Raw genomic sequence first — 57,671 nt, forward strand, 5'->3', positions numbered from 1 at the left:
AGCGTCCGGTATCCTTCTCCCACTTCACCGATGACTGTGCCGGATAATTAAAGGATCTGGTATATTTTTCCAGGTAAGCGCAGTCCTCTCTTGCCAGCTGTCTTGCATAGGCAGCTCCTATCTGAGGATTTTCCTGTAATGGACGGACCAGATTTCGGATCAGATTTCGGTCCGCCGGAACTGCATCCTGAGTCATAAATATCATAATATCTGCCTCTGATATCTGAGCTGCCTGACGTCTTGTGCCGCCATGGTCAAATTCCAATTTACTGAGATGTTTCACCTTTACTTTTGGAAATTTTGTTTCCCAGGACGGATTCCAGAACTGTTTTTCTGTATTCATTACCAGAATAGTATCCACTTCATAGCTCTGCCGGCAAAGGACTTCCAGCAATTTTTCAAATTCCTGCCCTGGACGAAATGCTGGAATTATTACATCAACTTTCTCCATTCTATTTCTCCTTAACAAACGAACACTTCTGTTTTCACGGAAAAGCACTGCATTTTCCAAACCGGACCAGCTGCAAAAAGAACTGCTGCTCCTGTTTGAAAAAGGGACCATTTCCTTTCGGATGGTCCCCTGAAAAAGCTTTAATTAAACTGGATATCCGTTTGATCAATATCCGCTTCCATCATCGAAGCTACTATCTCCTGATCCATCGTCTCCGTCGCTGTAGCCTCCGTTATCATAATCGCCGCTGTCGTAATCGTTTCCGCCACTGGAATCGCTTCCGTCACTGTAATCGCTTCCGCCACTGTAATCGCTTCCACTGTCGTAATCAGAGCTGTTATCGTAACTACTTCCGCTGCCGCTGTCATAATCAGAACTGTTATCGTAGCTACTGTCGCTGCTGTAATCATTATAATCGTAATTACCGCTTCCATCTCCCTGCCATACGATCTCGTCTGAGGTTCCAGCCTCATTGCTTGCCAGCGGAGCCTGGTCAACCAATGTGTCTGCACCACCAACCAGCTCAATGATCTTGGCATTTGCAGCTACAATATTCTGGGAAGGCTGATAATTCTCATCTGAACCGTAGAGGAATTTATGAAGCTCTTTTACATTCTCCTCCAGGGTATCAGCTACAACCATGCTGGCATTCTTAACATCTGCAAATTTATACTTGGATGGGAATCCGGTAGTATCTGCAATGTTATATCCCATCAGACTGGGAATCAGGTTCAGGATCTCTGTCTTGCTGACAGATGTGGAGATCATCGGGAATACTTCATCCATAATATTGAAAATAGTAGCAATCCCCGCAGCCTTCGCCTTATCAACCATCATACCGATCACACGGCGCTGACGCTCTGTACGTCCCATGTCCATACTTGCGGTGTAACGGATACGGCAGTAGGAAACAGATTGTACGCCATTCAGGTGATAGGTTCCAAGGATTTCTTCCTCATTCTCCGGCTTAGGATCTGGCAGTTCTACAGGTGTATAGCTCTTACCAGTCTCCGCAGAAGTCTCCACGCAATAATCATTCATAAATACCATTTCCGCATAGGAAAGAGGGATATCAAGGCCGCCAAGAGCATCGATTGCAGACACCATGGCATTAAAATTAACAGTCACATAATCAGTGATGTTCAGATCCAGCATAGTATTCAGCATGGAAATCGCCTGCTCCGGGCCGCCATATGCATAAGCTGCATTTGCCTTGGTATAGGTATCATTTCCGATATCCAGAAGGGTATCCCTGTATACAGATGCAAGCTTCACCTCTTTGGTATCATTATTGATACTTGCAATAATAATGGTATCACTGTTCTGTGCCGTAAGCGCAGCGTTCCTGGAACGCGCATCGATTCCAAACAGTGCATATGTGGTGTAGCCGGTCATCTGCGGAGCTGTTACATTTGTAACGATCTTACTCTCATCCAGCTGCGGTGTCTCAATCTTGTTCAGTCTGGTATCAATCTGTCCGTATACATACAGGCCGCCGATAAACAGCATCAGACAGATAATTTCCAGAACAAACAAAGCAATCCTCTTTTTTCTACCAGGTCTTGCCATCTTTTTTTCCTTTCTCAATACGCATTCTTATTGACGAATCCTTTAAAGATCGTCATAAACATGATCTTAATATCCAGGCCAACACTCCAGTTCTCTATATAATAAAGATCGTATTCAATCCTTTTACGGATGGAAGTGTCGCCTCTGTAGCCATTTACCTGTGCCCATCCGGTCAGGCCGGGTCTTACCTGATGCTTCACCATATATCTTGGGATTTCTTCGCGGAACTTCTCTACAAAGAACGGGCGCTCCGGCCTTGGTCCTACCAGACTCATGTCTCCCTTCAAAATGTTAAAAAGCTGAGGAAGCTCATCAATACTGGTTCTTCGCATAAATCTGCCGATTCCCGTAACCCTGGGATCATTTTTTACCGTCCATGCCTTCTTCTCTTCTGCTTCCGGCTGAATTTCCATAGAACGGAACTTATACATCCAGAAAGTCTGGTTATGAAGGCCAACTCGCTCCTGTCGATAGATCAGCGGTCCCGGAGAGGTCAGCTTGATCAGGATACACATCACCAGCATAACCGGGGACGCCACAATAATTCCAATAATAGAACCAATAATATCCATCACTCTTTTTACCATGGAATTAAAGGTATTGCTTAAAGGAACATACCGGATATTGATTACCGGAAGTCCAAGAATGTCTTCTGTATATGGTTTCGTCGGAATAATTTTATTATAATCCGGAATAAACTTTGTATGCACGCCTGACTTCTCGCAAAGCGCTACAATCTCTTCCAGCCGATAATATTCACTTAATCCCAGTGTAATCGCAATCTCATCCAGTCTGCTCTCCGGCAGGATCACATTCAGATTGGCGATCCTTCCAATTACCTTGATCCCTTTGTATAAGGTACCAGCAGCAACATTGTCATCCAAAATCCCCCGCACTACATATCCCCACTGAGGGTTCTCCTGAATACGGTCAATATATTCTTCCGCTGCCCGACTGTATCCAACCAGCACAACCTGTTTCTGATTCAGACCTCTCTTTCGCATTTTGCGCAGGCTGTAAAAAATGAGCATCCTCGCTCCCCAGCTTGCCACAATGCAGATCCCATAAAACATGTATAACACCGAACGGGAAATATCTCCCTCTTCAATGGTATACAAAATAAATGTAGTGATCAGAATACCAAGGGAATTCGCCTTGATAATATTGGACAATACAAGGCGTCTTCCCTGCATACGCAAAGGCTCGTACAGGGAAAACGCATGATACAGCAATATATACGCCGGCAAAATAAAAACAAGGGCAGACATATATTGCTCAAAACTTCTGGCACGTACCGCACTTGCTGCAAAGGGTCCGATAAACCTCAGTGCCCAGGCGATAAAATAAGAGAGTGTAATTACACCGGCATCTACAACAACATGGAGTCGACTGAAATTCTTCTGATTGTCTCTAATCAATCTCTGCCACCTCTGCCTTCTTCACAGATGCCTCTGTTCTCTTGCAGAACACCAGCTCACAATTTCTACTCCTGTCTTTCCTTGCAGAAATTATTTTACTCTGTGACTTTCTCTATCTTATAATAGATAAAACAGAATTGCAACAAATTCTTCAAACATCAAATGTGAAAAATTTTCTCAGGCGAAAAGTCTGTATATCAGATTCCACCACAGCTCCAACTGAATTTTCCCATATCTGCCCAGATTTTTCAGATGAAATTTCACCTTTTTATTCTTTCTGCTGATCTGAAATCCATTTTTGATGCCTGCAATATACTCTCTTCCCATCCCCTTCTGGGTAAAAAACAGGATCTTCATGCCGAATCCCACAATGAGAAATGGCAGGTTCAAAAGGATCTGCAAAGCAGGCATATTTTTGTAGATAAGGTAAATATTGTTTCTGGAAGAATATCTTGTCTTGAACTGATTGTATCTGGAGCCGCTTGTGCCGCTTCCCACATGATACACCAGAGCCTTCGGCGCATACCAGTTCTCATAGCCAAAAATTCTGGCACGGTACCCAACATCAATATCTTCCAGATATGCAAAATGCTCTTCATCAAAATAACCGATCTTTTCGAAAATCTTTTTACGGTAAATGGCTGCTCCTGCACAGGAGGTAAAGATCCGGTCTTCTTTCTCATAGGTGTGGATGTCTTTGCCTTTTCCCCGGGCAAAAGCCCAGCCAAGGGCGCAGTAATAATTTCCGGCATCATCCAGCTTGTTCCTTTCATGGTACCGGATCATCCTTGCACTGCAGGAAAAAGCTTTCTTATGCCCTTTTATGGAGGCCAGCATTTCCCTTACAAAGCTTTTATCCACCTCTGTATCGTTATTTAAAAGAAGCACATAAGGTGCTCTTGACGCATAAATTCCTTCGTTTACAGCCCTGGAAAAGCCGAAATTATCCGGCAGCTCCACAATATGCACCCAGGGAAAATTTCCCATTACAAAGGCAACACTTCCGTCTGCGGACCCATTATCCACAAGAATTGTCTCGAAATTCTGAAAATCCTGCTGTTCCAGGCTGGAAAGCACACCTTCTAAATATGCCATTCCATTATAATTAGGAATAATGACTGATACTTCCTGCATAATGTCTCCTTAGTCTTTCTCGTCATTTTTGCCGGTCATGCCCGGAAGTGGTTTCAAAGAATAGTTCCATTTGGTCAGGGAAAGATTCTTATTGTAATTGGGATCTCCCTTTTTCAGGACGTCGATCCAGTTACTCCGCATATATTCGATTTCCTTCTGGAAGCGTCTTATCTTTGCATCATTATTCTCTGCCCCACGTGTCTTGGATTCCATGTGGTACAATCTCGCATATGGATCATACACCACCAGATATCCTGCCTTAATGGTCTTCAGGCAAAGATCCACATCATTAAATGCTACTGCCAGCTCTTCTGTAAAGCCGCCTGCTTTGTCAAATGCACTTCGCTTCATCATCATACAGGCCGCCGTCACCGCACTCATATCCTGCAGGATGGAAGCCTTGTGAAGATATCCGGTACGTTCCGCCGGCATATCCACAAACATGTGGCCTGCAATTCCACCGATTCCGATCACGCATCCTGCATGCTGGATAGTATTGTCCGGATAGATCAGCTTGACGCCAACAGCACCTACTTCTTTTCTCTGGCACACGCCAAGCATCTCTCCCATCCAGTCTTCTGTAATAATGGTCACATCATTATTCAGGAAAAGGAGATACTCGCCTCGGGCATTTTTTACACCGAAATTGTTGATAGCAGAATAGTTAAATTCCTTTTTCCAGCAGATCAGATGGATCCTGGGATCCCGGGAAATCTTCTTATAGTAATCGAAGATCTCATCTGTGGTACTGTTGTTCTCCACAATGATGATCTCATAGTTGTCATAAAGCGTATTCTTCTTAATGGATTCCAGACACTTCTCCAAAGTCTCCTTCTCATCCTTATTCGGTATGATAATGGAGACAAGGGGATGTCCCTGCACCGGATATTTCACTCTGTAAAATCCAAGATCCGGCGTATGGCTTACCGTGCCCTTCACCCCGGTTCTCTCAAGGTGGGCCTCAATGGCACGCTTACCGGCCTCAAAAGCATACATCTTGCTTGCCGGGTTATCTGCTGTAGACGCCTTGTGGGTACGCCAGTGATAAAGGATTTCCGGCACATGCACAACCTCCTGGGCCTTCTCCACACAGCGGAAAATAAAATCATAATCCTGGGCACCGTCAAATTCCCTGCGAAATCCGCCCACTTCCCCTACCAGCTGCCGTCTGGCAACAAAAAAATGGCAGATATAATTATTGGAACGAAGAAGATCAATGTTAAAATCAGGCTTTAAGTGAGGCTGAAAATGCTCGTCCAGTTCCGCCGTCACTTTATCCTCATCGGTGTAGACCGCATCTGCATGCTCATGGGCATTCAATGCATTCACGATCTCATAGAGGGCATTGGGGGCAAGAAGATCGTCGTGGTCAAGAAGTCCCACAAATTCTCCTGCAGCCATGGCAAATGCAGCATTGGTATTCTCTGCAATGCCTTTATTCTCTGTAAGATCCTGCCAGCGTACCCGCTTATCCTGCTGGCTGTACTCTTCCAGCACCTTTTTCATAGACTGATCTTCCGGACTTCCGTTGGCAATGCAAAGCTCCCAGTTCTCATAGGTCTGTGCTTCCAGGGAATCGATCATCTGGCGCAAAAATAACTCCGGGGTACGGTACGCCGGAACTACCACGCTGATCAAAGGCGCATAGGCAAATCTTTTCTTTCTTTGTTTGTCAAGGACCGTCTGGTCCGGCACATAGGCCGCATACCAGGGACCATAAGGAATCTCCTCCGGCTCAAAGCGCTCATGAAGCCGGATCCAGAATTCCCTGGGACCATAATGTTTCATATACAAAAGCCCCTTCTGGATCATGTAAGGAGATAATTTTTTGAAGAAACGGGACCACTGGATCCGTCCTTCTGATCCTTTTTTATCGCTCATATTAAAATCCTTTGCTTTTATAGTGACCTTATTTTAACATTGAAGAAACATTTTTGCAAGGAAGCTGTAAAAGAAAGGTTGAATTACGCGTGTTTTTAGGATATGATTATAGTTGTATCATATTGGTTGCCGGACATAAAATGTGCTGCAGCTCATATTTTTTGTTTTTACAGGAAAAATATAATATATGATATAATTTTAATAAATCTGTATCCCTATAACCATTTGTTGCGGATACCTTTATTTTTAATACAGGAGTTCACTATAATATGAAAAAGCGAAAGATAACTTCAGCGTTTCTGGCGCTCGGGCTTTCTGCCTCCCTTCTCTTTCAGGTTCCCGTATCTGCGGAAGAAGCAGACCAGGCAGCAGCCGGAACGGTTAGCACCATATCTACCAATTCCATTTCCGGATGGCCCCAGGCTTCCGACATTTCTTCAGAAGCGGCTGTAGTCATGGAAAATTCTACCAACACCATTCTTTATTCCAAGAATGCTGACGAGGTGCTTTTCCCTGGAAGTACAGTCAAGATCATGACCTGTCTTCTGGCTCTTGAGAATACACAGCTTACAGATCAGGTTACCATGACTACCACAGGAGTTTCCGGTGTTACAGACGGCGGTGCCAGCATTTCCTCCCAGGTGGACGAGGTTTTCACTGTGGAGCAGTGTCTGTACGCCATCATGGTTGCTTCGGCCAATGACATTGCCTTGCAGATTGCAGAGCATGTAGGCGGTTCTGTAGATGGATTTGTCCAGCAGATGAATGCCCGGGCGCAGGAGCTTGGATGTACCAATACGGTTTTCACCAATCCAACCGGTCTTCCAGATGACAATCAGCATACTACGGCTCATGACATGGCGCTGATCATGCAGGCGGCTATCCAGAACGAATCCTTCCGGACCATTGCTACAGCTACCAGCTATACCATTCCGGCTACCAATATGGCGGCGGCGCGTAACCTAACCAGCAAGTTTACCATGACAGATACGGGAAGCACTGGTTTCTATGAGGGATGTATCGGTGGTAAAGAAGGATATACAGAGGCTTCCGGAAGCACCTTGGTGTGTGCGGCGCAGCGAGGCGGAATGACGCTGATCAGTGTTGTTCTGAAGGGAGCATCCGGACAGACTGCTCCTGATGCAGCTTCTATTTTAAATTATGGGTTTGATCAGTTTACTACACTTTCCCTTGGGGACAGCGATTTTAGCATTATTTCGGGCGGTGATGTAGTGGTTCCATCTGGCACCACTGCTGACAGCCTTGCCACGGAGGATACCCAGAATGGGGACGAGATCGACCGCACTTATCTCTTTAATGGTACGGCTGTTGGTTCCGCAGTCCTTGAGGTGGCACAGTCTGAAGATACCGCTTCCGTACAGACAGGTGAACAGAATATGCAGGCAGCTAAGGATTATTCTGAGAATCACACAGAAGTTCCTTACTTCGTTATTGCAGGGGTGTTCCTGCTTCTGCTGATTCTTCTGATCTGGAGAATAGTAAAAGTGATCAAGGCATAAAAATAACCCCAGCCGGGAGTTCGTTTCCTTGCACGAACCCAGGCTGGGGTTTTGTATTGCTATTTTGTGGGTTGAAAGTTCGGCGGGGAGGGACGCATTCGGGCAATGGGGATTACTCACTTGCCGGAACGTTGCTCCGCACGGCGGTGAATATACATTGTGAAATCGCGTATGGGGTAACGACCAACCCACAAAATAGCAATTATATCACTTCGTCTTTCTTCTCTGAAGCCATTCTAAACGCACAATCCCCTCTTACAATGCTCAGATTCGGATTATAATAAGGATCTCCTGCCTTTAGGAATTTTCTGTGGCGATCCCGGAAATGGGCTACTTCTTTGTCGAAGCGGGCTTTTTTCTCCGGGGTGTTCTCGAAGCCGCGGGACTTGGATTCGTAGTGGTAGAGGCAGGCATCCGGGGTGAAGATGACCTTCTTTCCAAGGGCACGGGCACGTAGACAGAAGTCAATGTCGTTTAAGGCTACGGCGAAGCTTTCATCCAGGCCGTGAAGTGCTTCGAATACGCTCCGCTTCACCATCAGGCAGGCACCGGTAACGGCGCTTTCGTCCTGGGTGGTGATCAATCGCCACAGATAGCCAACTGCATTGCGGTCATAACCGGTGAGGATGTGTCCTGCAAATCCGGCGATTCCAACTACCACACCAGCGTGCTGAACCGTATTGTCCGGGTAAAGGAGCTTTGCACCCACGATACCTACATCTTCTCTCTGGCAATAACCAACCATGCTCTCAAGCCACTCTGGGGTGATCACCTCTGTGTCATTGTTTAGCAGAAGAAAATAATCTCCCTCTGCATACTTGGCACCGTAATTATTGATTGCGGAATAGTTAAACGGGCCATCCCATTTTACCACTTTTACCTGAGAGTAACGCTTTTCCAGGTCTTCGTAATACTGGAAGGTTTCTGCTTTCTCACTGTTATTTTCGATCACAACGATCTGGATGTTTTTCCAGGTACTCTTATCCATAATGGAAGTGATACATTTGTCCAGATCCTCTGTATGATCTTTATTTGGGATCAGAATGGAGACTTTCGGATTGCCCTGAATCTCAAAATGGGTTCGGAAAACAACCGGGCAGCCAGTATATTCTACCGAAGCCTTGATTCCAAGACGTTCATAATGTCCAGCCAGTGCCTTCTCTCCTGCAATCACTGCATAAGGCTTGTCATCCGGATTTCCAGCTGTGGAGCCCTCGTGACTTCTCCAGTGATAGAGGATTTTCGGAATATGGCGGATATTTTCGCTCTCTGTGTGCTCTGTGCAGCGAAGAAGGAAATCATAGTCCTGGGAACCATTGTATTCAGGACGTAAAAGTCCAGCCCGGTCAAGAAGCTCCCTCTTTACAACAACCAGATGGCAAATGTAATTCACGCAGCAAAGCAGGTCCGGATTATAATCGGACTTAAAATGGGGATACAGACGGCGTCCCTTTATATCAATAATGTCCTCATCAGAATAAAGAAGATCTGCTTCCGGATGAGAAGAAATCTCCATTGCCATCTGATAAAATGCCTCTTCCGACAGGGTATCATCATGATCTGCAAAGGCAATGTAATTTCCGGTAGCGATTCCAATGGCTGCATTGGTATTCTCGGAAATCTGCAGCTGTCTGTCATTGAAAACCACTTTAATCCTGGGATCTTTTCTCTGGTACTCCTCCAGCGTCTTCCGGATCGGGGAATCTGCTCCGCTTCCGTCAGAAAGACAAAGCTCCCAGTTGCTGTAGGTCTGCGCCTGGACAGAATCTATAAGGGCCTTCAGAAGATGCTTCTCCGTTTTATAAAGAGGCACTACAAGGCTGAACTTGATATTTTCTTTAAAAACCGTTTCTCTCTGCCTTTTCAGTTCCTGCTTCGTAAGGGGATTCTCCTTCAGCCAGGTATGGTAAAGCCCGTCACCCTGACGCATTTTTTTGATCTTGTTTACGGATTTCTGCAGTACAGAGGAAATACCGTTGGCGCGAAAAACAGATACTGCTTTTTTGCTGTAAATATTCGCTTTCGCCTTAAAACGCTCCGCTTTCGATAATCCAATAGGATAGACCGCTTTATTCTTTTCCTCATCCTGTATCACAAGATACAGCTTCTTTCCGGAAATATTCTCGGCACGAAGTTGAAATCCACAGTCCTTTCCAACCTCACATTCGCGGAACATTTCTGCCACATCCATTCTTGTGGTCCACTTCACTGTCGTTTTCAGAGGAGCCTTATTCTCATCATACATTTTCAGCTGCAGATGTGTTTTGCCTGCAGCCCATCCAGTAACGACAATCATATTCTGATCTTCCAGGATAGTTTCCCTGTCTACAAAATACTGGGGCTTTCCTCTTTTTTTCAGAAGCTCTGCCGTCCCTATCTTATACCACAGAGTTTTCTTTCCGCCAGATAGGGCATATGCTTCCAGTTTCTTATAGCTTTCCAGATTTTCCGGAAGAGAAACCAGCACTTCCACCCATTTTCCACCTGGATTCTGCACTTCCACAGCCCTCATAACCACAGACATCACTGGGTCTGTATTGATTTCGGTATCCAGACGGATGCCATCTAAATAGCATTCTATTTCAGCTTCCTTAAAAACCTTTCCGGTAATCATGTATTTGCTGTCATCATTTAAAAGAAACCGCTCTTTTTCTACCAGCATTACCTTCTGACTCATTCTAATTTCCTTTCTTTTTCCCGCCGCCTGAAAGCTTTTTGATGCGGCGTGCTGCTTTTTTCGCACGATTTCCCACTTTTTGCAGTAAGCTGTGGTTCTTGTGCTCAAGAACGCGGACGTGATTCAGCATATCAACGTTCTCCTCGCAGATTTCCAGTCTCACCGTGAGGGTTTTCGCACCAGCTGGTACTGGAATGTCTGCAATGCAGGGATCCAGTCTTGCCAGAAATGCCCAGTATCCGAAAATTGCCCCATCTGGTGTCTCCGCGCCTTTTAAAGAAGCAGATTTCCCGTCAAAAGAAATCTCATCAAGGCGTACCGAACAGGGAACATCTCCCGGATCTAACCGGATAAACCGACATTTTCTGGGCAGCTCCAGGGTACATCTGGCATTTCCTGCGATCATATAACGCTTTATGGAATTTTTCTCCTGATAGCAGCCTCTCTTTTCTCCGAAAAATACCTGCAGGGCCCCGGCATTTGTTTTGGACACGTACTGAACTCCTGGCGTCATATCTGCATACATTTCTCTCATAGGGACATGGCGGCCTGTAATATAGGCCTGAAAGCTCTTTTCCATCTGGAAAAAGCTCTCTCTTGCTTCCTCTGTGATGCCAAATTTCCCATACAATGCTTCCTCATCCAGCGCTCTTCTCACGCTGTGCGTCTGGATGTAATAATGGATAATCCGGTAAAGAACAAACTCACAGGGAACTGGAAAATCAAAGGTCCACTCGTAATCCAGAATGGTATAGGGACTGGTAAGCAGCACATTGTCACAGATCATGTCAATATTCGTTATCTCTGCACAGGTCAGATTCTCCGGCAGGGTTACTTTTCCGAATACCCTCTGAAATTCTTCGGTCATGGAAAAAGGCCTCTGACTGTGGATTTTCTGAACATTTTCCAGATATTCCGTCAGCTTCTGCGCCGCCTCTTTCTCCCTGCCTTTCTCCAGAAGGTCATCCAGATACTCTGCCAGGTTCTCTTCCTCCAGATATTCCAGTTTCACACAACCCTCTCCTGCTTCGCATTTGTTGCTTACAAAAGGAACTGCTTGATACAGCGCGTCCAGTTTCTGATTCCACTGGAGCATGTTCTCTATATGTCCCTTTCCTTCCGGATATAAAGGGGTTTTCTCAAGCCATCTTTCTCCATCTTCCTCCAGAATATCGGTGCGGATGGAAAAGCGGCGGTCTCTTTCATTGGAGTATTTGCTGAAAATAATCTCTCTCATCAGCTGTCCTTCCTTTCCACAAGCACCAGAAATGAGTTGGAAAATTCCTGGAAAAGATCCGCATCTGTCAGGGAATCATAAACCTTCCCCTCGTCAAACAGATGGAGTCTGGCTCTGTCAAAGTTACAGAACTCGTCCTTCAGTTCCCCTTTTTTCGGCAGTCGTTTATCCGAATAGATAGTCAACGGAAATTTGTAATCGGGATATGGATAATAGAAGGTGGTCTTAAAATCCCCTGCCTGGGCAATAATATCAGACAGCTCTTTTCTGGAAAAAGTTCTTACCCCTTTTGTTTCCGGGTAATTTTCCAGGCCTTCAAAATATTTCCCCACATGATCTTCTGTGCAGCCAGCCCAGTATTTCAATCCCAGGCGGTTCTCAATGGCGATTACCAGCCTGCCTCCCGGCGCCAGGTGACGGGCAATACGGCGGATCATCTCTACATAGGGCTGCTCCGTTCCAATATATCCCTGTGAATATTCAAAAACACCGATCAGGGTAATGTAATCATATACCTCCGTCAGACTACTCTCCACATCCTGAAAATTTCCCACCATGATCTTCACATTGCCGCAGTCCCGGTTTCTGTAAGCATTGATGGTGCTGCGCATTTTGGAAAGGTCATTGCAGGTTACACTTCCCGCTTTTTTCGCAAGGACTCCTGTGATCGGGCCACAACCGGAACCGATTTCCAGGACTTTATCTTTCTTTGTAATGGGCAGCCACTCCACAATATTCTGGCGGATATGGGAAAAATGGTAGAGAACCGGCCAGCTGTTTCTCCTGGCGATCACCTGGTTCAGATCTTCCTCCCTGTAATTCTTCGCAATCTCCAGAAGCTCTTCCTCCACTGGTCCATCGCTGTACAGATCCCTGCCTGGGTAAAATTCATAATCTAATGTTACGTTTCCGATTTTTTCCTGCATATCTTATTTTTCCTCTATCTGCACTTTGGAATTCATATCGTAGAATCCAACGGTGTTCTTTATGGAAACTACAGTTATATTACATGCATCGTATAAGCGGTGAAACACGGTAAACTCTCCGTTCTGATAGCCGGTACAGCCAAAGGAAAGGAGGTATTCGCCGCCTTGAAGGTCCATTTTCTGCTCAAAGGTAACCACGCACTCGCTTCCAGGCTCTGTGTTCTCCACATTCACCCCTTCATACATGGTATTGGTTCCTGTGATCTCGGTTCCCTGGATATTCTTGAAGGTAAAGGCCATGATCGGCTGCAAAATGCTTTCATTAAAATGGATGCGCATTTTAATCTTAAAGGTGGTGCCTTTTTCAATGGTATTACTCTGTAAGCCCTTGGAGTCGATCACCACAAAATCTACGATCTCCGCCTGTTTTTCCCCGTATTCCAGTGTATTGGGGTTCATCTGGAAGCCCTTTTTCTGGCTTTCTCTTATGGCACTGTTCATCTGTGCCTGTTTCACCGGATTCTGGCGGACCAGCAGCTGCTTGTACATATCCACCATCGCCTTAGGAGTTCCCTGATCCAGCATCTCTCCCTGATTCAGAAGAATGACGCGGTCACAGTATTTGGAAATGCTTCCCAGATCATGGCTTACAAACAGAATGGTTTTCCCCTGTCTCTTAAACTCTTCGAATTTGTGATAGCATTTGGACTGGAAAAATACATCTCCTACTGAAAGTGCCTCATCTACCACCAGGATCTCCGGATCGATATTGATAGCCACAGCAAAGGCAAGGCGCACAAACATACCGCTTGAATAGGTCTTCACCGGCTGGTGGACGAACTCACCAATATCAGCAAAGCTGAGGATATCGTCCAGTCTTGCATCAATCTCTGCTTCCGTGAAGCCCATCATGGTACCGTTCAGATAAATATTCTCCAAACCGGAATACTCGGGGTTAAAACCGGCTCCCAGCTCCAGAAGCGCGGAAATCCTTCCGTTTACGGTAATGCTTCCCCCGGTAGGAGAAAGTACGCCTGTAATGATCTTCAGGATCGTAGATTTCCCAGATCCATTGGTGCCGATAATACCAACGCATTCCCCAACACCGATATCAAAATTAATGTCTCTTAACGCATAATGCTCTTTATAAAGCTTCTTTCTGGTAAGTCCCAGGGAATCCACCAGACGGTCCAGGGGCTTATTGTAGAGCTTATACATCTTAGACAGATTTCTTATTTCAATGGCATTTTTTGTTTCCACGTTGTTTCCTTTCTATTGTGACTGTCGTTCTCTTCACAGCCGACAGTCTGTTGCATCATGCATTACTAAGTTCTTTATTCTCGTTCTCCATAATGAACCAAGAAATCCCTGTTACAGAACATCTGCAAAATGGACACGAAGGCGTTTAAACACCCAGTTTCCAAGCAGGAAGCAGCAGATTGCAAATATCCAGAAATATAAGGTCCACAATGGTCTTTCGAAAAACCAGCGTTTCATAATGAAAGCATCTCTGTATCCGGAAACTACATAAAACATGGGATTCAGCTGAAGAATTTTATAGATAATGCTGTTTGTCCCGATCATACTCTCTGCTACCCACATAATCGGAGTCAGCCATACGCCTACCTGCAGACCGATATTAATCACCTGCTTAAGATCACGGAAAAGTACGACAACCGCACTTGTCGCATAGCACAGGCCCAGGACCAGGACAAATACACAGATACTGTAATAGATGATCTGAAGATAATACCAGTCTGGAAATCTTCCGTTACACATATAGAGCACAATTGCCAGAAGGATAAAAAATCCATGAACAAATGCAGCGGAAATGATCTTTACCACTGGAAGAACGCTGATATTGAATACCACTTTTTTTACCAGATAATCGTATTCCAGAAGGGAATTAGAGCCTCCTGAAAGGGCATCTGAAAAGAAAAACCAGGGCACGATCCCAGCTACCAGATAAAGCACAAAAGGGACTCCCAGCTCATCTGTATTGGACCGGAACCCCACTGAAAATACAAACCAATATACCAGAATTGTTACCACTGGCTGAACAAACGCCCAGAAGGTTCCAAAATAGGAGCCTGCATACCTGGTTTTGAAATCGTTTTTGGCCAGCTTCATAACCAGCCGGCGGTTTTTGTACAAATCCGCCGGCAGAGATAAAATAGACTTAAGCATCTGCAGTCTCCTATCTGTTTAATTCCTTGAAGCTTCCCCATTTCTGATCCTTGTCAGAGAAGATCAGCTCCATGCCTTCCGGAATTGGCCACTGAACATTGATATCCGGATCGTTCCAGATCAGGCCGCCTTCATCGTTTGGATGATAGAAATCGGAGCATTTGTAGGTAAATTCTGCATTCTCAGAGAGAACCAGGAAACCGTGAGCAAATCCTTTTGGAATAAAGAACTGCTTTTTATTCTCTGCTGAAAGAACAACACCATACCATTTTCCATAGGTTTTGGAGCCTTCTCTTAAGTCAACTGCTACGTCAAATACTTCTCCGTTCACCACACGGACCAGCTTATCCTGCGGATAGTTCAGCTGGAAATGAAGGCCGCGGAGAACTCCATAGCGGGAGCTTGACTGGTTGTCCTGTACGAATTCTACATCAATTCCGGCTTCCTTGAAATCATTGTAATTGTAAGTCTCCATGAAATAACCTCTGGAATCTCCAAATACAGTTGGTTCAATTACTTTTAATCCTTCGATATCGTCACAGTTTGTTACTTTAATTTTTCCCATTTTTGTTTCTCCTTATCATATATTCATAGAATAGCTATAAATTTACTGCTTCCCACAGTCTGATTACCGAAAAGGTGGAGGTAACCATAATCTGCTTTCAGCAAATAGTTAACTAACCTTGTACTGTTTCTTGCATACGCCGTATTTATTAAATACAGACACAACACCGCCGCTACTTGTGAGGCGGACGCTCTGTGCACGAATACCGGCCTTGGCGCTGGTGCCCCTGTAGAAATAGTATTTTTTACCTTTTATTTTGTGCCAGCCTTTATAGGCCTTTCCGTTAGAACCGAAGTAATAGGTATTTTTCTTTCCATTTTTACTTATTGTCACAAATTTACTTTTCACCCGGACACCCTTACTATCAAAATAATAGATCGTGCCAGCTGGTGTCACATACTTATAATTTTTCAGCATGTAGAATGTATCTGGACTGAAGTAGTAATATTTCTTATTCAGCTTATGAACACCTGTTAAAGCTTTGCCGTCGGAGCCGAAATAATAGGTCTTTCCGCTCTTGGTTACCACTTTATTTTTGATACGTACACCGTTCTTGTTTACGTAATAAGCAGTGCCATCTGTTTTGATTACTGTATTCTTACATAAATGCCCATCCTTGACACTGAAGTAATAATACTTACCGCCGATTTCTCTCCAGCCAGTGGCCTTTACATCATTCTCATAGTAATATTTCTTTCCGCTGACAGTTTTCCAGCCGTTCACATATACTTTCGGATCTGCATACAAAGGCTCTGCAGCTGGTACATATCCTTCCTGTGAGGTCCATCTAGGGACAATTCTGGTGGTATAATCTACAAATCCAAAGTTCACATCAACATTGTTCTCTTTGGCAACGCCACTGATCAGATTCTTCGTAGCGATCATTCCGGGAACTTCATCACCGGCAGTGCTCTGCCAGATCGTATATTTATAACTGCTTGTGCTTGGAGCCAGTATAGTGTCACCGTAGCTTGCGATCCATACATCAAGCCCGGAGCCTTCCAAAACACTCCAGTCCACAAAATTGTTATACCAGTTCAGGTTCATATAAAGCATAGGAGTATATCCTGCTTTACGGATCTCATCACAGAAGGTAAGTGCGATCTGGGAAACTTCCTTCTTCGTCAAGGTTCCCAGTGTTTTTTCATCCTCCAGATCAAAAGCAACCGGATAGGATACCTTATGTCCCTGCATCTGTCTGATGGCAAGCTGTGCTTCTGCCAGTGCTTCTTTATTAGTCTTGGCAAGGCTATATACATAAGTTCCAACTGGAACCCCTGCTGCTTCTGCCTGTGTCATATTATAATCGAAATAATTATCCAGATGTTTGGTTCCATAGGAAATACGTATAAAAGCAAAATCCAGATCGTTCTTAGCTTCTGCCCAGTTAATCTTGTTCTGCCATTCAGAAACATCAATTCCTCTTGTAATGGCATTCTCTATTACTTTCCCACTTCCATTATAGCAGACGCCGTCTATTTTCTTCCATGCATTAGGACTTACTTTCTTCGCAGAGGAAGAACCCACACTGGGTACCTGCTCATTTGGTGAAAGATTCCCAACTCCTGAAGAAGGTCTGTTTCCTGCATTTGCACTGACTTCTACTGCTGCCCCTACAACACAAGCAGTTCCAAGCATAGCCGTCAGAAGGCTGACTGACAGCCACTTTTTCCATTTATTCATTTTTCCTCCCGCTCGCCCTTCTGTAATTCCAGGCTTTCCCTCATTTAACAAAACATAGGTTACTGGTTCCTGTTCATAATCTGCCCAATAACGCAAGATGTTAAAAATGTGTTACTTTGTTATTATACAGTTTCCCTTTTCAAATTTCAACGTTATTCTCCAAAACATAGAAAAGGTGCCGAAAAATCATCAAAACTGATAATTTTTCAGCACCTTTTTTATATTTTTATGTCTGATATCATACCAAACTTTAGATGAGTCTGTGCAAAACGGCTCCAGCTTTATGCTGCCGGGTCGGTAGGATCATAATATCCGCCGTTCTTGGTTCCCTTAAGCGGTACAATTGCGCGGCGTCCAAGCGGTCCCTTGAAGACTTCGTCTGATTTATACTTACCATCGAAGATGTAAATAGTGGAACCATTGCAGTTATAGTATACCCACTTCGCATCTGCTACGCAGGTACGGATACATCCATGGGATGCAGGACTTCCAAGTCTATAATAGGCACTTACTGGAAGATTATAACTATTCGCAGATCCGCATGCAATAGAATGCACAAAGATGCCTCCCTGTCCAGCGCCATTTACGTGGGTACCGTACTGTCCCCAGGATGGTCCCATAAGCGGCTGCCATCTGCTGTAGCTTGTCAGGGTATATTTTCCAGTAGGTGTTGGTGTTCCAGGATTTCCAACGGAAACCCGAATGGATTTAACCGGGATGGTGCGGGCAGAATCTGCGTAAATTGTCATTACACCATTTACACGGTCAACCGCTACCGTATATGGTCCTTTGTAAATATTGGTCAGATCGTTGATTCTGTATCCGTTCTTGTCAAAGTAATATAACTTGCCGCCAATTTTCCTGGAAGTGTTGGTTACAAATCCCTTCTTATCCGGATTGATATATTTCACCAGGTTCTTGGAATTATTTACCACAACCCAGCCAGTGGTAAATTTACCAGTTGCATCTACATAGCCATATTTCTTGCCTTTTTTAATGAATGTGTTCTTTACAACATTCATATTTTTGAAATAATAGTATTTACCATCAATTTTCTGCCAACCACTCTTGCGGAGTACACCATTGGATGCTGCAAAGTAGGTCTTTTTCTTGTAGACGAACATCTGGTTCTTAACCATCTTACCATTTCTTTTCTTGGAAGTAGATGGTTTAAAGAAATAGCTCTTACCATTGATCACAGTGATGCCACTTGCAAGTCTTCCATCCTCTTTGAAGTAATATCCGCTCTTCATCTGGTTTATATAGTGATTTCCCTTCTTATTGAATAAGAACCAGCCATAGAATTTGCCATTTACAGTTACTTTCTGCCAGCCTTTTTTCTTCACAATAACACCAGCGCTGGAACCGAAATAATACATTCTGTTTCCAGCTCCCGGGCAGCGGTGCCAGCTCTTCTTCCAGTTGGCTCTTACACCGTTCTCATTTACATAGTATTTTTTCTTTTTATATGTAACAATCCGGTTCTTATAAATGCTGCCGTATTTATCTGTAAGATAGTAGTTGCCATCAGCAGCTTTCTTCATGATACGCTTGAGCAGATAGCCCTTGCTGTCAATCAGGTAGGATTTCTGTGCATCCTTGCGTCCATCCAGATCAGAAGCCATAATTCCGTGAACCAGAAGCTGTCCCATTTTTGCACTGTTCAGTTCACCGGAATCATAATATTTCCACTGCTCACCAGCACTGGTCTGAAAGCTCTTCCATCCATCACGGAACATTTTACCAGGAATCTCCTGGGCATTTGCAGCAGGCATAAAATAATACTGTGCAGTCGTTCCCTTTACTGTTAGTATAATATCGCCTGTACGGGGCTTGCCATTAGAATCAAGACAATAATACTCATCATTAATCTTGTAATATCCTGTATATGTATTATTAGCATTCGCTGCCTGGTCAATCTGAGCAATTGTCATTGCTTTTCCATCTGTTCCATAATAATGGAAATTACCGCTGTCATTATCCCACAGCCAGTAATCTTTCTTCATCTGGCCAATTGTAGTTTTCCACGGAACAAATGCTGCGCCTTTACCTGCAAATTCCTGATAAACTTCTGCATTAGAAGCTGTAGTAAAATAAAAATCACCAACTTTTCCGTTAGTACTTTCCGTTCCATTCAGTTTCTTAGTTCCTGTAACAAGAATTCCATTTTCATCAAACAGATAGGAACCTGTATGGACAGCTCCTGTCTCTGTTCTTGTGGTAATCTCTACAATTCCGTCTGCTGCAGTATAATACTGATCCTGAAAGCTAAGTGGTGCTGCGTCTGTATTATCTGTACCGACAGCATCTGCACTTTCCCCAGAGCCAGCTTCAGACTGTACCGCTGCATCCGCTTCTGTATCTTCAAACCCGTTCTCTGCTGCATCTGTATTTTGAACATCAGATGCCTGAACTGCGGCAGTGGCTACAACTACAGCTTTCTTGCGAAGGCGAAAACCACCTGCAACCTGTTCCCACTCATTCCAGTTAAAGATTCCATCAGATGCATCAGCCTGCACTGTTTCATCAACAACTGCGGTCTGACTTGCATCTGGAATATTCTGGACATCACTTTCAAAATTCTGGGCAGGATCTGTATCTCCCCCTTCACTGACAACGTCCCCGGAAATAAATCCGTCGGAAAATCCATCTTCCTCTAAAACGGCATCCTCTGTATTTCCATTGTTTGCATCTTCCTGTGGCTGCTGGTCATCAGATGCTGGTGCATCTGAACTATCAGCTCCAGTGCTTTCTCCATTATCTGATGGCTGTACCTCCTGGATGCCATCTGCTTCCAGCTGCTCTCCCCCTGCCTGCTCAGATGTAAAGCCAGATTCAAAGCCTGCATCTAAAGCTGCGGCAGGAACTTCAAGCCCCATGGAAACACTTAACATAACACCTAAAAATGCGGCTGCAACTCTCTTTTTCACTTTTATACCTCCCCTTAATAAAATCTACTCGCCAAGTCCATTGTTAATGACGGTTACCAGATTTCTCAGTGCTTCCTCTTCATCAGCGCCTTCACAAAATATAGTGATCTCATCACCACATTTCACACATGCTCCCAGAACACTGAGAACACTTTTGGCGTTGGCTGAACCGCCATTGTACTGAAATGTTATAAGAGATTTATATTTCATTGCCTCCTTACAGAGGATTCCAGCCGGGCGTAAATGAAGTCCGGAAGGATTATGCACCCTTACTTTTTCACTTACCATAGTTTCACTCCCTTATCTGTTTTATCCGTTTGAGTCTGAATTTGAAACCTCCGATATGGTCACGTCAGCAGCTACGTCATCCAATAGCTCATAACCCTTAGGCAATTTCACGGAAACTGGAATCTGATAACTTCCCACCCCAATGTCCGCAAGATCAACAGATGCCTTCACTTCATCAATGTTAAAGTCATCCAGATCTCCATCTGTTGCTTTCACACGGATTTCGATCTTATCTGTTCCAAACGTTACAAGAAGATCACTGTCAAGATTATCTACTGTGATCTGATTGGACGGCAAGCCATATGAATGACTTCCAACAGGAAGAATGCTTACCTTCACCCATACATCCTCACTTGTTCCATTTGTCAGTTTCACATCATCCGGAAGTACATCCTTCAGACTGACTTTCTTTTCAATATCAGCAGTCTCTCCGGTAATATCAATGTCCGTACCGCCAATCCAGATGGTATTATCATTCTGTTTCAGAGTTTCCAACGCTTCATCGGTTCCTGCAATACTAATGGTATCTGGAACAGTGGTAACACTCTCTACCTGATATCCATCTGCAGGCACACCCACATAATTGGCTCCAATATTCACTCCTGTGCGAATCTTCCAGAATTTAGTCGTAACTACGACCTTAGTATTATCTATCGTAAGATAAGCCATTCTTCCAGCAAGGCTGTCCTGATTCTTATCAATAATATTCAGTTCAGCTTCCTCAGAGAAATCCTTTGTCTTGCCATCAACATCAACTGTCGCATTTACTTTATCAATTTTATTCACCAGGGACTTCGGTCCTGTAATCTTAACTTTCTCAGGGCTTGCAGTCTGGGAACCAACTTCATATCCCTTTCCAGGCTGACTAGAGCCGTAATTTACATTAACCAGAAATTCCTGTGTTACCTTCTCTTCCAGCCGTACACTGAGATACTGGGGTGTCACCTTGATATTCTCCGGACTGATTCCCGGACAGGATGCTGTAATCGGAACCATAACCGGATCTGTATCCAGGCTTCCAGCCTGCTGAAGATCTGCAGTCAGTGTAATATTCGCCTGAGTAATCCTAGTAATCAGCCTTCTCTCACCAGTAATGGTAACCCGGATCGGATCTGGATCATCATCCTGCAAACACATCATGTTTGCACTGTCTACATAAGCTGTGTTCTGAAGTTCCACCTTATCTCCTGCAATTGTAATGCTTTTGCTGGAAACCGGATTATCTACATTTACTACAATAAACCAGATCAGAAATCCAATGAAAACCGACATGATCTTTAAGCTAAAATTCTTAGTCAGCCTTGCCTTCCTCATGTTTCATTCTCCCTTTCAACAGTTGACGCAGTTTACTGTTATTGACAACCTTCTTGTTCTGGGCCTTGATCAGTGCAGATCTGAGTTCCGCACTGGTAAGACCTCTGGTCAGCATTCCGTTCTGGGCTACAGAAACCTGACCAGTCTCTTCTGATACAATGATAGTCAGGGAATCACTTACCTCACTAATGCCCACACCTGCTCTGTGACGGGTTCCAAGCTGCTTGCTCAGTTCCATATTGTCTGAAAGGGGCAGATAACAGGTGGCTGCCACAATTCGGTTGCCGCGCACAAGAACTGCTCCGTCATGAAGCGGCGTATTGTGCTCAAAAATATTGATCAGAAGTTGGCTGGTAAGTACTGCGTCCACATTGATTCCAGTACGCTCATACTCACTTAAACGAATATTCTGCTCAATCACGATCAAGGCGCCAGTTCTCACCTCGCCCATGTCAAAACATGCTTTTACAAGCTCATTTATCGTCTTATCTGTAAATCTCTCCTGTACCTCCCTGCCTGAATCAAGAGGCAAAATAGTGGCCATGATTTTCTTCTGCCCCAGCTGCTCCAGCATTTTCCTAAGCTCGGGCTGGAAGATAACAACAACACTGGTAAGAAGTATGGTCGACAGGTTCTTAATGATCCAGAGGATGGTATTCATCTTCAGAATATAGGCAAATAAAATAAAAAGAAGTACCACCAGGATTCCCTTTAACAGTGTATAAGCGCGGGTAAATTTGATCCACACCATAAACTGATAAATAAAAAAGGAAATCAAGGCAATCTCCAGTATGTCTGTAACTCCCAGACCGGGCAGGGAAAGTTTTGACAAATATCCTGATAATCTGACTGCCATATCCTGCATAGTGTACTCCTTTCCTGTTTCAAAGACTTTATAGCAAAATGGTTACCGGACAATCTCCCCGGTAACCTTTTTCTATTAAAGAGTTACCGCCCTCTCCACAGCAGTAACATCAAAGATCCTTAAGGGATTCTTCAAGCTTTTTCTCAAAATCAACATCCTTCGCAGCTGGCTTCTCAGCCTGTCTCGGCTTTCTGTCTGCTGCCGGAGAAACTTTCTTTCTCTTCGGTTTCTCATCCTGACGGAAGATTGGATTCGCATAAGTAGCTGTATTCTCCTCTGCCTTTCTCTCTTCCCGTACAGGTTCTGCATTTATTTTCTTGATGCTTCTCTCAGATGTTGCAACTGAAGCTTTCGGAACGGCTTTTACATAGTAGAAATATTCATCATCTTCATATTCCAGGCGCTCTGCTCTGCTGTAATCCCCGCCAAATGCGAAGAATTCCAGAATCAGTGCAAGAAGCACTGCAGCAATGGTACAGATCAATAGTGGAACCATTGCGACGGTTGCATTCAGGCTCATTCCAAAACTTCCAACCAGCATTATAAACACATAAGCTACGCCGCCTGTAATTATGGATATCCTCCATGCATGATCAAAGGAGCGGGTACGGATCAGATGTACCAGAAGGATTACTGCCACAAACGCAACAACTGCGATCCACATTCCCCAGTTCTGTACCAGACCATCTGCCATGATCTGCAGCTTATCTGTCATATCCAGATCTGGATTCACAAGAATTGTGGACTGGGATCTTAAAAAGCGGATAAAATAGTACATAACTACACCGCAACCAGCCGGAATAGCAGATAAACTGCTCTCCATCAATCCACTTCCAATAGGAAGCAGTGCCGGAAGACTGAATGCAAAGGAAAGTGGGGTAAATACAAAAGTTACATTCTGCTCACCGCTGAATCTCAGGAAAAAGATCAGCATCAGCAGAATCAGCACAAGCATAAATGCCGCAACTTCTATTCCCAATGCGTAGCTGTGTACAAGGATCAGCACAAATCCAATATACATCATAGCGGAAGATGGTAAAATAGAGCAGATCAATGCCAGGATCAATACAAGAAATACATTATTGATCCGTGACATATATCCCATATTTGCATTGATCCACAGGAAGTAGACCAGTGCTAACACAAATTTCATTACAGGCAGGATATACATTTCATACTGTCCGTACATTCCTTTAATTTTTTGCTTTAATTCAAGTAATGCTGTCATTTTCTATATCCTCCTGACATTTCACGTCCTGCGAATTTCTTTTCTTCACGAGTATAGATCTTCTCCAGCCTGGTAAGCTGGGTGTAATATTGCTTCACGCTCTTCTTGGCATTGTGATACTTCACGGTGTACTGAATATATGTCAATACCGAATACACCGCCAATACGCCTATATATCCTGCCAGAACTACGATTCCAAGAGAGATCAGATCCATCTTATGGACATTATCCAACAGATACTCCAGATTATATGCCGCGATCACAGCAAGTATCAATCCATATCCAATTGTTACAAGAAAGAAATTCTTGATCAGTGCCAGACCGATATAATCACTTCTGTAGTACTTGCTCACCGGAAGATATTTTCCGCCTTCCTGTTTCTCATATAAAGCAAGCCGGTCCATTATCTTTACTTTTTCTTCGTTTATCATAAACGGGCTCCTTATGCATTTCTTTGAAAGCTGAAAAGCTATACTTATACAGGATGATTGTATCATATATCCCATAGCATGAAAAGTGTTTTTTTACCTGTTCCTTCCAATGCATAATGTCAAAAAGAATACATGGGACGCGCCCTTCCCAAGAAGAGCCCTTGCCAGCACATCCATAGTACTACCAGTAGTATATACATCATCAATAAGTAAAATACTCTTTCCAGCAGGGTTTCCCACTACCTGAAAGGCTTCCCTCAGATTCTGTTTTCTTCCGGCTGCATCCAGCTTCTTCTGGGATCTGGTCGCATGATTTTTCTTCAGGAGTCTGGTATTCACAGGAATCCCTGTGTAGCGGGACAGTTCCCTTGCCATAAGCTCCGCCTGATTAAACCCTCTTATCTTCTGCTTTCTCCAGTAAAGTGGAACCGGTACGATCATCTGAGGCTGCCAAAGTGCCAGCAGATCCCTTCCGTATAGGTACATCGCTTTCCCATAGAAACGGCTGTATTCCCTGCAGCCAAAATACTTATATTTCATTATGGAGTATTTCATCCGGTCATCATAGAGGAAAATGCCTCTTCCCTGGTCAAATGCACCAGGATGGCTCTGACAATCCCGGCAATATTCTTCCTCTTCCAGCACCGGCTTTCCGCATTTGTAGCATCTTGGACCTGATATAGGTCTGATGTCCCTGGCACAGTCCGGACAGATCAATTCGTGATGTTCTCTAAGAATTCTGTGGCATAGGGGACACCGTCTTGGATACAACAGATCCAGAAAGTTCCTGTATCCTTGTGCCAAGAGAGCTGTAACGCTTCTGCTGCTTCTCATTGCGAATCATCTCCCCGAAAGTCTCCTCACTTCCAACTACGGTTACACATTTTCTTGCTCTCGTAACCCCTGTATATAAAAGATTACGGTTCATCAGCATCTTCGGACCGGAAAGGAGAGGCAGAATCACTGCCGGATATTCCGAGCCCTGGGACTTATGTATGGTGATCGCGTAAGCAAGCTCCAGTTCTTCCAGCTGTTTAAAAGAATAATCAGCAAAACGGCCATCTTCAAATTCCACCGTAGCAGTCTCCGCAAATTCATTAATCTCCTTCAAAATACCGGTATCTCCGTTAAATACACCAACGCCTTCTTCCACAGGAATTCCATATTTCCCCCGGACTTCCCATTCCATTTGATAGTTGTTCTTAATCTGCATGACCTTATCCCCCACACGGAAAAGGCGGTCACCAATCTCTTTTTCTTTTTTATCTGCGGCAGAAGGATTCAGGTATCTCTGCAGGATCTGATTCAGACGCTCCACTCCTAACAGCCCTTTTCTCATAGGTGTAAGGACCTGTATTTCGAAAGGTCTGGCATCCACATATTTCGGCAGCTTTTCCTGGATCAGAGCAATTACCACGCGGATAATAACATCTGCATCATACCTTTTCAAAAAGAAGAAGTCGCGACTCTTATTATCCAGGGAAACCTGCTCTCCATTATGTATCTTATGGGCATTTACTACAATATCACTGTGGGATGCCTGTCTGAAAATTTTCTTCAGTTCTACAACTGGAAAAGCTCCGCTTCGGATAATGTCTCGCAACACATTTCCTGGTCCCACACTTGGCAGCTGATTCTCATCTCCAACCAAAATAAGTCTGGTTCCTGCCGTTACCGCAAGAAGTAATGAATGCATCAGAAAAATGTCTACCATAGACATTTCATCAATGATGATCACATCTGTATCCAGTGGATTCTCCGCATTTCTTTCAAAATGGACCACCTGCGTCTCCCTGCTGTCATCATCCGGCACCCCATTCAGTTCCAGAAGGCGGTGAATGGTCTGTGCCTCATACCCGGTAGTTTCTGTCATACGCTTGGCTGCCCTTCCTGTAGGCGCAGCAAGACGTAAGGTAGCACCTTCACCTTCAAAAAAACGTATAATTGCATTAATAGTGGTAGTCTTACCGGTTCCGGGACCTCCGGTAAGAACAAAAAGTCCGTTTCCAGCAGCCTCCACTACTGCTTTCTTCTGCATTTCTTCCAGAACTGTGCCTGTTTCCTTCTCAATCTGGGCAATTCTGTGCTCCATCATCTGCTCATCCTGAGGATAGCAGATATTAAGCTCCGTAAGCATCCTTGCAGTATTCAATTCCAGATTGTAATACTGACTAGGATATACAAGAGTAACCCCCTCAGAATCCTTTAAAACCAGTTTCCTGTCAATTGCCATATCCATCAGGTGTTTTTCCATATAGGAAACATCAACCCGAAGCAGCTGGGAGGCTCGTGCAAACAGTTCTTCCTTAGGAAGATAAATATGCCCTTCCCCGGAAGCCTGGAGAAGAGTATACAGCATACCGCTTCGGATTCTGTAATCTGAATCTGCATGAATTCCTATACGGGAAGCAATGGCATCTGCAATTTTAAATCCAACGCCGCTGATGTCATCAGCCAGTCTGTATGGGTTTTCCTGAAGCACACTATACACAGACTGACCGTATTTCTGATAAATTTTTGCTCCAAGATTCAGAGAAATGCCATATTTCTGGAGAAACATCATAGCTTTCCGCATATCTGCTTTCTCCGTCACCTGGGAAGCAATCTCCCTGGCCTTTTTCTCACTGATTCCCTTTACTTCTGCCAGTCTCTCCGGCTCTTCCTCTACAATCCTTAATGTGTCTTCCCCGAAATATCTCACAATCCTTGCAGCGAGAGCCACTCCAACACCTTTGATCGCACCGGATCCCAGATAGCGTTCCATGGCCTGGGTATCTTCCGGCGCTTTCTCCACATAGGAATGAATATGAAACTGCCTTCCATATACGTGATGCTGTGAAAACTGTCCCTCCGCCTCAATGGTCACTCCCTGGGTGATATCAGGAAATGTCCCTACACAAGTCAGTTCTTCTTCCGAATCTGGAGCCTTCATCACCATGACAGTATATCCATTTTCCTCATTTCGGAATATGACATGGTCTATGTATCCTGTAACTTTCTCGTCCATTCGCTTCTCTCCTGTTGCAGCAATTCTATATAGTTCACAAAGGGCACTGCATACGCAGCACCCTTTTTTACCCAAACGGACATGTCACTAACCAGCAATATCACTATTATTCCATCCGTGTAATGACTTCCGCATATTTACCAGTTCCCACCACAACTGCTGACATGGCATCCTGTACCGTAAGTGTACTTACGCCAGTCTTCTGCTCGATAAGCGTGTCCATTCCGTGAATCATTGCTCCGCCTCCGGTCAGTACGATCCCTCTGTCTACAATGTCCGCAGCCAGTTCTGGCGGAGTCTTCTCCAATACTCCATGTACCGTTTCCACGATCTGATTGGTGGCATCCTTTAATGCAATACGGATTTCTTCGGATGTAAGCGTCACCACCTTAGGAAGACCAGTGATCACATTTCTTCCCTTCACCTCAAGTGTACGTGGGGAAGCTTCCTGGCAGGCAGTTCCGATTTTTATCTTAATGTTCTCAGCAGCTTCTTCACCAATAAAAAGGCTGTGATTCTTTCGTACATAACTGATAATAGCCTGATCAAAATTATCTCCAGCTACTTTTACGGAAGCAGACACAACAGATCCTGCCATAGAGATCACGGCTACATCTGTGGTTCCTCCTCCAATATCTACAATCAGATTCCCGAAAGGCTTAGTCACATCCACCCCTGCACCAATTGCTGCCGCAATAGGCTCTTCCACAAGAAAAACCTCTCTTGCTCCAGCCTGATAGGTAGCTTCCTCAACTGCCTTTCTCTCGATCTCAGTAGTTCCGCTTGGAATACAGATACTGATTCTTGGCTTTCGGAAAGAATGTCTTCCCATAGCTTTGGAAATAAAAAATTTCAGCATCTTCTCCATGACGGTATAATCTACGATCACGCCCTGACGGATAGGACGGATCACTTCTAAATTTGAGGAAGCATGTCCAGTCATCAGTCTGGCTTCCTCTCCAATCGCTTTTATCTTCTCTGAATTTTTATCATAAACCACTACAGACGGCTCGCTGAGTACCAGCCCCCGTCCAGTGGAATATACCCGGCTGTTCCTGGTTCCCAGGTCAATTCCAATATCACTGGCAGGCATTTAAATCCCCTTTCTGTCTATATGCAAATATATTCTTCATACTATTATAAACAAAAACAGCTTAATTGGAAAGAGGTTTTATTTGTTCCTGTTCGCGATTCCTGTTCGCGAAGTAAATAGCAGCCTTTGGTTACTTCAGATATTTCGCAACATATCGTCCTGTATGGGAAGCCGGATTCTTTGCAACTTCCTCGGGAGTGCCCTTAGCCACTACCGTTCCGCCGCCATCTCCACCCTCCGGACCGATATCAATAATATAATCCGCGGTCTTGATCACATCCAGATTATGCTCAATTACTACAACGGTATTTCCACCGTCAGAAAGTCTGCGCAGAATCTCCACCAGCTTCTGCACATCTGCAAAATGCAGTCCGGTCGTCGGTTCATCCAGAATATAGATCGTCTTGCCAGTGCTGCGCTTACTAAGCTCTGTCGCCAGCTTGATACGCTGTGCTTCTCCTCCGGAAAGCGTAGTGGACGGCTGTCCAAGACGAATATAGGATAATCCTACATCATACAGTGTCTCGATCTTCCTTCTGATGGACGGAACATTCTCGAAGAACGTCATCGCTTCCTCCACCGTCATGTTCAGCACATCATAGATGCTCTTATCCTTATATTTCACTTCCAGAGTCTCACGGTTATAGCGCTTGCCCTTGCAGACTTCACAGGGAACATAGACATCCGGCAGAAAATGCATTTCGATCTTAATAATTCCATCACCGCTGCAGGCTTCACAACGGCCGCCCTTTACATTAAAGCTGAAACGGCCTTTCTTGTATCCTTTCGCCTTAGCATCTGCTGTAGCAGCAAAAAGATCACGGATCTGGTCAAACACACCAGTATAGGTGGCAGGATTGGATCTTGGCGTACGTCCAATCGGAGACTGGTCAATGGCAATTACCTTATCCAGCTGCTCCACTCCAAGAATGGCATCATGCTTGCCAGGAATTACACGGGCCCGGTTCAATTCCCTTGCCAGATGTTTGTAAAGGATCTCATTGATGAGAGAACTCTTTCCAGAACCGGAAACACCGGTGATGCAGGTCATGATTCCAAGCGGAATATCCACGTCAATGTGCTTCAGATTGTTCTCTGCGGCACCCTTGATCGTCAGAAATCCAGTAGGTGTCTTGCGCACTTCCGGTACCGGGATCTTCAGTCTTCCGCTAAGATAAGCGCCGGTAATAGAATCCGGATTCTGCATCAGCTCCTCTGCCGTACCCATTCCCACCAGTTTTCCACCGTGTTCTCCGGCTCCTGGTCCAATATCCACAATACAGTCCGCTGCACGCATGGTATCCTCATCATGCTCTACTACGATCAGGCTGTTTCCAAGATCTCTTAAGTGCATCAAGGCTCCCAGAAGCTTATCATTATCTCTCTGGTGAAGACCAATGCTGGGCTCATCCAGAATATAAGCAACTCCTACCAGCCCGGAACCGATCTGGGTAGCAAGACGGATTCTCTGTGCCTCACCACCTGACAGGGTACCTGTGGCACGTGCCAGGGAAAGATACTCCAGACCTACATCGGCCAGGAATCCTACCCTTGCCCTGATTTCCTTAAGAATCTGCTTTCCGATCAGCAGCTGCTGCGGGGACAACTGCATTTCTGCCAGAAATACCTTCAGCTTATCAATGGACATATTGGTAACTTCATAAATATTCTTATCTGCAACAGTGACAGCCAGAGATTCCTTCTTCAGACGCTGTCCCTTACAGACTGTACACGGGGTGATCTGCATAAAGCTCTCGTATTCCTGCTTCATGGCCTCGGACCCCGTCTCCTTATAGCGCTGCTCTACGTTCTTGATCAGGCCTGGAAAGGCCACATCATAGACTCCCTCTCCACGCTGTCCCTTATAATAAACCTTTACGGAATGTCCGCCAGTGCCGTACAGGATAATATCCTGTATCTTCTTGGGATAATCCTGAAAAGGCGTATCCAGATCAAATTCATACTCCTGGCAAAGAGCGTTCAGAATCGCATTGGTAAAGCTGTTCTTATCCGTACAGGACTGCCAGCCCATCACCACAATGGCGCCCTCAGAAATGCTGAGAGACTTATCCGGGATCATCAGATCCGGGTCAAACTCCATCTTATATCCAAGTCCCAGACACTCTGGGCAGGCACCAAATGGATTATTAAAGGAAAAGCTTCTGGGCTCGATCTCATCAATGCTGATTCCACAGTCTGCACAGGAAAAGCTCTGGCTGAAATTCATATAATTTCCATCCATGGTATCAACCACAGCCAGACCATCTGCCAGATTCAGTACTGTCTCCAGGGAATCCGTCAGGCGCTTCTCAATCCCCGTTTTCACGATCAGACGGTCTACAATTATAGAAATGGTATGCTTAATATTCTTATCCAGGGTAATCGTCTCGGAAAGCTCATACACACTTCCATCAATCTCCGCACGCACATAACCGCTGCGTCTGGCCTGATCCAGCAATTTTGCATGGGTACCCTTACGTCCCCGCACCACTGGAGCAAGAAGCTGTATCTTCGTTCTCTCAGGCAGTTCCATGATCTGATCTACCATCTGGTCAACCGTCTGCTTAGCGATCACCTTCCCGCACTTGGGGCAGTGAGGAGTCCCCACACGGGCATATAAAAGACGGAAATAATCGTAAATCTCCGTCACAGTTCCCACTGTAGACCGCGGATTACGGTTCGTAGACTTCTGATCAATGGAAATAGCAGGGGGAAGTCCCTCAATGCTCTCCACATCCGGTTTCTCCATCTGTCCAAGGAACTGTCTGGCATAAGAAGAAAGAGACTCCATATATCTTCTCTGTCCCTCTGCATAAATGGTATCAAATGCCAGTGAGGACTTGCCAGAACCGCTCAATCCGGTAAGCACCACGAACTTATCCCTTGGAATATCCACACTGAGATTCTTCAGGTTATTCTCATTGGCCCCTCTTATTCTGATAAACTGTTTCTTATTCTCTGCTGCCATCTGTTCCTCCATGTATCTTTTCAATCTCTATTCTTCACAATCAATATTTTCTTCAAGGATATCACAGGAACATGTGTTCGTCAATGTGTTTTTTCAAACTCCCAAAACTCTTTTACAACAAAAAATCTGCCATAACCACATTGCTCACATGGATTCCTGCCCTGGTCAGAAATATCCTGTTTTCCTTTTCCGCCAGCATCCCCTGACGCTTATATTTTTCCAGCACTTCCCCATATATCTTCTCAACAGCATTTCCGAAATATTCCTGAAATTCTGCTTTTGACACTCCTTCCGTCATGCGAAGCCCCAAAAACATAAATTCTGCCATCTCATCCTTCTCAGTGAGTACCTCCCGATCTTTTCGGATCCGCTCCGGAACCCCGCTGTTTTCCAGATACTCCTGCATATCCCTAGTATTGGTGAAACGCTCATTTCCAATTAAGGAAGCAGCTCCCAGTCCAAGCCCAAGATAATCCTTTCTCTGCCAGTATCCTTCATTGTGCCTGCATTCCCGGTTTTCTTTTGCATAATTGGAAATCTCATACTGGTGATAGTCATACTCTCCCAGAACTTTCGCTACATCCTCATACATCCGATATTCCGTATCTTCATCTGGAAGCTCCAGTTCTCTCTTGGAAAAAGGGGTTCCCTCCTCCACGATCAGACTGTACGCGGAGATATGCTCCGGGCCAAGCTCTGCCACTGTCCGAAGATTCTCTATCCATCCCTCATAACTCTGCCCCGGAATCGCAAACATCATATCTACATTAATATTGGAAAATCCAGCCTCTCGCGCCATCTGATAACTTTCCAGGAACTGCCTGTAATTATGGATTCTCCCAAGCACTTCCAGTTCCTCATCTTTCGGAGACTGAAGCCCAATGCTGATCCGGTTGATCCCATATTTTCTGTAAAGAGCCAGCTTCTCAGAAGTCAGTGTCCCAGGATTAGCTTCAATGGTGATTTCTGCGTTTGGAGAAAAATGAAAATTCTCCTGTAGCCCCTGCAAAAGTTTTTCCATCACATCACATTCTGGCACTGAAGGTGTCCCACCGCCAATAAAAACTGTGTCCACCGAACGTTTTTCCACCGCCGAAACTGCCTTTATTTCCCGTAAAAGTGCATAAATATAAGATTCCTGCCCGGTCCTTGTAGAAGGACCTGACAGGAAATCACAATAATCACATTTCTTTATGCAAAACGGGATATGAAGATACAGCTCCAGGCCACTCTTCTTTCTTCCCATTCTGATTTTCCCCTTTACTCTTCAGAACTGTCGCTGTTGTCGCTTTCAGATGTATCTTCTGCACTATCTGCTGAATCAGAAGTGTCATCTGATGTATTATCCTGCGCAGCAGAAGCACTATCCGTCTTAGCGTTTCCAGAAGTCTTTCCCTCTGCTTTCTGCACCAGATACTCATTTACCATGGTCACGCTGCCGCTTTGTGCAACCGCGTCCTTACTTACCTGCCGCGGTTCTGGTGTAGGGGTAGGACTTGGGATCGGGGTGATCTTCATCACGCCCTGGGATGCTGCATCCGGAGCCTTCACCGTCTTTTTGCTGCATGCACAGCTGCCTGCAAAAATCACGATTACCAGCAGGATTACTGCCAGAATACCGCCTTTGATCCACTGCTCACGGTTCTTTTTAAAACTTCTCTTTATTTTTCTTATCAGAATACGTATTTTTGCTTTCATCTGATACCTCCGTGTCAGGCACTGGCCGGCATAGATTTTATGTCAACCAGTTCCCGAACACCATTAATTTTCATCCAGTTTCAGTACGCTCATAAATGCTTTCTGCGGAATCTCTACATTTCCCACCTGACGCATTCTCTTCTTACCTTCCTTCTGTTTCTCCAGAAGCTTCTTCTTACGGGAAATATCACCGCCGTAGCATTTGGCAAGAACATCTTTACGCATGGCCTTAACCGTCTCTCTTGCAATGATCTTGCTTCCAATTGCTGCCTGGATCGGGATCTCAAACAGTTGACGCGGGATCTCATCCTTCAGTTTCTCGCACATCTTGCGGCCTCTCTCGTAGGAAGTATCCGCATGTACAATAAAGGAAAGGGCATCCACCTCTTCTTTATTTACCAGAATATCCAGCTTCACAAGCTCACTTCTCTCATATCCGCAAAGCTCGTAATCCAGGGAAGCATATCCCCTGGAGCGGGATTTCAGGGCATCAAAGAAATCATAAATGATCTCATTCAGAGGTAGCTTATATTTCAGAAGGGCACGGGTCTCTTCCATATACTCCATTCCAAGGTACTGGCCACGACGCTCCTGGCAAAGATCCATGATCGCACCAATAAATTCTGTAGTTACCATAATCTCTGCATTAACAATCGGCTCTTCCATATATTCGATCTCGGAAGGATCCGGAAGATTAGTCGGGTTAGTCAGATCAATGACTTCGCCGTTTGTCTTGTGCACCTTGTAAATAACACTGGGGGCAGTGGTAACAAGATCCAGGTCATACTCTCTTTCCAGACGCTCCTGTATGATCTCCAGATGAAGCAGACCAAGGAAACCGCAGCGGAATCCAAATCCAAGGGCAACAGAGGTCTCCGGCTCATAGAATAAGGAAGCATCGTTTAACTGCAGTTTCTCCAAAGCGTCGCGGAGATCTCCATATTTCGCACCGTCAGCTGGGTAAAGTCCGCAGTAGACCATTGGATTTACCTTCTTATATCCAGGCAAAGCCTCCTCACATGGACGGTTGTTGTCTGTGATAGTATCACCAACACGGGTGTCTCTTACATTTTTAATGCTGGCTGTAATATAGCCAACCATTCCTGCCGTCAGCTCTTCGCATGGAATAAACTGACCGGCTCCAAAATATCCCACTTCCACAACCTCTGCCACAAATCCAGTAGCCATCATGCGGATGGTGGTTCCTTTGCGCACCTTTCCATCTACCATACGGCAGAAAACAATGGCTCCCTTGTAGGAATCATAGATAGAGTCAAAAATAAGTGCCTTCAGCGGCGCATCCGCATCTCCTGTAGGTGCCGGGATCTTGGCAACAACCTGCTCCAGAACCTGGTCTACGTTCAAACCTGTTTTGGCAGAAATCTGTGGTGCATCCTGAGCCTCAAGCCCGATCACATCCTCGATCTCATTGATAACACGCTCCGGCTCAGCACTTGGAAGGTCTACTTTATTGATGACCGGAATGACCTCAAGGTCATGATCCAGTGCCATATAAACATTTGCCAGTGTCTGTGCCTCAATTCCCTGTGCCGCATCCACAACAAGAATGGCACCGTCACAGGCTGCAAGGCTTCGTGAAACCTCATAGTTAAAATCCACATGTCCAGGCGTGTCGATCAGGTTGAAGATATACTCTTCTCCGTCCTTTCCGTGATATACGGTACGGACGGCCTGGGATTTAATCGTAATTCCACGTTCTCTCTCCAGATCCATATTATCAAGAACCTGGGCCTGCATTTCTCTCTCAGTCAAAAGACCTGTCATCTCTATAATTCTGTCGGCCAGTGTAGATTTACCATGGTCAATATGTGCAATAATACAAAAATTTCGAATTTTACTCTGGTCTGTCATTCCAGACACTCCTCCTCTGGTTATGCTATGCTTTTTTTGCTCTATCAAAAGATTATAGCACAGGTTAATTCTGTTTGTCACTGCCTTTTAGCACCCGATTCAAAATATCCGCAAAGGGTTCCATGGCATTTTTCACTTCCTGTACGGTGTTTGTCTGGGCGCCGGCTTCCAGAAGCAGGGATCTTTTGCGCAAATGGAGATTGTAGCGCAGGCCAGCCAGATAAATGCCTCTGTAAAAAGTAGGATAATATAAGGCAGCCTGGTATTCCAGCTGAAAGGAAAAGGCCAGATTGTCCTGTATGTAGGGATTTGGAAGATAGGAAACCTGCCCCTGGGTATTGGTATAGCTAAGACCATTGTAAAATAAAATCTGGGCAGTTTCTTTCCCGTTAATTTCCGTCACCAGGCGCCGGTTCTCGTCGATTCCATCCCGATGCAGATCGATAACTACCTCCACAGACGGATTCTCTTCCAGAACCTTTTCCACATAATCACAGGCATAATCGTAGGCCTTGCTCCGATCCAGTTCCCCGCTCATCATATCAAAAGCTTCTTTTATGTGAATCACCTGGTAGCCATACTTCTCCGTCAGCAGACTGGTCAGATAATTTCCAACGCCCACAATGGAGTCCTCTTCCTCCCCCTCCCTGGAATCGGAAAAGGTCTCCTGGGAATGGCTGTGATAAATAAGGATCTGCGGCTCCAGTGGTCCATGACTTAGGGAAAAATCCTCCGCCAGAAATTCGGCAGCATTTATTTTTGCGGCGGATGCATCGGTATTCTCATCTACAATGTAAAAATTATTCATCAGATAATCGTAGTCCGACAGCTTGTCCCGGGACAGATCCAGAATGGGATGAGGGAGGACGATTGTGGATTGGGGGAGAGTGTTTGCAGGCTGTGTTTCTGAAGTTGGCTGCTCTTCATCCTTTTTTAGGATTTCCGAAGCCACAGTGTTTTCTTCTGTATTACTAAAACTACCGTCACCGGAAGGATCCATTTTTTTCTCTTCTTCCAAACTCTTTGTATCCTCTTCTGTATTTTTTTCAGCACGATCCGCAGTTCCATCACCATTGCTTTTATCCTCAGAATTAGTCTCCAATTTATCGGTGCTATTTTCCTTTTTTCCCGCTTCAGAAGCGCCGGAATTTTTCTCTAAATTGGCTGCATCCGATTTCTTTGTATCTTTCCCTTCCAAATTACGCTCTGCCTCCGCCAGCTCTCCTAAATATTCCCCATTTCGCTTCCCAATCTCAGCCAGAGTCTCCCCGTCCAGTTCCAGCCAGGTTTCCTGTGCTTTTTCTTCTATAAAATAATAGAAAGGAAACTGCCTGTACACATTCTGCAAGGTTTCCCACAGGGAAAAAGGCTCTGGCAGCATAACCAGAACCGCAAAAAAACACAGGCAAAGAAACACGCAGAAAACCTTCTGGACTTTTGTCACGAAATCACCTCTTTTAAGGTTATACTATGACAAAGCCCGTCCCTATATGTTTCTTTTTTATTTCTGCTTCGTATAAGAACTTTTCTTCTTCCCCGGTTATCTATGTTCAGATAAATTTCTTTTAAAATAAAAGCTACTGGCAAAATGATTCTTCTTACGTACCTGACGCCTTTTCACTTAGCTATCCTGCGCAAACGTCATATTTAATCCTTCTGAAATCGTAAAGCTCAGATATTTTATAGTCTCATCCACATCCTTCGGCGTCACAAACATGCCATGAAGATGGGGCGAAATCATTTCTTCCAGAAATTCCTTTTGCTCCGCCTCATCCAGCGCCTCTAGCAAATGTGCCATGGAATCATGAACAATGGTCGCCGCATCCACCACGGTTGGCACCCCGATTCCAATCACCTTCACTTTCAGATTTTCTTCCGTAAGTCCATTTCTATGATTACCAACCCCTGACCCTGGAGTGATCCCGGTATCTGTAATCTGAATAGTCCGGTTCAGTCTTCTGGTACTTCTTGCAGCCAGAGCATCTACTGCGATCACCACATCAGGTCTGGTAATCTCCACGATGCCTTCCACAATTTCTGAAGTCTCCATTCCCGTCTGCCCCATCACTCCTGGAATAATTCCACTGATGGCATGAAGGGTCTCCTTTTCTGTGCTTTTCAAGCCATATTCCCGAATCAGATGGCGTGTCATATGAAGATTTCCGATTACTTCCGTTCCTAGGGAATCAGCCGTAATCCCCTGGTTTCCCAAGCCAACAACCAGCACGGATTTTTCTTTTTCCAGACCGATCAGCCGCCGCAAATGCCTGGAAAGTTCTTCCGATACTTCTTTGTGATAATCTTCATCTGGCGCTGAAAGGCCCTCAGATTCAATTGTAATGTATGTGCCCTGGGGACGCCCCATGGCACGGGCACCGTTCTCTGTGGTTATTTTTACCACCGTAGTCCGGATATCTTTTTCCTCGTTATAATCCTCCTGAACCTCAACTCCCCGAACTTCTACATTATCCTCTGTAAAGCGCTCCCGTGCCTCTACCGCCAGATCTGTTCTGATTTTATAAGTTCCAAGCATGCAAGCTCCCTCCATTCTTTCACAAGCCCTTTCCGATTATCGACTCCGCCCTGCTGTTTTCTATTCGTAAAATGTATTCCTGTTACTGTTCACGCTCTTCACAGCAACACTTTTTCTATGGTTACTGTTTACCGCTATCGTTCCACAAGGTGTTTTTGTTCACTCCGCAACCAGTAACACTTTCTATGTAATCTCCCCATTTTTTGTAAAAATATGTATTGACAATCCAGGGCAATTATTATAAACTGTATAAGCATGTTCATAGGAACGCCCGTGTCTGTTCTTATGATGCAATAAATTAATTATCACTCACGAATTGGAGGTGTACGAATTGGCTAACATCAAATCTGCAAAAAAGAGAATTTTAGTTAACAGAACAAAAGCTGCGAGAAACAAATCCATCCGTTCTGCTGTTAAGACTTCCATCAGAAAAGTTGACGAGGCAGTAGCTAACAACGATAAGGCAGCAGCAGAGGTTGCATTAAAAGAGGCTATCTCTACAATCAGCAAAGCAACTTCCAAAGGTGTTTATCACAAAAACAACTGCGCCAGAAAAGTTTCCCGTTTATCCAAAGCCGTTAACAGCATTGGCTAATAGATATCTGAATTTTTAGTTATAAGCTTATAAGTGAAAATTAAGGCAGTCGAACCGTCATCGACTGCCTTTTTTCTATGTTCCGGAATTCTGTGCTTATCAAACGGACTTCATTTCATACCAACAGCTTTCCCTGCTGCGTCTTTCCTTTAATCTGCCTGTTTTTATCACTTACGCTCTTGCAGAACTATACTTCACGATCAACAATTCCACGCTAAGCACATCCTGTAATCTTCCAGTCTTCACCGCTTCCTCTGCATCTACGAAATCAGCTACAGCCTGACGCAGCTCACCGATCCGGTAAGATCTGGCACAGGCGGCCACATTTCTCACCACAAAGGACGGTACCCCAAGTCTTGATGCCACCTCTGGCTGAGGGATTCCCTCCTCTGCATACTCCTTTACCAGAAGCAATTGTCTGAACTGCTTGGCCAGAAGAAACAGGATTCTCATAGGCGGCTCCTTCAAAGTAAGAAGATCGTAATAAAGTTCCAATGCCCGTTTCTGATTCTTTTCCGTTACCGCACGCACCATGTCAAAAATCTTATTCTGTGTCTGTGTGGTGCAGACCTCCCGTATATCCTTCCCGGTTACTACATCTCTGTCTCCTGTGTAGGAAATCAGTTTTTCCAGTTCCATTCGCAGATTTCCCATATCCACACCAGTCATGGTAAGAAGAAGCTCCATATCCCGCTGGGTGATCATCTTCCCCTCTCTTTTCAGTAGTCCTGCTGCCCAACGCATTAAAGTCTTCTCATCCTGGGTTACAAACTCTCCGATCCGTCCTGCAGCTTTTACCGCTTTGTACATACGGTTTCTTTTATCTACTTCATTTTCCACAAAAATAAGGCAGAGATAGTCTGGCAATTCTTTCATATAATCAGCCATCTCATCACATTTATTCTTGAAAAAGCCGGTATCTTCCAGAAGGATCACCCTGCGTTCTGCAAAAAAAGGCATAGTTTCACACAGATCGATCAATTCTTTCACATCGATGTTTCTGCCCTCATAGTGATTGAAATTCATGGTATCACCATCCGGGTTCAGGGCCTGTACCAGTTTATGTTTATACTGTTGTTTCAGATAAGCTTCCTCTCCATACAGCAGATAGGCCTGTTTAAAATTACCCGACTTTATATCTTCCTGGATATTCTTCAAAATGTACGCTCCTGTTTTCTTATCCGTTGCTCTCCACGACTTTTCCCAAAAACACCTTGCGGAATATCGCATGCGAACAACAACCCTTATCCGTCTGACTTCGCTGTCACACCTGACGTTCCTTTAAACCATACCACATTTTCGTGTTTTATAAAAGTATATTTTGGGCAGATTAGCCTTCTATATATCTTTTAACCGCAATTTTCCCCTTCTCCCAGCAGACACTTACCGCCCCGTTTTTCATGGTAAAACAAATCTGACTGCCAGCTTCTTCCAGACGTTTCACAACTTCCGGCGAAGGATGTCCATAGGTATTGGTTTCGGAACAGGAAATAAAAGCATACTCCGGACGAACAGTATCAAGAAATTGCTGGCAGGTTGAATAGTGGGAGCCATGATGCCCCACCTTCAAGAAATCCACATCCTCCAAAAGTCCCTGTGCCATCAGCTTTTTCTCTGTCTCTTCTCCTATATCTCCCGTCAATAGTCCCCGGAACTCCCCATATTCAGCCAGTATTACCATGCCATCTTCATTTACATCCGAGCCTGACGCCTCTGGAAAAGGAGCTAATACATTCAATCTCAATTTTCCTGCCTTCAACTGGTTCCCAGATTCCAGCTTTCTTACTGGAATTCCTGCTGTCATTGCCAATGCCTCCAATTTCCGCCAGGCTTCAGGAGGATTTTTCCATTTTGGAAGATAAAGACATCCAATTTTTACAGAATTAAGATTCATAGTTGTTAGTTCCAAAATTTCCTGTATTCCATTGATATGATCCTGATCTGTATGGGAAACAAAAATGCCGTCAATTCGGGAGATTCCTTGATTTTTCAGGTATGGCAATATCTGGTACTGCCCCACGCCTGATTTGTTGGTGCTGCCTCCATCCACCAGGAAACAGTTTTCCTGGGGAGTACGCAAAATTATCCCGTCTCCTTGTCCCACATCCAGACATGTGATGGAAAACGGTTTCGGTCCACGCCAGGTCAGAATGAGCAGGGCTATGCCCATAACTGCAAGGGCCGTTATCCTGTGGCCTGCCAGATTTCTTTCAAATCCATTCTTTTTTCCAGCACTATGTATTTCTCTGTTTGGTAAACGATGATTTTGCAATTTAGAGTTTTGCCTTTTTTCATTCCATATTTTTCTATTTTGCGGCTTTTCATTCTGTATTTCTTTCCTTTTATGAAATGTTTTTCCTTTTCCGGCATCTTTATATGTAAGCACTGCAACTGCTCCTGCCAGAAGAACATAATATACCGCTACCTGCCAAAGTCTGGGCTGACCGGCGATCCAGGTTCCTAGCGGCAGGTTGCCAGCCAGCTTACATAACTCATCATAAACTTCCGCCAGTATTCTTCCTGGTAAAATTACAACACTCCCAACCTTATCGTTCACACAGCCAGTCAAAAGCCCCAGCACGCCGCTCCCTAATAAAATTCCTACTGTAGGCAGCACGATCAGGTTCAAAAATATTCCGGTCAAAGACACCTCTCCGAAAAAATACAGGGATATCGGCAGCATAGTCAGCTGAACTCCCAGGGATGCAATTAACGCCAGCATGGGTTTCTTCTTTCCGTTTCTGGTTATAGCCGGAACCACCACGCCCGCCCCCACAACTGCGCTAAAAGACAAAAGAAATCCACTGCTATACAAATACGCTCCAGAATCTCCTACCAGCATTACTGCTGAAACCGCCAGCGCAGTAGGAAGATCATAAATCCGCCCGGTTATTTTCGCCCCAACTGCTATTAGAAACATACAGACTGCACGCATAGTAGACACGCTTCCCCCCGTCATAATTCCGTATTGAAGCAGAAGAAATAGTGAAATAATACCAGATGGCCAGATTCCCATCCCAGTTTTCATTAACAGATTATAAATCCCCATACCCACAACACTGATATGAAGGCCTGAAATAGCCAACACATGTACAATTCCTGAAACCTGATAGCGAAGCTTTACCTCTTTGTCTAAGCTGCTTTTATCCCCAAGCACGATTGCCTGAAAAATCCCAGATTCTTTTCCTGAAATTTTCTCCAGTACGCTGCCCAAATACTCCCTCAGCTGATTCATCCTCTGCCGGTATACCGAATAGTTTTTTGATTTTTCCAATATTTCTGCTTTTTTCATAAAATAAAAAATATGCTGGGTAGCATAATACTGCTGGCTGTCAAATTCTCCCGGATTCCGCTTTTCTTCTACTCGCTCCAACTTTCCGGACACCAAAACAACAGTTCCAACTGGAACTTCTTCTTTTTTCTTAAAAAATACTTTTACATTTTCGATGGATATTTTTTTCGATTGGTTTTTCTCTGACTGATTCTTCTTTGGTTGATAGATTAGATAAGCATTGCTTAGATAAATAGATTGTGTAAATTCATTTTCTGTGATCTGTAACACTTCCCCGCAAACAGTTGCTTGCGGATGTTTCTCAATCCAGGAAGCTGTATTTTCCGGAACAGGATTCCCCCGGATAAAGGGAAGTCCTGCCCGGTCAGCCACGCACAGAAAGAGCATCAGTGCCAGACACAACAGACACAGCGGTCTTCGCGTCATCTTATGCCCCTTTCCTTGTTAGCCCTGATCTTCTTTTAGGATCAGATCTGTGTTCTTGTTGAAAAGATTATATAAGGATGTTCCATCACTTAAAGCAGCCTCTGTATTTCCTTCAATTGAAATCTGCACCTTATCTGCGGATGACGTATCCAAAAGGGAATTTACAACTGAGTAGATCATGGTATTCACAGGAATATCAACTCCGGAATCCGAAAAAGCTGAGCTGAAATTCACATAACAGATATTATCCGATACTTCCACTCCCAGAATGTCTGTATTCTGCGGAATAGTAGGATAATGTCCCTTTACCATTGGTCCCTTGGCCAACTGCTCCAGGATAACCCTTTCTCTTGGCAGAATTCTTTTGTAATATACGTTTCTCTGCTCTGCTACAAGATGTTCTCCCGACTTGTCCGTGAAATAAAGGGTAAAGGTATCATAACGATAAGCATCCTTATCAGAGCCCCACATTTCCACGAAGGTATTGCTGTCAATCACACCCAGAGCCTGACCTTTGGAATCTGTAAGCTCCTGACTTCCTATAAAGATCTTCACTCCGGTAACTCCCGGGATCTGAAGAAAGGTTCTTGCCACACCTGCACGCACCAGAATTTCTCTGGTCCGCGAAATATTGCTGTAGTCACTGTTAAACTCCAGTTCCAATAAGGATTCATTCAACCGATAGGTGACAAGCTGGACTCCAGAAGGCAAAAGAGCCTGGTTTTCCCCGTTTGCTTCCTGGCCATTCAGAATCCCTATAAAGTCCTGGATCATAAACTCAGCGCTTTCCTGCTCCGGATAGTACTGAACTTTTACAATTTTCGTCTCATCTTTGTTTATATAATATAAATAGTACTGGTTGCTGACGCTCTCGGTTTTCTCTGTCTGAGATTCCACCGAGCATCCGCTAAGAAGGCTGATGACCAGAAGCAGCGCCGTCACTGTACTTAAAAGTTTCTTCATCTGGCACCTCCTACGGAATATATGATAATGGAATGCGGACAGTAAAGGTAGTTCCTTCCCCTTCCCTGCTGGCCACCTGAATCGTACCATGGTGCATGGTTACTGCACTTCTGGTAATCGCAAGGCCAAGACCTGTGCCGCCGATTTCCTTGGAATGGGATTTGTCCACACGATAAAAACGCTCAAAAATCCTTTCAATTGAATCTTCCGGAATGCCCATTCCGGAATCTGCAACTTTCACGTAAAAATATTTATGGTCAGCATCCAGGGTTACACGAACCCATCCATCATCAACATTGTATTTAATACCATTTTCAACTAAATTGCTCACTGCAAGGGTGAACTTTACTTCATCCACATCTGCTTCCACAGGACGGAAACTATCCAGGATCAGATCAATATTTCGCTTGTCTGCAATAGGACGAAGTCTTTTTAAAATATCTTCCAGAAGCTGGTTGATATTCATATGCTCCACATTCAGGTCTGCTGCCTTCTTATCCATTTTCACAAGGGAAAGAAGATCCGTAATGATCTTGTTTTCCCTGTCGATTTCCGCAGTAATGTCCCCCATAAACTCCTGATACAGTTCTTCGGGAACCCCTTCCTGGCCCACCAGGGAGTCCGCAAGTACCTTCATGGATGTAAGGGGAGTTTTCAGCTCATGAGACACATTGGAAACAAACTCATTTCTGGACTCGTCCAAAATCTTCATTCTGGAAAGCATCTTATTAAACGCATCTGTGATCAGCGCCGTCTCTGTATAATCAGGAACGGAAATCTCCTCATTCTGGTAACCATCCGTCAGATCTTCAATAGACTTGGTTATACGGGCAAATGGCTTCACAAGCACTGTAGAAAGTACATATCCCAACAGGATAGCCAGAACAATAATAATCCCTGTGATCAGAATACTCTTCTGCTCCAGTTCCTGAATGTTCTGTGCGATCTCATTGGAAGAAAAGCTGATCAGCATAGCACCCTGAAGCTGCTTTACCTCCGGACTTTTAACAGGAAGTGCCATCTCTATCTTCTGTGTTTTATTGTTATATCGGCTGGCTTCCTCGCCTTTGAAACATTTGATCACCATAGTAGAGATCAATGTTTTTCCTTCATCTACGCCATAGGTATCCTTGATAATTCTATAGTCCCTGTCAACTAACAGAATTCTTCCGTCATATACATTAGACAACAACTCCAGCTTGCTGTTTACATTCTGCGAGCTGGAGTCATTCATATAATTCTCTTTAATTAACAGGTTGCACAAAATGTCACACTGCTTTTCAACAGTCTGCTTACGGACAGCCACAGCCTTGCTCTCATAAGCAGCTACCATCACATGAGCAACAATAACACTTGGTACAATCCCCAGAATGACCAGAATGATCAGAATACGGAAACGCAGACTTTTTAGGAAGCTGGGTTTCTTTTTTTCTGGCATGGCTTAGGCCTGGAAATAATATCCCACACCCCATTTGGTGTGTACATATTTCGGCTCACTGGGATTCGCCTCAATTTTCTCACGCAAACGACGGATATGTACATCCACAGTACGAACATCACCTGGATACTCATATCCCCATACAATATTAAGCAGGTTCTCACGGCTGTAAACTTTATTCGGGTTAAACACCAAAAGCTCCAGCACATCAAATTCCTTGGCTGTGAGATTGATCTCCTTGCCAGCAATAAACACACGACGGCTCTCGCAATCCATCTTCAGATCGCCAGCCTCAATGGTCTTGGCTTTCTCTTTTTCTTCCTGATTGCTGCCTGCACGGCGCATAATTGCCTTAATCCTCGCTTTTACCTCAAGAATATTAAATGGCTTGGTGATATAATCATCTGCGCCATACTCAAGTCCAAGGATCTTATCCATGTCCTCGCCTTTTGCTGTCAACATTACAATAGGAACATTTGAAAATTCCCTGATCTGCTGACACACTTCGAAGCCATCCATCTTAGGCAGCATAAGATCCAGAAGGATGATGTCATATTTCTTCTCCTTCGCCATCTCCAATGCTTCCTCGCCATCGTAGGCACAATCCACTTCCATTCCATCCTGCTCCAGGCTGAAACGGATTCCCTTTACAATCAGTTTCTCATCATCTACTACCAAAACTTTCCTGCTCATTTAAGAATCTCCCTTATCCAGCTGATATCTTGTCTTTTATTTTTGAAAAGGTACCTTCTTTGATACCTTCTACATTCATAATCTCTTCTATAGAAGTAAAGCCTCCATGTTCCTCTCTGTATGCGATGATGGATTCTGCCTTGGATTGCCCGATTCCACTTAATGTAGAGAGCTGTCCCACATCCGCAGTATTCAGATCAATCCTGGAAGCATCTGCCACATCCCCCTCGTTTCCATCTGGCTCCGAAACTGTTCCCATCTGACCGCCAGAGTTTTCGTCTGCTTCCAAACCCCCAGTATTCCCACTTTCATTCAATGCCTCCGGCACCTTGGCCAGTGCAAGCTCCAAATCCGCAGCAACTTCTTCCTCAGTAGGAACATAAATCTGCTGCCCATCTCCAAGACTCCGGGCTCTGTTCAGGTAATTTACTGCTGCCTCAGGCAGGTATCCTCCAGCCGCATTAACAGCCTGAAAAACACGTGCACCCTCATCCAGCTCATAAACGCCCGGATTCGCAACTGCGCCACATACATCAACGAATATTTTCTGTGGAACTGTAGTTTCTGACGATATGTTCGAAACTACATTCTCTGTTATCCCATCTGCAGTATCGCAGTCTTCATCTATTCTGCTCTCTTCTATCGCCTTTCCTTCTGCTGGTTCTTCTTCCGAAGTTATCTCTTCCAAAAAAACATCTTCCCGGCGCATACAGCCTGTCAGTGCCAGCACCGTACAGAGAAAAAGCAAAACCATCCAGTTTCCACATCTATATTTCTTTTTTATTTCCATGTGGGCTCCCCTTTCGCTTTATGCACAGGTTCCCACTACTCATGCTTTACCTCATCTATTTTAACGAAACTTTACATTTTTTACAATACCATTTCTAATTTTTATCAGACTTTTATCTATTTGCCTTATTTCTCCCATTTAAATATGACAATTCCTACAATGGCAACTGCCATACCGATCAGTTTTCGCCACTGGAAATCCACTTTTTCTACGCCAAAGAGCCCGAACAATTCAATTATATAGGCAACTGCCAGCTGAGAGATCACAATCAGCATGGCCGCCCTTGCAGGTCCAAGGCTTCCCATGCTCTGAATGACCGTTATTGTGATAAACGCCCCAATCACACCGCCAAGCAAAGTATATTTGTTCTCCACCTGCCACAGTGCGCCAATACTATCCCGCCCAGTAAAGATCCACGCCAGGATACAGACCAGAAATGCCGAAAACTGCACCCAGCCGGTAGACACCCACAGATTGGTCTGCTTAGTTACTTCAGTGTTAAAAACGCCTTGAATACTCATCAGTGCACCAGATATCAACGCTACAAGAAATCCCCACATATAATACCTCCATAAGCAGTCCTATACTTCCAGATACTTTCTCTGATCCAATTGACTTTCTGCCGCTTTCCCAAAAGCAGCTCCCTTTCCCGGGAAGAAAAGGAGGTGCACTTCTGGCACCTCCACAATAAACGGACATGTCGCCTGTCGGCGACATCACCATGAAAGTCAGCTGTTCCGCACCTATGGCGCTCCCACAGCTGCCGACCGGGACTTTCATGGTAATATTATATGTATTTTTCAAAGATTCATTCACCTTGCAAGTTTTTCGCTTTTTTTCGTAACACAGCAGTGGCAGTAATTAGACGCTGACAGAATCCAAAGGAAAGCAGGAATGATAATAGCAAGAACGCCTGTATTCCATACCATATGAAGCAACATGGCTATCAAGGTACAAACAGGAAGTACTTTTCCAGTCAGCAGGTAAGTCTTATAACTTGCTTCGTATATTTCTTCCTTCTCTGCTTCGTCACAGCTAGCAAGCCACTGCTCCTGGAATTTCATAGAAGCAGGATCGCCTTTCTTCTCGGGATAAATTCTCTGGACCAACTTTACATAGCGAACCTGCCACATACCAAAATATACAACCATTCCCATAAACACAACTAGTCCTGCTAAGAACATCCCGGTCTCACCGTCACTCTGGCTCTCAATATATTTCATAGAGTATCCTGGTGAAATGATCAGCATCATAAGAACCGTTCCCACTGTACTTGCGATCATCCCCCAGCTGGAGGACACTTCAATATGATATTGCAATTCATGATATTCTTCGTCCTCTGCATCCTGTATCTGGCTTCCCATTCTCTTCATCTTTCCAAAATGGATCTCACAGATCATAATACAGATCGCGCCGCAGATACATTCCAACAGCACTGTATGATCACGTACAGCTAAAAGAAATACATTCATTCCATGCCCAATAGCTGCTATAGAGTTCTCCCCGCTGTACGATGTAACAAAACCAAAAATTCCTCCAACAACACCACCTGCCAGCATGATCAGTACCATCTTTAAATAGGAATTCATTTTCTTCTTAGATTTTCCCTTATTCATCTTCTCCATCCTCCGTATAAGTAAAAATATCTTCCACTGTCACCTGACAGATCTTCGCCAGCTTCAAAGCCAGCGTCACTGAAGGCGAATAGTCTCCCCTCTCGATCAGACTGATGGTCTGTCTGGACACTCCAGCCAGCTTCCCCATATCAGCCTGGTTGATTCCAAGCCTGGCACGATGTTCCTTCAATCGGTTCTCCAGCGCCATTTCAAACGCTCCCTTCTTTTCCTTCGTAGCAGAGTTACTGTACACACTTTGAGTAGCAACCTTATAGATTCAGCTGTATCTATTAAAATGACTTATTTTGTTGTCATCATGACAAGTATCTTTGTCATTTCTTACTGTTTGTATTGTATCATTGACAATTTTACTTGTCAATATGTTTTTTATCTTTTATTTTATCTGGCAATCCGCAAAAAGATTTCTGAAATTTTCTATATTTTCCATCTATTCAACAGCTCTCACAATTGCTATAATATTTTCAACAAATATGGCACCCGGGCTGGCGTGTCAAAAGTGAAAGGAGACCAACAATGGCAGACGAAAAGAACATAACAACAGCAGACGAAGAAGAAATTGAAATCATCACCCTCACAGATGAGAACGGCGAAGACATGGATTTCGAATTTCTGGATCTTGTTGAGTACGAAGACAAGCGCTACGTAGTTCTTCTCCCACCTATTGAGGACGTGGAAGGTGAGGACGAGGACGAGGATGAAGAAGTGCTGATCCTTCAGGTAGAGGATGATGGAACTGAGGAAAACGAAAGCTATGTTTTCGTTGATGACGACGATATTCTCACCGCAGTTTTTGATATCTTCAAAGAGAAATTTAAAGACGAATTTGACTTCGCAGAAGAATAAAATCGCCTCAAAATTTTAAACATCAAGGCTCCATATACGAAGCTTAAACGCTAGAAAAAGGTACCTCAAATTCATCTCCGAGGTACCTTTTTTCTATCATTTTTATTCTCTTTTAAGGCTTAAAATCAGCTCCGTTTTACGCCAGACACTCATCCAGAATCTCCGCCATTTCATCAATATCTGCCTTCGTGATCACAAGCGGAGGTACAATACGAAGCACGTCACTTCCAGCTGAAATAACCAGCAGTTTCTTCTCCAGAGCCTTCTTAACAACCTCTCCTACAGGACGTCCTGCGATGACAATTCCCTGCATAAATCCCATACCTCTTCTTGCAGCCGCACACTCATGTTTCTCTACAAGTTCATCCAGTTTTTTCTCAAGATATGGAGTTAATTCCTGTACGTGAGTGAGGATCATATCCTTCTCATAAATATCAAAAACCTTGCTTACAGCAGCGCATACAAACGGGTTTCCTCCATAAGTTGTACCGTGGTCTCCCGGCTTCAGGGAAGCCTGTGCAACCTTCTTATTCAGCACAAAAGCACCTACCGGAACACCACAGCCAAGAGCTTTTGCACAGGTCATAATATCTGGCTGAACGCCGTATGCCTGCCATGCAAAATAGTATCCGGAACGTCCCATTCCACACTGGATTTCATCCAAAATAAGAAGAATATCCTTCTCATCACACAGGGCACGAACGCCCTCTAAGAACTCTCTTGTGGCCGGATAGACACCGCCTTCTCCCTGTACCGTTTCCATAATAATGGCACAGGTTTTATCTGTAACCTGGGCTTTTACGCTCTCCAGATCATTAAAATCAGCAAACTTTACACCACCCATAAGGGGCTCAAAAGGCTCACGATAATGTGCATTTCCTGTAACAGAAAGTGCTCCGATCGATCTTCCATGGAAGGAATGATTCATGGCAATGATCTCATGATCTGCATGTCCGTCACGCTCATAAGCGTATTTTTTCGCAGCCTTTAAAGCGCCCTCAATAGCTTCTGTACCACTGTTTGTAAAGAAAGCTTTATCCATGCGGCTTGTATTTACCAGCTTTGCGCCAGCCTCAATAATCGGCTCATTATAATACAAATTGGAAATATGAGTCAGTTTATCAATCTGCTCTTTCAGTGCTTCATCATATCCCGGATAATGATATCCAAGAGAATTTACAGCAATTCCAGCTGCAAAATCCAGGTACTTAGCGCCTTCAGAATCATAGAGATGTACGCCCACTCCGCGCTCAAAAACTACAGGAAAACGATTATATGTATGAAGAATACTAGCCTCTGATTCTTCCATCTGATTATTCATGTTCATGGTAATATTTCTCTCCGTCCTCTCTTAAAATAGCAGTTCCGATACCTTTATTTGTAAAGATTTCCAGCAGCAGACTGTGTGGGATTCTTCCGTCAAGAATATGCACACGGTTAACTCCATGCTCAATTGCTTCGATACAGTTGTTCAGCTTCGGAATCATTCCACCGCCAACATATCCGTCCTCGATCAGCTTTCGTGCCGCCTGAATATGGAGCTCAGAAATCAAGGATGATGGATCATCTTTATCCTTGTAAACGCCCTCAATATCAGAAAGGAATGCCAGCTTCTCAGCATGTACCGCCTCTGCAATTGCACAGGCCGCATCATCTGCATTGATGTTATAGCTGTCATAATTATCATCAAATCCGATTGGGAAAACAATCGGAAGAAAATCTTTTTCCAGCAGATCGTAAAGGATTTTCGGATTTACTTCTGTAATATCACCAACAAATCCAATATCCTCTCCGTTTGAATATTTCTTCTTGCATTTTAAGAGTCCGCCATCTTTTCCGCTGATACCAACAGCCTGTACACCAAGAGATTCCACATGGGTAACCAGTTCTTTGTTTACCCTTGCAAGAACCATCTCTGCGATTTCCATTGTCTGGGCATCTGTTACACGAAGGCCATTGATAAACTTGGCTTCCATGCCAACCTTTCCAACCCATTTGCTGATTTCCTTGCCGCCTCCATGCACAATGATCGGCTTGAAACCAACCAGCTTCAGAAGAACTGCGTCCTTAATTACATTTGCCTTCAGTTCTTCATCCAGCATAGCGCTTCCGCCATATTTGATAACGACGATCTTACGGTTAAAACGCTGTATATAGGGAAGTGCCTCGATCAGCACCTCTGCCTTGTCAAGATATTTCTGATTTACCATTTTTCTCTTACCTTTCTTTCACATTTCCTCGCTCTGTCAAACCTTGCCCTTCAATTGATCCCAGGGCATCCAGCATCAGGAGCGGTAATCCGCGTTAATCTTTACATAATCATAAGTAAGGTCACACCCCCATGCAGTTGCTTTCCCGTCACCCATCTTTACATCTGCAATAGCTGTTACCTCGTCTTCAGACAGGATTTTGGTTGCCTCTGCTTCGTCATATCCAGTGGAAACACCGTTCTCAATGATCTTTAATTTTCCTGCGCGGCTCTCAAAATACAGGTCAACCTTTTCCGGATCAAACTGCACTCCGGAGTATCCCATAGCGCACAAAATTCGTCCCCAGTTTGCATCATGACCGTAAATTGCAGCTTTTGTAAGGGAAGAAGTGACTACGGATTTGCTAAGTGTAACCGCATCTTCTTTTGTCTTAGCGCCCACAATCTTCACTTCAAAAAGTGCAGTTGCACCCTCTCCGTCACCTGCAATTTTCTTTGACAAACAGGTATTAATATAGTTCAAAGCCTCCATAAATTTATCAAAACCAGCGCCCTCTTCTGTGATTTCAGGGTTGTCTGCCATGCCATTTGCAAGGAGCAGAACAGTATCATTTGTGGAGGTATCTCCATCAACCGAAACCATATTAAAGGTATCTTTGATGTTTGCACTCAATGCCTTCTGAAGCATTTCTTTGGAGATTGCTGCGTCTGTTGTAACAAATCCAAGCATGGTACACATGTTGGGATGGATCATTCCGGAACCCTTGCACATACCGCCCACCGTAACTGTTTTTCCGCCAATCTCGATCTGTACAGCCACCTCTTTTTTCACTGTATCTGTGGTCATGATTGCCTTGGCAGCCTCTGTTCCAGCGTCCAAAGAGCCGTCCAGCTTCGGCGCCATAGCCTTCACACCATTTACAATTCTGTCGATCGGGATCTGCATTCCAATAACACCTGTAGAAGCCACTAACACACTGTCTGCCGGGATTCCAAGAATCTCAGAAGCGGCATCTGCAGTTGCCTTGCAATAGCCATACCCTTCTGCTCCGGTACATGCATTTGCAATACCGCTGTTGCAGATCACAGCCTGTGCAGATGAGTGATTATAAACCACATCCTGGTCCCATTTTACAGGAGCTGCCTTCACCACATTTGTGGTAAAGGTACCTGCTGCCACACAGGGAACCTCGCTGTAAATCATAGCCATATCTGTACGGCCTTTGTATTTAATTTCTGCTGCTGTTGCTGCTGCTTTAAAGCCCTTTGCAGCGGTAACACCGCCTGTAATGATCTCCATAGCTATACTCCTCCTTTGCCCTGTCAGGCAAATCATATGTTCATTTTATAAAATAAATCTATCCTGAAAACAATCTCAGAACTGGTTTCCATTCTCACTTTTACGGATACATGGGAACCTGTAATAATCCCTCTGCCTCGTCAAATCCAAACATCAGGTTCATATTCTGAACAGCCTGTCCAGCCGCACCTTTTACCAGATTATCAATGGCACCCATCATGATGATTCTGTGAGTTCTTGGGTCAATCTTAAAGTTCACATCCACGTAATTGCTGCCCTCTACCCACTTGGTCTGTGGGCATACATCCTTGTCCAGAACTCGTACGAAGGTCTCATTCTCATAGCATGCATCATATGCCGCTTTTACTTCTTCGTATGTCACATCTTTAGTCAGAGAAGCGTACGCAGTAACCAGAATACCTCTGTTCATTGGAACAAGATGTGGGGTAAAGTTAATAGTTACTTCCTGCCCACAGGCATATCCTAACTGGTCCTCAATCTCCGGAGTATGTCTGTGTGTGGCAACGCCATACGCCTTAATATTCTCATTTACTTCGCAGTAGAGATTGTCAACCTTAGCACCTCTTCCAGCACCTGTTGTACCGGATTTTGCATCAATAATGATGGTATTTGGATCGATCATACCAGCCTTTAAAAGAGGGTAAATAGACAGTGTAGAACAGGTAGGATAGCATCCCGGGTTGGCGATCAGGCGTGCCTTCTTAATGTCCTCACGGTTGATCTCGCACAGTCCATAGACAGCTTCGTCAATAAACTGCGGTGATTTATGCTCGATTCCATACCACTTTTCGTATTTCTTCACATCTTTAATACGGAAGTCTGCACTTAAGTCAATCACCTTGGCTCTGGAAAGAATTCCTTCATTTACAAGAGAAGCACACAGTCCCTGAGGAGTTGCAGTGAAAATTACATCTACCTCATCCGCAAGCGCTTCCATATTATCATCCATACATTTGGCATCTACCAGTTTAAAAAAGTTCTGATAGATTCCTGCATATTTTTTATCAATGTAGCTTCGGGAACCAAACCATGCTACTTCCACCTCTTTATGTCCAAGAAGGAGACGCACGATCTCGTTTCCTGCATAACCGGTTGCACCGATAATTCCAGCTTTAATCATTTTTTCAACCTCCGTATCTTCATATTCTCAGCAATCCTTCCGGGTAAAATAGGCCACGAAAAAAACATCTGCGAATAATTATGTTCAGATTATACATCTTCTTTGCATATTATGCAATAGTGATTTTTCCCTTATTTTTCTGTCGCTTACAACTTTTTTGTGCATTTTATCGCGTATTTACCTATTAAATGATGTATTTTTATGCAAATAATTTTTAAAATTTTCTCAAATTTCCTATTGCATATTTATGAGTATTGTTGTATATTATTCCTTGTGAATGGCGCGACTCATTAAAGTGCCGTTTTCACAATGAATATTTATTCAAAATTTAATACGATTTATAACCCTATCTGTTTCAGAGGGATAAAAGAAAAGAGGTAAATATTATGAAAGAAAAAGTTGTACTTGCATATTCAGGCGGACTTGATACCACAGCACTGATTCCGTGGCTGAAAGAAACATTTGATTACGAAGTAGTTTGCTGCTGTGTAAACTGCGGACAGGGAAATGAGCTGGATGGTCTTGAAGAGAGAGCAAAACTTTCCGGTGCTTCCAAATTATACATTGAAGACATCGTAGATGATTTCTGTGACAACTACATTATGCCATGCGTAGAGGCAGGCGCTGTATATGAGCACAAATACCTTCTTGGTACTTCCATGGCCCGTCCTGCTATCGCTAAGAAGCTGGTTGAGATTGCCAGAAAAGAGAACGCAGTTGCAATCTGCCACGGTGCTACTGGTAAAGGAAATGACCAGATCCGTTTCGAGCTTGGAATCAAGGCTCTTGCACCAGACATTAAGATCATCGCTCCATGGCGTATGACAGATGTTTGGACCATGCAGTCCCGTGAAGACGAGATCGCATTCTGCCAGGCTCATGGAATCAACCTTCCATTTGATGCAAAGCACAGCTACAGCCGCGACCGTAACCTGTGGCACATCAGCCATGAGGGACTTGAGCTTGAGGATCCGGCACAGGCTCCGAACTATGACGATATGTTAGTTCTCAGCGTAACACCTGAGAAAGCACCAGATAAAGAGACCGAAGTTACCATGACATTTGAGGCTGGTGTTCCGAAGACTTTAAACGGAAAAGCAATGAAGGTTTCCGAAATCATCACCGAACTGAACAAGCTTGGCGGCGAAAATGGAATTGGTATCATCGATATCGTTGAGAACCGTGTTGTAGGCATGAAATCCCGTGGTGTTTACGAGACTCCTGGCGGAACAATCCTTATGGCAGCACATGAGCAGCTTGAGGAGCTGATTCTTGACCGTGAGACACTTGAGACCAAAAAGAAACTTGGCAGCCAGCTTGCACAGGTTGTTTACGAAGGAAAATGGTTCACACCTCTTCGTGAAGCAATCCAGGCATTCGTAGAGTCCACCCAGAAATATGTAACTGGTGAAGTAAAGTTTAAACTTTACAAAGGCAACATCATCAAAGCCGGAACAACTTCCCCATACAGCCTTTACAATGAGTCTCTTGCTTCCTTCACAACAGGTGATATGTATGATCACCATGATGCAGACGGATTCATCACTCTGTTCGGCCTGCCGCTGAAGGTTCGTGCAATGAAGCTTGCAGAAGTAGAAAGCCAGAAACAGACCAACGACTAATCTTCATAAAAAATAAAATATGAGAAAAAATATCTCCGGGAGTTTAAAATTCTCCCGGAGATATTTTTTAACTTATAGGACAAAATGTACCTGGAAAAGTTCTCTTCCCAGCTCAACTAATCTTTACCTTTTTCTTATCCAGCCGCTCATACACCCATTCTCTAAACAGCGTATACAGCACAGATACAAGTGGAATGAAAATCAGCATTCCCAAAATTCCCATAAGATTTCCACCCAGGGTTACCGCAACCAGCACCCAGATTGCAGGCAGGCCCACAGAGTTTCCAACCACATGAGGATAGATCAGATTTCCCTCGATCTGCTGCAGGATCACAAACAGAGCCAAGAATGCGAACGCCTTCAAAGGACTTACCATCAAGATCAGAAAAAAGCCCACCCAGCATCCGATAATGCCGCCAAACACCGGAATCAGCGCTGTAAAGCTGATCAGCACACCGATCAGCATTGCATACGGAAATCTTCCAATTGTCATAGACACAAAGAACATGCTTCCCAGGATCACTGCCTCAATGCACTGTCCTGTAATAAAGCTTGCAAATACCTTACTTGCCAGGGTGCACACATGTCCCAGATATTCCACAATTTTCACTGGTAAAATAGCATAAGCCGCTTTTAAAACCTGTTTTCCCAGTCTCTCCTTCTGCAAAAGCACATAGCAGGCAAACACAAAGCCGATTGCAAAATTCACTGCCATGCTTACCAGTCCCATGGTCACTGTGATGGTAGAGGATACCAGATTATCAGCTCCATTTTTCAAAACACTTATAATGGAATCAATGCTCTTCTGGGGATCGATTTCTATGGTAGAAGCCCATTTTACGATTTCAGAATCGCTCTGGAAGGTATCTGTCAGCCATTTCTGCAAAAGCGGAATGTCCTCTTCCACCTTTTTCACAACGCTGACCAGGGTTCTGCCAAGTTCTGGCGCCACAACCAATACCACGACCAAAACCACCAGCACAACCAGTACGATCGACAATACCAGGCTTACCGGCCTTGCAAGACGATTGGCAGCCTTTCCAGCCTTTCCTTCTTTTTCTCTGGCTTTTCCAAAAAGATGGCGCTCAATAAATGCCATTGGAACATTCAGCACAAAGGCCATTGCACCGCCAATTACAAATGGAAGGAGCAGCCCCCACAAAACTTTCACATACTTCAGTACAACGTCAAGATGCTGCACGCCAACATACAGGATCACTGCAAATGCAATCAGCCACCGTATCTTTTTTATATTCTCCTTATTCAGTTCCACTATTTTCCTGTCGCTTCCTTTCCCTTTATTCTTTTCCAACACTTTGTTCTACATATCTTACCACAAAATCCACTCTTTGACCAGTTATCCCTTTCTTTTTCCACCCGCATCTGCTAAAATTAATTTCACATTAAAAAGGAGGCAAACAGCCGATCATGTCCGTATTTTCAGACCTGTTAAACCACTATATCAAGGAAAAAGATATCAAAATTTACTCCCTGGCAGCTGCCTGCCAGATGGACCGCTCCATGCTTTACCGGATCATCAGTGGGAAACGCAATCCCCCCTCCCAGGAAGTTTTCTATAAGCTGGCAGAATATCTGCAATTAGCACCAGCTGAATTTGCCAAGCTTCAGGATACCTATGATCTCACCCGTCTTGGACCGTCTGTCTACTACAGACGCAAAAGCGTGGAAAAATTTCTCAATCGTTTTCCCAGCCATATAACCTCTGAAAATATACAGTTTCTTTTTCATAAGGCCACTTTTTCCCCAGAACTTCCTTCCGTGGAAACAGCTTGCATTCCCATTTTTTCACGAACCGAAATGGACTATTATTCACACAGTATCCTTCTCATGGAGGCTGCCAGGGAAAAGGGATCGGTTCAGCTTCTGATTCAGCCGGACTGTCCTTTCCTTTTCAGCACCCTTTCCAGCCTTCGCTTAAAGGGAGCCCTTACCATTGAGCATCTGATCTGTTTTAGCAAAACCGGACAGCTTACACCCCAGCGCCAGCTATATAATCTGAATTGCCTGGAAACCATGCTGCCTCTTTTCTTTACGGATATGGATTACAAACCTTATTATTTTTACGATGACATAGTTGCCCATTACGAAAATTTCAACGGCTTTCCTTGTATGATCATTACCTCCGAATATGCGCTGGTATGTACAGCAGATTATCAGAAAGGCTTCCTATATAAGGGTTCCGGCTATCTACGGCTTCTCCAGGATCTGTACCAATCCTACAAGCTGCTTTGCAAGCCTTTGTTCCATGTGATCAACTATCTCCCCATGGATGGCTCCCTGCAGCAGATGTACCGCACCAATCCCTCTTATATCCTGCAGCCGGAAGCCTGTATCACTCCGCTCATTGATGATAAACTTCTGGAAAAAGCCGTTTATCCACAGCTTCCGGACAGAGACATTTTTATCCGCCAGTCTTCTGCTTTGCTTGCTGACAACCGGGAATTACTTTCTTCAGAAAAGATCGTTATTTATTTTACAATCCCAGGGCTCCGGCAGTTTCTCTCTTCCGGCCGGGTACACGAAATCCCGGAAGAGGTCTACCGTCCGCTTACTCCTTCGGAGGGAAAGCAGATCCTGGCTAAAATGATTCCTTATTGTAAAACCGGCGTTTACAGGCTTTTGAAATATCCACTCAGCCAGCTCACGGAAAATCTTCATCTGGTGGCAAACCAGACGATGGGATATTTGCTTTTTAAGGATATCCATGGGCAGATCCTCTGCCTTACCTTTAATGAACCAAGTCTTCTGGAGGCATTTCTGGATTATATGGAAAGCCTGGATCATGGATACATTTATCCATATGAAGACGCGGCGCGCATGGTACAGAAATTGATTAATGAATCGTAACTGTTGAATAACAAAAACGCCTCCTGGCAGGTGCTACGGTCTCAGCATCCTGTCGGCGGCGTTCCATGCAGAATTTTCCAATAAGTTACTGTTCTCGAGCCATACAGCAACTCAAATCCCTCCCATTTATCACGTTGCTTCTTCCCTTTACGGAATACCTTTCTATTATAAAGTATTTTTCCTCTCTTTCAACTGTGGACATTTTTGTGGACAACTTTTTCATTTTTTCTGAACACCTGTATTTGTTCCTTTCGTCTCAGAATTACAACAGCCCTGCCTCTTCATCCTGTTTTTATTTTCCCTGATTCCGCACAATTTCCCTGCCCTTTGTTGACACTTCTTCACATTAACGTTATAATATTGATTAAATATCTTTTCC

Annotated in this window: 46 protein-coding genes (1 of these 46 only partly in view); 5 read left to right on the plus strand and 41 right to left on the minus strand. The window is 44.4% G+C overall.

Annotation, left to right across the window (positions count from 1 at the left end):
* The 5 genes from LIQ05_RS06950 to LIQ05_RS06970 form a co-directional block, all read right to left on the minus strand.
* Window positions 1–451, minus strand: partial view of a glycosyltransferase family 2 protein gene (locus LIQ05_RS06950; RefSeq protein WP_226819627.1) — the 5' portion only. 476 nt of this gene lie to the left of the window's left edge; only the first 451 of its 927 coding nucleotides appear in the window; it begins with the start codon at window positions 449–451; its stop codon lies off the left edge, out of view.
* A gap of 165 nt (window positions 452–616) precedes the next feature.
* On the minus strand, window positions 617–2,020 hold the full coding sequence (locus LIQ05_RS06955; RefSeq protein WP_226819628.1) for an LCP family protein: 1,404 nt from the start codon (window positions 2,018–2,020) through the stop codon (window positions 617–619).
* 14 nt (window positions 2,021–2,034) lie between these two features.
* A complete protein-coding gene (locus LIQ05_RS06960) occupies window positions 2,035–3,438 on the minus strand; it encodes an undecaprenyl-phosphate glucose phosphotransferase (protein ID WP_226819629.1) in 1,404 nt (467 codons plus the stop codon).
* Between the two features lie 177 nt (window positions 3,439–3,615).
* On the minus strand, window positions 3,616–4,572 hold the full coding sequence (locus LIQ05_RS06965) for a glycosyltransferase family 2 protein (protein WP_226819630.1): 957 nt from the start codon (window positions 4,570–4,572) through the stop codon (window positions 3,616–3,618).
* Window positions 4,573–4,581: 9 nt separating this feature from the next.
* Window positions 4,582–6,453, minus strand: coding sequence for a glycosyltransferase family 2 protein (locus LIQ05_RS06970; protein WP_226819631.1), 1,872 nt, complete (start codon window positions 6,451–6,453; stop codon window positions 4,582–4,584).
* Window positions 6,454–6,722: 269 nt separating this feature from the next.
* On the opposite strand from LIQ05_RS06970, the gene LIQ05_RS06975 reads away from it, so the two are divergent.
* Window positions 6,723–7,973 carry a D-alanyl-D-alanine carboxypeptidase family protein gene (locus tag LIQ05_RS06975; RefSeq protein ID WP_226819632.1) on the plus strand — a complete coding sequence of 417 codons (1,251 nt, stop codon included), beginning with the start codon at window positions 6,723–6,725 and terminating at the stop codon, window positions 7,971–7,973.
* A gap of 202 nt (window positions 7,974–8,175) precedes the next feature.
* Here the strand turns inward: LIQ05_RS06975 and LIQ05_RS06980 are convergent, their stop codons facing one another.
* The 22 genes from LIQ05_RS06980 to gpr all read right to left on the minus strand — a co-directional run bounded on the left by LIQ05_RS06980 (window position 8,176) and on the right by gpr (window position 37,475).
* Window positions 8,176–10,650 carry a glycosyltransferase family 2 protein gene (locus tag LIQ05_RS06980; protein ID WP_226819633.1) on the minus strand — a complete coding sequence of 825 codons (2,475 nt, stop codon included), beginning with the start codon at window positions 10,648–10,650 and terminating at the stop codon, window positions 8,176–8,178.
* Window position 10,651: 1 nt separating this feature from the next.
* Complete coding sequence (locus LIQ05_RS06985) at window positions 10,652–11,887, minus strand: hypothetical protein (protein ID WP_226819634.1); 1,236 nt, start codon at window positions 11,885–11,887, stop codon at window positions 10,652–10,654.
* Complete coding sequence (locus LIQ05_RS06990) at window positions 11,887–12,813, minus strand: SAM-dependent methyltransferase (protein ID WP_226819635.1); 927 nt, start codon at window positions 12,811–12,813, stop codon at window positions 11,887–11,889. Before LIQ05_RS06990 ends, LIQ05_RS06985 begins: the two co-directional genes overlap by 1 nt.
* Window positions 12,814–12,816: 3 nt before the next feature.
* The gene (locus LIQ05_RS06995; protein ID WP_226819636.1) at window positions 12,817–14,073 is read right to left on the minus strand and encodes an ABC transporter ATP-binding protein; all 1,257 of its coding nucleotides are present in this window, start codon (window positions 14,071–14,073) and stop codon (window positions 12,817–12,819) included.
* A gap of 111 nt (window positions 14,074–14,184) precedes the next feature.
* The gene (locus tag LIQ05_RS07000; RefSeq protein ID WP_226819637.1) at window positions 14,185–15,000 is read right to left on the minus strand and encodes an ABC transporter permease; all 816 of its coding nucleotides are present in this window, start codon (window positions 14,998–15,000) and stop codon (window positions 14,185–14,187) included.
* A gap of 10 nt (window positions 15,001–15,010) precedes the next feature.
* Window positions 15,011–15,565, minus strand: coding sequence for a dTDP-4-dehydrorhamnose 3,5-epimerase (gene rfbC / locus LIQ05_RS07005; RefSeq protein ID WP_226819638.1), 555 nt, complete (start codon window positions 15,563–15,565; stop codon window positions 15,011–15,013).
* Window positions 15,566–15,673: 108 nt separating this feature from the next.
* Window positions 15,674–17,248, minus strand: a complete 1,575-nt coding sequence (locus tag LIQ05_RS07010) for a GH25 family lysozyme (RefSeq protein ID WP_226819639.1) — start codon at window positions 17,246–17,248, stop codon at window positions 15,674–15,676.
* A gap of 281 nt (window positions 17,249–17,529) precedes the next feature.
* A complete protein-coding gene (locus tag LIQ05_RS07015) occupies window positions 17,530–20,178 on the minus strand; it encodes a L,D-transpeptidase family protein (RefSeq protein WP_226819640.1) in 2,649 nt (882 codons plus the stop codon).
* Window positions 20,179–20,202: 24 nt separating this feature from the next.
* Window positions 20,203–20,466, minus strand: coding sequence for an HPr family phosphocarrier protein (locus tag LIQ05_RS07020; RefSeq protein ID WP_226819641.1), 264 nt, complete (start codon window positions 20,464–20,466; stop codon window positions 20,203–20,205).
* Window positions 20,467–20,487: 21 nt separating this feature from the next.
* Entirely contained in the window at window positions 20,488–21,780 is a 1,293-nt protein-coding gene (locus LIQ05_RS07025) for a YbbR-like domain-containing protein (RefSeq protein ID WP_226819642.1), read from the minus strand.
* Window positions 21,758–22,636 (minus strand): diadenylate cyclase CdaA, encoded by an 879-nt coding sequence (cdaA, locus tag LIQ05_RS07030; protein ID WP_416385982.1) that lies wholly within the window; start codon window positions 22,634–22,636, stop codon window positions 21,758–21,760. The genes LIQ05_RS07025 and cdaA overlap by 23 nt, the downstream gene beginning before the upstream one ends.
* A 118-nt stretch (window positions 22,637–22,754) precedes the next feature.
* Entirely contained in the window at window positions 22,755–23,873 is a 1,119-nt protein-coding gene (locus LIQ05_RS07035; RefSeq protein WP_226819644.1) for a hypothetical protein, read from the minus strand.
* Window positions 23,870–24,304, minus strand: coding sequence for a hypothetical protein (locus LIQ05_RS07040; protein ID WP_226819645.1), 435 nt, complete (start codon window positions 24,302–24,304; stop codon window positions 23,870–23,872). Before LIQ05_RS07040 ends, LIQ05_RS07035 begins: the two co-directional genes overlap by 4 nt.
* Before the next feature lie 93 nt (window positions 24,305–24,397).
* A complete protein-coding gene (locus tag LIQ05_RS07045; RefSeq protein ID WP_226819646.1) occupies window positions 24,398–25,138 on the minus strand; it encodes a ComF family protein in 741 nt (246 codons plus the stop codon).
* Window positions 25,035–27,311 carry an ATP-dependent RecD-like DNA helicase gene (locus LIQ05_RS07050; protein ID WP_226819647.1) on the minus strand — a complete coding sequence of 759 codons (2,277 nt, stop codon included), beginning with the start codon at window positions 27,309–27,311 and terminating at the stop codon, window positions 25,035–25,037. The genes LIQ05_RS07045 and LIQ05_RS07050 overlap by 104 nt, the downstream gene beginning before the upstream one ends.
* A gap of 106 nt (window positions 27,312–27,417) precedes the next feature.
* Window positions 27,418–28,404: a rod shape-determining protein gene (locus LIQ05_RS07055; RefSeq protein WP_226819648.1), complete on the minus strand. Its 987-nt coding sequence runs from the start codon at window positions 28,402–28,404 to the stop codon at window positions 27,418–27,420.
* A gap of 130 nt (window positions 28,405–28,534) precedes the next feature.
* A complete protein-coding gene (gene uvrA / locus LIQ05_RS07060) occupies window positions 28,535–31,372 on the minus strand; it encodes an excinuclease ABC subunit UvrA (RefSeq protein ID WP_226819649.1) in 2,838 nt (945 codons plus the stop codon).
* Between the two features lie 112 nt (window positions 31,373–31,484).
* On the minus strand, window positions 31,485–32,618 hold the full coding sequence (gene hemW / locus LIQ05_RS07065) for a radical SAM family heme chaperone HemW (protein WP_226819650.1): 1,134 nt from the start codon (window positions 32,616–32,618) through the stop codon (window positions 31,485–31,487).
* Window positions 32,619–32,632: 14 nt separating this feature from the next.
* Window positions 32,633–33,070: a hypothetical protein gene (locus LIQ05_RS07070; protein WP_226819651.1), complete on the minus strand. Its 438-nt coding sequence runs from the start codon at window positions 33,068–33,070 to the stop codon at window positions 32,633–32,635.
* A gap of 63 nt (window positions 33,071–33,133) precedes the next feature.
* Window positions 33,134–34,942: a translation elongation factor 4 gene (lepA, locus tag LIQ05_RS07075; RefSeq protein WP_226819652.1), complete on the minus strand. Its 1,809-nt coding sequence runs from the start codon at window positions 34,940–34,942 to the stop codon at window positions 33,134–33,136.
* A 64-nt stretch (window positions 34,943–35,006) separates the two neighbouring features.
* On the minus strand, window positions 35,007–36,386 hold the full coding sequence (locus LIQ05_RS07080) for a stage II sporulation protein P (protein WP_226819653.1): 1,380 nt from the start codon (window positions 36,384–36,386) through the stop codon (window positions 35,007–35,009).
* Window positions 36,387–36,563: 177 nt separating this feature from the next.
* The gene (gpr, locus tag LIQ05_RS07085) at window positions 36,564–37,475 is read right to left on the minus strand and encodes a GPR endopeptidase (protein ID WP_226819654.1); all 912 of its coding nucleotides are present in this window, start codon (window positions 37,473–37,475) and stop codon (window positions 36,564–36,566) included.
* Between the two features lie 316 nt (window positions 37,476–37,791).
* On the opposite strand from gpr, the gene rpsT reads away from it, so the two are divergent.
* Window positions 37,792–38,070 (plus strand): 30S ribosomal protein S20, encoded by a 279-nt coding sequence (gene rpsT, locus LIQ05_RS07090; RefSeq protein ID WP_226819655.1) that lies wholly within the window; start codon window positions 37,792–37,794, stop codon window positions 38,068–38,070.
* 171 nt (window positions 38,071–38,241) lie between these two features.
* On the opposite strand, the gene holA is transcribed toward rpsT, so the two are convergent.
* The 9 genes from holA to LIQ05_RS07135 all read right to left on the minus strand — a co-directional run bounded on the left by holA (window position 38,242) and on the right by LIQ05_RS07135 (window position 47,496).
* Window positions 38,242–39,228 carry a DNA polymerase III subunit delta gene (gene holA / locus LIQ05_RS07095; protein WP_226819656.1) on the minus strand — a complete coding sequence of 329 codons (987 nt, stop codon included), beginning with the start codon at window positions 39,226–39,228 and terminating at the stop codon, window positions 38,242–38,244.
* A gap of 172 nt (window positions 39,229–39,400) precedes the next feature.
* A complete protein-coding gene (locus LIQ05_RS07100; RefSeq protein ID WP_226819657.1) occupies window positions 39,401–41,788 on the minus strand; it encodes a ComEC/Rec2 family competence protein in 2,388 nt (795 codons plus the stop codon).
* Between the two features lie 18 nt (window positions 41,789–41,806).
* The gene (locus LIQ05_RS07105) at window positions 41,807–42,751 is read right to left on the minus strand and encodes a GerMN domain-containing protein (protein ID WP_226819658.1); all 945 of its coding nucleotides are present in this window, start codon (window positions 42,749–42,751) and stop codon (window positions 41,807–41,809) included.
* 10 nt (window positions 42,752–42,761) lie between these two features.
* Window positions 42,762–44,189, minus strand: a complete 1,428-nt coding sequence (locus tag LIQ05_RS07110) for a sensor histidine kinase (RefSeq protein ID WP_226819659.1) — start codon at window positions 44,187–44,189, stop codon at window positions 42,762–42,764.
* 3 nt (window positions 44,190–44,192) lie between these two features.
* Window positions 44,193–44,882, minus strand: a complete 690-nt coding sequence (locus LIQ05_RS07115; protein ID WP_021925592.1) for a response regulator transcription factor — start codon at window positions 44,880–44,882, stop codon at window positions 44,193–44,195.
* A gap of 13 nt (window positions 44,883–44,895) precedes the next feature.
* A complete protein-coding gene (locus LIQ05_RS07120; RefSeq protein ID WP_226819660.1) occupies window positions 44,896–45,672 on the minus strand; it encodes a ComEA family DNA-binding protein in 777 nt (258 codons plus the stop codon).
* A gap of 125 nt (window positions 45,673–45,797) precedes the next feature.
* The gene (locus LIQ05_RS07125) at window positions 45,798–46,232 is read right to left on the minus strand and encodes a DMT family transporter (protein ID WP_226819661.1); all 435 of its coding nucleotides are present in this window, start codon (window positions 46,230–46,232) and stop codon (window positions 45,798–45,800) included.
* A 252-nt stretch (window positions 46,233–46,484) separates the two neighbouring features.
* The gene (locus LIQ05_RS07130) at window positions 46,485–47,288 is read right to left on the minus strand and encodes a DUF3169 family protein (protein ID WP_226819662.1); all 804 of its coding nucleotides are present in this window, start codon (window positions 47,286–47,288) and stop codon (window positions 46,485–46,487) included.
* Window positions 47,281–47,496 carry a helix-turn-helix transcriptional regulator gene (locus LIQ05_RS07135; protein ID WP_226819663.1) on the minus strand — a complete coding sequence of 72 codons (216 nt, stop codon included), beginning with the start codon at window positions 47,494–47,496 and terminating at the stop codon, window positions 47,281–47,283. The genes LIQ05_RS07130 and LIQ05_RS07135 overlap by 8 nt, the downstream gene beginning before the upstream one ends.
* 326 nt (window positions 47,497–47,822) lie before the next feature.
* On the opposite strand from LIQ05_RS07135, the gene LIQ05_RS07140 reads away from it, so the two are divergent.
* The gene (locus tag LIQ05_RS07140) at window positions 47,823–48,152 is read left to right on the plus strand and encodes a DUF1292 domain-containing protein (RefSeq protein ID WP_226819664.1); all 330 of its coding nucleotides are present in this window, start codon (window positions 47,823–47,825) and stop codon (window positions 48,150–48,152) included.
* Between the two features lie 136 nt (window positions 48,153–48,288).
* Here LIQ05_RS07140 and LIQ05_RS07145 read toward each other — a convergent pair whose 3' ends face one another.
* The 4 genes from LIQ05_RS07145 to argC form a co-directional block, all read right to left on the minus strand.
* The gene (locus tag LIQ05_RS07145) at window positions 48,289–49,479 is read right to left on the minus strand and encodes an aspartate aminotransferase family protein (protein WP_226819665.1); all 1,191 of its coding nucleotides are present in this window, start codon (window positions 49,477–49,479) and stop codon (window positions 48,289–48,291) included.
* Window positions 49,466–50,362 carry an acetylglutamate kinase gene (gene argB, locus LIQ05_RS07150; RefSeq protein ID WP_226819666.1) on the minus strand — a complete coding sequence of 299 codons (897 nt, stop codon included), beginning with the start codon at window positions 50,360–50,362 and terminating at the stop codon, window positions 49,466–49,468. The genes LIQ05_RS07145 and argB overlap by 14 nt, the downstream gene beginning before the upstream one ends.
* Before the next feature lie 75 nt (window positions 50,363–50,437).
* On the minus strand, window positions 50,438–51,661 hold the full coding sequence (argJ, locus tag LIQ05_RS07155; protein ID WP_226819667.1) for a bifunctional glutamate N-acetyltransferase/amino-acid acetyltransferase ArgJ: 1,224 nt from the start codon (window positions 51,659–51,661) through the stop codon (window positions 50,438–50,440).
* 100 nt (window positions 51,662–51,761) lie between these two features.
* Complete coding sequence (argC, locus tag LIQ05_RS07160; protein WP_226819668.1) at window positions 51,762–52,802, minus strand: N-acetyl-gamma-glutamyl-phosphate reductase; 1,041 nt, start codon at window positions 52,800–52,802, stop codon at window positions 51,762–51,764.
* Between the two features lie 386 nt (window positions 52,803–53,188).
* Here argC and LIQ05_RS07165 point away from each other — a divergent pair, with 386 nt between their 5' ends.
* Window positions 53,189–54,424, plus strand: coding sequence for an argininosuccinate synthase (locus tag LIQ05_RS07165; protein ID WP_226819669.1), 1,236 nt, complete (start codon window positions 53,189–53,191; stop codon window positions 54,422–54,424).
* Between the two features lie 112 nt (window positions 54,425–54,536).
* On the opposite strand, the gene LIQ05_RS07170 is transcribed toward LIQ05_RS07165, so the two are convergent.
* Window positions 54,537–55,697, minus strand: a complete 1,161-nt coding sequence (locus tag LIQ05_RS07170) for an AI-2E family transporter (protein ID WP_226819670.1) — start codon at window positions 55,695–55,697, stop codon at window positions 54,537–54,539.
* Between the two features lie 155 nt (window positions 55,698–55,852).
* On the opposite strand from LIQ05_RS07170, the gene LIQ05_RS07175 reads away from it, so the two are divergent.
* Window positions 55,853–57,292, plus strand: a complete 1,440-nt coding sequence (locus LIQ05_RS07175) for a helix-turn-helix domain-containing protein (RefSeq protein WP_226819671.1) — start codon at window positions 55,853–55,855, stop codon at window positions 57,290–57,292.
* The last annotated feature ends 379 nt before the right edge of the window (window positions 57,293–57,671 follow it).

The sequence above is a fragment of the Blautia glucerasea genome (genome assembly GCF_020537505.1).
Classification (GTDB): domain Bacteria; phylum Bacillota; class Clostridia; order Lachnospirales; family Lachnospiraceae; genus Blautia_A.

Excerpts from the sequence above, each read along its gene's own strand:
- LIQ05_RS06955 (WP_226819628.1), bottom strand. The coding sequence starts at position 2,020 with ATGGCAAGACCTGGTAGAAAAAAGAGGATTGCTTTGTTTGTTCTGGAA.
- LIQ05_RS06965 (WP_226819630.1), bottom strand. The coding sequence starts at position 4,572 with ATGCAGGAAGTATCAGTCATTATTCCTAATTATAATGGAATGGCATAT.
- LIQ05_RS06970 (WP_226819631.1), bottom strand. The coding sequence starts at position 6,453 with ATGAGCGATAAAAAAGGATCAGAAGGACGGATCCAGTGGTCCCGTTTC.
- LIQ05_RS06975 (WP_226819632.1), top strand. The coding sequence starts at position 6,723 with ATGAAAAAGCGAAAGATAACTTCAGCGTTTCTGGCGCTCGGGCTTTCT.
- LIQ05_RS06980 (WP_226819633.1), bottom strand. The coding sequence starts at position 10,650 with ATGAGTCAGAAGGTAATGCTGGTAGAAAAAGAGCGGTTTCTTTTAAAT.
- LIQ05_RS06985 (WP_226819634.1), bottom strand. The coding sequence starts at position 11,887 with ATGAGAGAGATTATTTTCAGCAAATACTCCAATGAAAGAGACCGCCGC.
- LIQ05_RS06990 (WP_226819635.1), bottom strand. The coding sequence starts at position 12,813 with ATGCAGGAAAAAATCGGAAACGTAACATTAGATTATGAATTTTACCCA.
- LIQ05_RS07000 (WP_226819637.1), bottom strand. The coding sequence starts at position 15,000 with ATGCTTAAGTCTATTTTATCTCTGCCGGCGGATTTGTACAAAAACCGC.
- rfbC (WP_226819638.1), bottom strand. The coding sequence starts at position 15,565 with ATGGGAAAAATTAAAGTAACAAACTGTGACGATATCGAAGGATTAAAA.
- LIQ05_RS07010 (WP_226819639.1), bottom strand. The coding sequence starts at position 17,248 with ATGAATAAATGGAAAAAGTGGCTGTCAGTCAGCCTTCTGACGGCTATG.
- LIQ05_RS07020 (WP_226819641.1), bottom strand. The coding sequence starts at position 20,466 with ATGGTAAGTGAAAAAGTAAGGGTGCATAATCCTTCCGGACTTCATTTA.
- LIQ05_RS07025 (WP_226819642.1), bottom strand. The coding sequence starts at position 21,780 with ATGAGGAAGGCAAGGCTGACTAAGAATTTTAGCTTAAAGATCATGTCG.
- cdaA (WP_416385982.1), bottom strand. The coding sequence starts at position 22,636 with ATGGCAGTCAGATTATCAGGATATTTGTCAAAACTTTCCCTGCCCGGT.
- LIQ05_RS07035 (WP_226819644.1), bottom strand. The coding sequence starts at position 23,873 with ATGACAGCATTACTTGAATTAAAGCAAAAAATTAAAGGAATGTACGGA.
- LIQ05_RS07040 (WP_226819645.1), bottom strand. The coding sequence starts at position 24,304 with ATGATAAACGAAGAAAAAGTAAAGATAATGGACCGGCTTGCTTTATAT.
- LIQ05_RS07045 (WP_226819646.1), bottom strand. The coding sequence starts at position 25,138 with ATGAGAAGCAGCAGAAGCGTTACAGCTCTCTTGGCACAAGGATACAGG.
- LIQ05_RS07050 (WP_226819647.1), bottom strand. The coding sequence starts at position 27,311 with ATGGACGAGAAAGTTACAGGATACATAGACCATGTCATATTCCGAAAT.
- LIQ05_RS07055 (WP_226819648.1), bottom strand. The coding sequence starts at position 28,404 with ATGCCTGCCAGTGATATTGGAATTGACCTGGGAACCAGGAACAGCCGG.
- uvrA (WP_226819649.1), bottom strand. The coding sequence starts at position 31,372 with ATGGCAGCAGAGAATAAGAAACAGTTTATCAGAATAAGAGGGGCCAAT.
- hemW (WP_226819650.1), bottom strand. The coding sequence starts at position 32,618 with ATGGGAAGAAAGAAGAGTGGCCTGGAGCTGTATCTTCATATCCCGTTT.
- LIQ05_RS07070 (WP_226819651.1), bottom strand. The coding sequence starts at position 33,070 with ATGAAAGCAAAAATACGTATTCTGATAAGAAAAATAAAGAGAAGTTTT.
- lepA (WP_226819652.1), bottom strand. The coding sequence starts at position 34,942 with ATGACAGACCAGAGTAAAATTCGAAATTTTTGTATTATTGCACATATT.
- gpr (WP_226819654.1), bottom strand. The coding sequence starts at position 37,475 with ATGCTTGGAACTTATAAAATCAGAACAGATCTGGCGGTAGAGGCACGG.
- LIQ05_RS07100 (WP_226819657.1), bottom strand. The coding sequence starts at position 41,788 with ATGACGCGAAGACCGCTGTGTCTGTTGTGTCTGGCACTGATGCTCTTT.
- LIQ05_RS07105 (WP_226819658.1), bottom strand. The coding sequence starts at position 42,751 with ATGAAGAAACTTTTAAGTACAGTGACGGCGCTGCTTCTGGTCATCAGC.
- LIQ05_RS07110 (WP_226819659.1), bottom strand. The coding sequence starts at position 44,189 with ATGCCAGAAAAAAAGAAACCCAGCTTCCTAAAAAGTCTGCGTTTCCGT.
- LIQ05_RS07115 (WP_021925592.1), bottom strand. The coding sequence starts at position 44,882 with ATGAGCAGGAAAGTTTTGGTAGTAGATGATGAGAAACTGATTGTAAAG.
- LIQ05_RS07120 (WP_226819660.1), bottom strand. The coding sequence starts at position 45,672 with ATGGAAATAAAAAAGAAATATAGATGTGGAAACTGGATGGTTTTGCTT.
- LIQ05_RS07125 (WP_226819661.1), bottom strand. The coding sequence starts at position 46,232 with ATGTGGGGATTTCTTGTAGCGTTGATATCTGGTGCACTGATGAGTATT.
- LIQ05_RS07130 (WP_226819662.1), bottom strand. The coding sequence starts at position 47,288 with ATGAATAAGGGAAAATCTAAGAAGAAAATGAATTCCTATTTAAAGATG.
- LIQ05_RS07135 (WP_226819663.1), bottom strand. The coding sequence starts at position 47,496 with ATGGCGCTGGAGAACCGATTGAAGGAACATCGTGCCAGGCTTGGAATC.
- LIQ05_RS07140 (WP_226819664.1), top strand. The coding sequence starts at position 47,823 with ATGGCAGACGAAAAGAACATAACAACAGCAGACGAAGAAGAAATTGAA.
- LIQ05_RS07145 (WP_226819665.1), bottom strand. The coding sequence starts at position 49,479 with ATGAACATGAATAATCAGATGGAAGAATCAGAGGCTAGTATTCTTCAT.
- argB (WP_226819666.1), bottom strand. The coding sequence starts at position 50,362 with ATGGTAAATCAGAAATATCTTGACAAGGCAGAGGTGCTGATCGAGGCA.
- argJ (WP_226819667.1), bottom strand. The coding sequence starts at position 51,661 with ATGGAGATCATTACAGGCGGTGTTACCGCTGCAAAGGGCTTTAAAGCA.
- argC (WP_226819668.1), bottom strand. The coding sequence starts at position 52,802 with ATGATTAAAGCTGGAATTATCGGTGCAACCGGTTATGCAGGAAACGAG.
- LIQ05_RS07165 (WP_226819669.1), top strand. The coding sequence starts at position 53,189 with ATGAAAGAAAAAGTTGTACTTGCATATTCAGGCGGACTTGATACCACA.
- LIQ05_RS07175 (WP_226819671.1), top strand. The coding sequence starts at position 55,853 with ATGTCCGTATTTTCAGACCTGTTAAACCACTATATCAAGGAAAAAGAT.